The organism is Planctomycetota bacterium, assembly GCA_018242585.1.
In the GTDB taxonomy this organism is placed as follows: domain Bacteria; phylum Planctomycetota; class Planctomycetia; order Pirellulales; family PNKZ01; genus JAFEBQ01.
Map to the genome: position 1 here is coordinate 1 of JAFEBQ010000045.1, position 57,671 is coordinate 57,671.

The 57,671-nt window shown below is 63.4% G+C and carries 41 protein-coding genes and 1 tRNA gene (1 of these 42 running past the window's edge); 23 read left to right on the top strand and 19 right to left on the bottom strand.

Annotation, left to right across the window (positions count from 1 at the left end):
* The first annotated feature begins 54 nt into the window (after nucleotides 1-54).
* The gene (locus JSS27_19790) at nucleotides 55-609 is read left to right on the top strand and encodes a hypothetical protein (protein MBS0211193.1); all 555 of its coding nucleotides are present in this window, start codon (nucleotides 55-57) and stop codon (nucleotides 607-609) included.
* Between the two features lie 81 nt (nucleotides 610-690).
* Here the strand turns inward: JSS27_19790 and JSS27_19795 are convergent, their stop codons facing one another.
* The 5 genes from JSS27_19795 to JSS27_19815 all read right to left on the bottom strand — a co-directional run bounded on the left by JSS27_19795 (nucleotide 691) and on the right by JSS27_19815 (nucleotide 6,415).
* Complete coding sequence (locus JSS27_19795) at nucleotides 691-2,256, bottom strand: sialate O-acetylesterase (protein MBS0211194.1); 1,566 nt, start codon at nucleotides 2,254-2,256, stop codon at nucleotides 691-693.
* Between the two features lie 470 nt (nucleotides 2,257-2,726).
* Nucleotides 2,727-2,930: a hypothetical protein gene (locus JSS27_19800; GenBank protein MBS0211195.1), complete on the bottom strand. Its 204-nt coding sequence runs from the start codon at nucleotides 2,928-2,930 to the stop codon at nucleotides 2,727-2,729.
* Nucleotides 2,931-3,252: 322 nt separating this feature from the next.
* Nucleotides 3,253-4,512 carry a hypothetical protein gene (locus JSS27_19805; GenBank protein MBS0211196.1) on the bottom strand — a complete coding sequence of 420 codons (1,260 nt, stop codon included), beginning with the start codon at nucleotides 4,510-4,512 and terminating at the stop codon, nucleotides 3,253-3,255.
* 458 nt (nucleotides 4,513-4,970) lie between these two features.
* Nucleotides 4,971-5,330, bottom strand: a complete 360-nt coding sequence (locus tag JSS27_19810) for a hypothetical protein (protein MBS0211197.1) — start codon at nucleotides 5,328-5,330, stop codon at nucleotides 4,971-4,973.
* Between the two features lie 293 nt (nucleotides 5,331-5,623).
* Entirely contained in the window at nucleotides 5,624-6,415 is a 792-nt protein-coding gene (locus JSS27_19815) for an RNA methyltransferase (protein ID MBS0211198.1), read from the bottom strand.
* Between the two features lie 200 nt (nucleotides 6,416-6,615).
* Here JSS27_19815 and JSS27_19820 point away from each other — a divergent pair, with 200 nt between their 5' ends.
* The 3 genes from JSS27_19820 (at nucleotide 6,616) to JSS27_19830 (ending at nucleotide 9,423) form a co-directional block, all read left to right on the top strand.
* Nucleotides 6,616-7,137 carry a hypothetical protein gene (locus JSS27_19820; protein ID MBS0211199.1) on the top strand — a complete coding sequence of 174 codons (522 nt, stop codon included), beginning with the start codon at nucleotides 6,616-6,618 and terminating at the stop codon, nucleotides 7,135-7,137.
* Between the two features lie 440 nt (nucleotides 7,138-7,577).
* Nucleotides 7,578-8,807 (top strand): IS4 family transposase, encoded by a 1,230-nt coding sequence (locus JSS27_19825; GenBank protein ID MBS0211200.1) that lies wholly within the window; start codon nucleotides 7,578-7,580, stop codon nucleotides 8,805-8,807.
* Nucleotides 8,808-9,341: 534 nt separating this feature from the next.
* Nucleotides 9,342-9,423: transfer RNA gene (locus JSS27_19830), tRNA-Ser, on the top strand.
* A 139-nt stretch (nucleotides 9,424-9,562) separates the two neighbouring features.
* Here the strand turns inward: JSS27_19830 and JSS27_19835 are convergent.
* Complete coding sequence (locus tag JSS27_19835) at nucleotides 9,563-10,333, bottom strand: NAD(P)-dependent oxidoreductase (GenBank protein ID MBS0211201.1); 771 nt, start codon at nucleotides 10,331-10,333, stop codon at nucleotides 9,563-9,565.
* Nucleotides 10,334-10,400: 67 nt separating this feature from the next.
* Entirely contained in the window at nucleotides 10,401-11,924 is a 1,524-nt protein-coding gene (locus JSS27_19840; protein MBS0211202.1) for a sialate O-acetylesterase, read from the bottom strand.
* Between the two features lie 343 nt (nucleotides 11,925-12,267).
* Between JSS27_19840 and JSS27_19845 the strand changes: the two genes are divergently transcribed.
* Both JSS27_19845 and JSS27_19850 read left to right on the top strand, forming a co-directional pair.
* On the top strand, nucleotides 12,268-13,566 hold the full coding sequence (locus JSS27_19845) for a Gfo/Idh/MocA family oxidoreductase (GenBank protein ID MBS0211203.1): 1,299 nt from the start codon (nucleotides 12,268-12,270) through the stop codon (nucleotides 13,564-13,566).
* A gap of 63 nt (nucleotides 13,567-13,629) precedes the next feature.
* Nucleotides 13,630-15,519 (top strand): PBS lyase, encoded by a 1,890-nt coding sequence (locus tag JSS27_19850; GenBank protein MBS0211204.1) that lies wholly within the window; start codon nucleotides 13,630-13,632, stop codon nucleotides 15,517-15,519.
* Between the two features lie 165 nt (nucleotides 15,520-15,684).
* Here the strand turns inward: JSS27_19850 and JSS27_19855 are convergent, their stop codons facing one another.
* Nucleotides 15,685-16,044 (bottom strand): RNA-binding protein, encoded by a 360-nt coding sequence (locus tag JSS27_19855; GenBank protein MBS0211205.1) that lies wholly within the window; start codon nucleotides 16,042-16,044, stop codon nucleotides 15,685-15,687.
* Between the two features lie 495 nt (nucleotides 16,045-16,539).
* Here JSS27_19855 and JSS27_19860 point away from each other — a divergent pair, with 495 nt between their 5' ends.
* The 3 genes from JSS27_19860 to JSS27_19870 all read left to right on the top strand — a co-directional run bounded on the left by JSS27_19860 (nucleotide 16,540) and on the right by JSS27_19870 (nucleotide 21,634).
* Nucleotides 16,540-17,970, top strand: a complete 1,431-nt coding sequence (locus JSS27_19860) for a sulfatase-like hydrolase/transferase (protein MBS0211206.1) — start codon at nucleotides 16,540-16,542, stop codon at nucleotides 17,968-17,970.
* A gap of 151 nt (nucleotides 17,971-18,121) precedes the next feature.
* Nucleotides 18,122-19,309 (top strand): beta-lactamase family protein, encoded by a 1,188-nt coding sequence (locus JSS27_19865; protein MBS0211207.1) that lies wholly within the window; start codon nucleotides 18,122-18,124, stop codon nucleotides 19,307-19,309.
* A gap of 396 nt (nucleotides 19,310-19,705) precedes the next feature.
* A complete protein-coding gene (locus tag JSS27_19870) occupies nucleotides 19,706-21,634 on the top strand; it encodes an acetylxylan esterase (GenBank protein MBS0211208.1) in 1,929 nt (642 codons plus the stop codon).
* A 69-nt stretch (nucleotides 21,635-21,703) separates the two neighbouring features.
* Here the strand turns inward: JSS27_19870 and JSS27_19875 are convergent, their stop codons facing one another.
* The 3 genes from JSS27_19875 to JSS27_19885 are packed head-to-tail and all read right to left on the bottom strand — an operon-like array spanning nucleotide 21,704 to nucleotide 25,606.
* Nucleotides 21,704-23,002, bottom strand: coding sequence for an ABC transporter permease (locus JSS27_19875; protein ID MBS0211209.1), 1,299 nt, complete (start codon nucleotides 23,000-23,002; stop codon nucleotides 21,704-21,706).
* 41 nt (nucleotides 23,003-23,043) lie between these two features.
* Entirely contained in the window at nucleotides 23,044-24,549 is a 1,506-nt protein-coding gene (locus JSS27_19880) for a sugar ABC transporter ATP-binding protein (GenBank protein MBS0211210.1), read from the bottom strand.
* A 28-nt stretch (nucleotides 24,550-24,577) separates the two neighbouring features.
* On the bottom strand, nucleotides 24,578-25,606 hold the full coding sequence (locus JSS27_19885; protein ID MBS0211211.1) for a substrate-binding domain-containing protein: 1,029 nt from the start codon (nucleotides 25,604-25,606) through the stop codon (nucleotides 24,578-24,580).
* A 212-nt stretch (nucleotides 25,607-25,818) separates the two neighbouring features.
* Here JSS27_19885 and aroE point away from each other — a divergent pair, with 212 nt between their 5' ends.
* The gene (aroE, locus tag JSS27_19890; protein ID MBS0211212.1) at nucleotides 25,819-26,670 is read left to right on the top strand and encodes a shikimate dehydrogenase; all 852 of its coding nucleotides are present in this window, start codon (nucleotides 25,819-25,821) and stop codon (nucleotides 26,668-26,670) included.
* A gap of 53 nt (nucleotides 26,671-26,723) precedes the next feature.
* A complete protein-coding gene (locus tag JSS27_19895; GenBank protein ID MBS0211213.1) occupies nucleotides 26,724-27,983 on the top strand; it encodes an aldose 1-epimerase family protein in 1,260 nt (419 codons plus the stop codon).
* Nucleotides 27,984-28,010: 27 nt separating this feature from the next.
* On the opposite strand, the gene JSS27_19900 is transcribed toward JSS27_19895, so the two are convergent.
* The 3 genes from JSS27_19900 to JSS27_19910 are packed head-to-tail and all read right to left on the bottom strand — an operon-like array spanning nucleotide 28,011 to nucleotide 34,152.
* Nucleotides 28,011-29,495 (bottom strand): oxidoreductase, encoded by a 1,485-nt coding sequence (locus JSS27_19900; protein MBS0211214.1) that lies wholly within the window; start codon nucleotides 29,493-29,495, stop codon nucleotides 28,011-28,013.
* 19 nt (nucleotides 29,496-29,514) lie between these two features.
* Complete coding sequence (locus tag JSS27_19905) at nucleotides 29,515-30,918, bottom strand: oxidoreductase (protein ID MBS0211215.1); 1,404 nt, start codon at nucleotides 30,916-30,918, stop codon at nucleotides 29,515-29,517.
* A gap of 39 nt (nucleotides 30,919-30,957) precedes the next feature.
* Nucleotides 30,958-34,152, bottom strand: coding sequence for a DUF2309 domain-containing protein (locus JSS27_19910; protein ID MBS0211216.1), 3,195 nt, complete (start codon nucleotides 34,150-34,152; stop codon nucleotides 30,958-30,960).
* A gap of 735 nt (nucleotides 34,153-34,887) precedes the next feature.
* Between JSS27_19910 and JSS27_19915 the strand changes: the two genes are divergently transcribed.
* Entirely contained in the window at nucleotides 34,888-36,024 is a 1,137-nt protein-coding gene (locus tag JSS27_19915; protein MBS0211217.1) for a terpene cyclase/mutase family protein, read from the top strand.
* A gap of 240 nt (nucleotides 36,025-36,264) precedes the next feature.
* On the opposite strand, the gene JSS27_19920 is transcribed toward JSS27_19915, so the two are convergent.
* The gene (locus JSS27_19920) at nucleotides 36,265-37,038 is read right to left on the bottom strand and encodes a methyltransferase domain-containing protein (protein MBS0211218.1); all 774 of its coding nucleotides are present in this window, start codon (nucleotides 37,036-37,038) and stop codon (nucleotides 36,265-36,267) included.
* Between the two features lie 205 nt (nucleotides 37,039-37,243).
* On the opposite strand from JSS27_19920, the gene JSS27_19925 reads away from it, so the two are divergent.
* From JSS27_19925 to JSS27_19975, 11 genes are all read left to right on the top strand, one after another.
* A complete protein-coding gene (locus tag JSS27_19925) occupies nucleotides 37,244-38,464 on the top strand; it encodes a xylosidase/arabinosidase (protein MBS0211219.1) in 1,221 nt (406 codons plus the stop codon).
* Between the two features lie 327 nt (nucleotides 38,465-38,791).
* Entirely contained in the window at nucleotides 38,792-40,582 is a 1,791-nt protein-coding gene (locus JSS27_19930) for a PQQ-binding-like beta-propeller repeat protein (protein ID MBS0211220.1), read from the top strand.
* 51 nt (nucleotides 40,583-40,633) lie between these two features.
* On the top strand, nucleotides 40,634-41,083 hold the full coding sequence (locus JSS27_19935; GenBank protein ID MBS0211221.1) for a hypothetical protein: 450 nt from the start codon (nucleotides 40,634-40,636) through the stop codon (nucleotides 41,081-41,083).
* A 537-nt stretch (nucleotides 41,084-41,620) separates the two neighbouring features.
* Complete coding sequence (locus JSS27_19940) at nucleotides 41,621-44,776, top strand: DUF1553 domain-containing protein (GenBank protein MBS0211222.1); 3,156 nt, start codon at nucleotides 41,621-41,623, stop codon at nucleotides 44,774-44,776.
* A 270-nt stretch (nucleotides 44,777-45,046) separates the two neighbouring features.
* Nucleotides 45,047-46,528, top strand: coding sequence for a DUF1501 domain-containing protein (locus tag JSS27_19945; protein MBS0211223.1), 1,482 nt, complete (start codon nucleotides 45,047-45,049; stop codon nucleotides 46,526-46,528).
* A complete protein-coding gene (locus JSS27_19950) occupies nucleotides 46,525-47,832 on the top strand; it encodes a site-2 protease family protein (GenBank protein MBS0211224.1) in 1,308 nt (435 codons plus the stop codon). The genes JSS27_19945 and JSS27_19950 overlap by 4 nt, the downstream gene beginning before the upstream one ends.
* Before the next feature lie 270 nt (nucleotides 47,833-48,102).
* On the top strand, nucleotides 48,103-48,333 hold the full coding sequence (locus tag JSS27_19955) for a DUF433 domain-containing protein (protein MBS0211225.1): 231 nt from the start codon (nucleotides 48,103-48,105) through the stop codon (nucleotides 48,331-48,333).
* Nucleotides 48,330-48,698: a DUF5615 family PIN-like protein gene (locus tag JSS27_19960; GenBank protein MBS0211226.1), complete on the top strand. Its 369-nt coding sequence runs from the start codon at nucleotides 48,330-48,332 to the stop codon at nucleotides 48,696-48,698. The genes JSS27_19955 and JSS27_19960 overlap by 4 nt, the downstream gene beginning before the upstream one ends.
* Before the next feature lie 204 nt (nucleotides 48,699-48,902).
* Nucleotides 48,903-52,124, top strand: a complete 3,222-nt coding sequence (locus JSS27_19965; GenBank protein MBS0211227.1) for a DUF1553 domain-containing protein — start codon at nucleotides 48,903-48,905, stop codon at nucleotides 52,122-52,124.
* Nucleotides 52,125-52,151: 27 nt separating this feature from the next.
* Nucleotides 52,152-53,618, top strand: coding sequence for a DUF1501 domain-containing protein (locus JSS27_19970; GenBank protein ID MBS0211228.1), 1,467 nt, complete (start codon nucleotides 52,152-52,154; stop codon nucleotides 53,616-53,618).
* 94 nt (nucleotides 53,619-53,712) lie between these two features.
* Nucleotides 53,713-54,684 carry a sugar phosphate isomerase/epimerase gene (locus tag JSS27_19975; protein ID MBS0211229.1) on the top strand — a complete coding sequence of 324 codons (972 nt, stop codon included), beginning with the start codon at nucleotides 53,713-53,715 and terminating at the stop codon, nucleotides 54,682-54,684.
* A 51-nt stretch (nucleotides 54,685-54,735) separates the two neighbouring features.
* Here JSS27_19975 and JSS27_19980 read toward each other — a convergent pair whose 3' ends face one another.
* The 4 genes from JSS27_19980 to JSS27_19995 form a co-directional block, all read right to left on the bottom strand.
* Complete coding sequence (locus tag JSS27_19980; protein ID MBS0211230.1) at nucleotides 54,736-55,425, bottom strand: PIG-L family deacetylase; 690 nt, start codon at nucleotides 55,423-55,425, stop codon at nucleotides 54,736-54,738.
* Between the two features lie 110 nt (nucleotides 55,426-55,535).
* Nucleotides 55,536-55,850: a 1-deoxy-D-xylulose-5-phosphate synthase gene (locus JSS27_19985; protein ID MBS0211231.1), complete on the bottom strand. Its 315-nt coding sequence runs from the start codon at nucleotides 55,848-55,850 to the stop codon at nucleotides 55,536-55,538.
* A gap of 503 nt (nucleotides 55,851-56,353) precedes the next feature.
* Nucleotides 56,354-57,403, bottom strand: a complete 1,050-nt coding sequence (locus JSS27_19990; GenBank protein MBS0211232.1) for a pyridoxal-phosphate dependent enzyme — start codon at nucleotides 57,401-57,403, stop codon at nucleotides 56,354-56,356.
* Nucleotides 57,404-57,423: 20 nt separating this feature from the next.
* Nucleotides 57,424-57,671, bottom strand: partial view of a M81 family metallopeptidase gene (locus JSS27_19995; GenBank protein MBS0211233.1) — the final stretch only. The gene runs 1,264 nt beyond the window's last position; the window shows 248 of its 1,512 coding nt (coding positions 1,265-1,512); its start codon lies off the right edge, out of view — the gene reads right to left on this strand; its stop codon occupies nucleotides 57,424-57,426.

Consider the following 57,671-nt stretch of genomic DNA (forward strand, 5'->3'; position numbering starts at 1 on the left):
AGGCGGTGGATTAACTAGGATTTATTTCAAGACCGAGAACTGAAGGACGATGATTTGGTCAATCTCGAAGGATTGACGAATCTGACCAATCTGCGGCTGGAGGCGACATCAATCACCGACGCCGCCTTGCCCCATATCGAAGGGCTAACCCATCTGACTGAGTTGTCGCTGGCGACTTCCAAGATTACCGGCGCGGGGCTCGTGCATTTGCGCGGTCTCAAGAATCTGAACACATTGCTTCTTGGCAACTTGCCGCCGGTCACCGACGCGGACATGGAGACGATCAAGGGCCTGACCAATCTCACCTATCTTGGACTCTCCAACACGCGCGTCACCAGTACCGGTTGGGTCTCGCTGCGCGCTTTCCCGCAGATGCGAAAGTTGCTGCTAAATCACACGCCCATCACGAACGAGGCCATCGAGCAACTGCGTGTGTTTCCGCAACTGCAAGAACTCGACTTGTCGTTTACCGCGATCGACGACGCTGGCCTTAACAAGCTAGCCGGAATGCAGCAGATTCAAGTGCTAACTTTGAAGAACGTCAAAGCGACCGACGCGACGATAACGCGATTGCGCGCGGCGCTTCCGCAATGCAAGATTCAGTTTTGAAAACCGAAGCATGACGACGGCACGGAGACTTGGCGGGTTGTCGTTAGCTTTCGGCCCGCGGGGGACAGCGAGCCCCGCGCGTTACCGCGCCGCGAATGTCACGCCTGCCCAATCGTCGGTTCGGAACGGCACCGCCGGCAGCCCGGCCTTGTTGTACAAGTTGCAGTTCGGGTTATCGGCCCAGGCATAGCGCACGGCCACCGGTTCGGCGACCTGGTCGCTCGACACCACGACCGTCTCGCCATCGATCCGGGCCTCGGCCGGGACAAACTTCTTGTCAGCGCCGGCAATGGCAAAGCCCAGCAACTTTTCACCCTTGGCCACCAATCCGTCGCCGGCGTGCTGATAACGAATGCGGATCGTCGAACCTTCACGATCGTTGCCGGCGTACCAAGGGCCCGAGTACTCGACCTGTTGCTGGTACGTCTTGGCCAGCGCGGCCAGGGCCAGCCGGCGACCGACGTCTTGCTTGTTGGTGGGGTGAATATCCAGCGCGTCGCCGATGTCGATCGATACCGCCAAGCCGCAATTCGGCACGTTGGCCGCGGTCATCGTCTGGGCCTCGCGCAGTTCGGCCCACGCGCTTTGTTGAGTGCTGTTCGACAATTCGGGCCGGCTGGGGCTGTAGTTCGCCAACTGCACCACCAGAAATGGAAAATCACCCTGGCCAAACGCCTTGCGCCAATCGCCAATCAGGGCCGGCAACAGTGTTCGGTACTGGAACGCCCGACCGGCGTTGGCCTCGCCCTGGTACCAAATGACGCCGCGAATGCCCAGCGGTACCAGCGGATTGACCATCGCGTTGTACAAGGTGCTGGGAAAGCTCGGCCCTTTGGCCAGCGGCGGACGCGGCGCCCGCGGGCGAGGCTGCTTATCGGCCACGGCCTGCTTGTCAGCTTCCCGATATTTGGCCATCTCTTCGGCGAACTTCTTCTCGGCCTCGGCCAGATTTTGCACCCCCTGGGTGCCGCGCTCGTCGATCGGCTTGAGCAACTCGTTCGCGGCCAAGGTCGCTCGCGTGGTCCAGGCTTCGGCCGGCGTGCCGCCCCAGGACGTGTTGATCAGCCCGATCGGTTGGTTCAGCCGTTGGTGCAGTTCGCGGCCAAAGAAGTAACCCACTGCCGAGAAGTTCGGCACGGTCTCGGGGCTGCATTCGACCCATTGGCCGACACAGTCACTCTTGGCCTCGTCGTTGCTCAGGGCCTTGGTAACCGTAAACAGCCGAATCTTCGGAAACTTGGCCGCGGCGATTTCCGCTTGCGGGTTCTTGGAGCGGGCGACGGTCCACTCCATGTTCGACTGACCCGAGCAGACCCAAACTTCGCCGACCAGGATGTTGTTCAACTCGATGCGGTTCTTGCCCGTGATCGTCATCTCGTACGGGCCACCCAAGGCGGGCGGCTCGATGGCCAATCGCCAGCGGCCATTGGCGCCGGCGGTGGCCTCGGCCGACTGTCCGGCCAGCGCAACCATTACCTTTTCGCCCGGGTCGGCCTGGCCCCAGACGTTCACCGGCTTGCCTTGTTGCAACACCATGTTGCTGCCGATCACGGCCGGCAGCTTGATCTCGGCCTGGATCGTCGCGGCACAACACCACGCGACGGCCGCCAAGGCCACGGCCCGCCTTGAGCACAGAATGGAACGCATCATGTTTTCCTCTCCCGGAACTGGCCCGATTATCGGTTGCCACGAGCGGTCATCGCCGGCTCGAAGGTTGTTTCGGCGCAGGGCGATTACTCGCTAAGGGTCGATCAACCCGACAAGATAAGCCAAGTGGGTGGGGGGAGCAACCAGCGGGAACGAGTGTTCCAGGGCGCGGCGAGAAGCGTCCCGCCCCAGCAAAGCCCAGGGATAGCCGTCCCTGGGTAGAATCTCGTGCGAACCCCGACCCAGGGACAGCGAGAACAGCTTCCCGGAAACTGCAACTGGGGTGGCACGTCCCAAGCGCAGCGCAGGGCGTGGGGAATCGTCAATCAAATATTGGGGCGGTACATGCTTCCCCACGCCCGAAGGACGGGCGTGCCACCCAGACACCAGAACCTAGCGAGAATCGCTCTATTCTTGGGCTTGAGGAGAGGAGTGGCCGAGACCACTAAGATAACGCCAAGCCGGCCAGCTTAGAAGAACGTGATCCGCGTGCGGCCGCGCCCCGACCGGCGCAGCAACACGCTATGGCAACGGACCACCGGACAGTTCTCCACCGGCTCTGCGCCCTCGGACGAGGCGCTGGCTGCCTGCTGGGGGGACTTTTCGGGCGCTAACGGCCCTTTGACCGCTTCGGGCTCGGCCCGATCGATTCGCAGCTTGCGGCGCGGTGACATTTCGACCTCCGTGTCTGGTCGATTGATGGGATGCCGCTGCCGAGCCATGCGTCACGGTCTCAAAAGAAAAAAGTCGTCCCTGACCCGAAGATGGAATCGTCGCAATCGGCGCACCGATTTAAGGGGCCGTAACGCAATTCCACATGGCGCGAACATGCGGCTTGAAGCGGCCAGCGATGAGGAGCGCCGCGAGCGCGAACCAAGCTCGCGCTCGTCGTGAAGCCGTAGGAGCAAGCGCCGTGGTCAACCACGCCAACCGTGGCAACGATCTGCTGCTTGACGGCGGTCGCTACGAGGCGCGCTCGATCAGCTCACCCGATGTTTACTGCCCGTAGGCAGGGACCGAGATACCCGGCGTCGTGGCGGCCGGAGTGCTTGAAGCCGGCGGCACAGCGGTCGGCGCGGCCGTTGAATAGGCCGCCGACGTGGCCGGAGCGGTGGCGCTCGGCGAGCTTGGCAAGGCAGCGGTCGAGTAACTGGCCGGCTGCACTCCCTGAGGATTGGCCGACGCACCCGCGCCAACTGCCGGTGCATATTCCTTCGTGCTGCCTGGGCGGTACGAAGTCGGCGCGTTCGGAGTCGTGTACTGCGTGGCGGGGGACGAATAGGCCGGCGTTGACGGCGGCGTATAGCCCGTGTTGCCCGGCGTGTAGCCCGTCTGGCCCGGCGTATACGGCGCCTGGGCGGTCGTCGCGGTCGACGGATAAGCAGTGTTGCCGGCGGCGTATTCGGCCGGGACCGCGGCGGTGCGCACGGGGCTCCCCGCGGCCGAAGCGCCACCCTGTTGAGCAGCGACGTCGACATAGCGTGTGCCGGTGCCCGGGGCGCTTGTGGCGCTGGCCGTGGCGTATCCGCCCGTCGTAGCAGCCGTTGGATAGCCCGGCGTCTGGTAGCCGGTCTGGCCCGGGGTGTACGGAGTCTGAACCGTCGCGGCCGTCGTCGGATAGGCGCTAGCCGGCGTGGTTGCCGGGACCGCCGCCGTCGGGTTCGCCGCGGCGCTGTACGGATTGGCGGCCGCGGTCGTTCCCGCGTTGTAGGCGTTCGCGGCGTACCCATTGCCAGTGGCGCTCGGCGTCGTGGCCGCGGCTGTCGCCGTCGGGTACGAAGTGGCCGAAGGATACGACGTGCCAGCCGTCGCGGCCGAGGCTCCGGCCGCCGGGTAGCTGTTCGGATAGGTGCTCGGCGACGAATAGCCGGCAGCGGCATATGGATTGGTCGTGGTGGTCGGCGTCGGGGTCGAGGCATAGCCAGCCCCCGCGGCCGGGTACGAACCAGCGGCCGGATAGCCGTTACCAATTGGATAGGGCGCGCTCGCGCCGGTCGGCGTGGCCGTGGCGGCCGTGGTGTAAGGATTCGCGCCGCCAGCGGCGTACGGGTTCGACGAACCTGGCGTGGTGGGCGTGGCGCCGGCGGTGGGCAGGGTCGGGTAACTGGGCGAAGTCGTTCCAGCGTAAGCGGCGTTGGCCGGCGGCTTCTTCTTGGCAAACGACGGCAGCGACCAACCATTGGCGCCGGTGCGGCAACCGCTGGAGCAAATCATGACCGAGCCAGCCACGGCAAGCCGGAAAATCGTTGAACGCATGAGCGCGTCGCCCTTGTAGATAGTTGTGGGCGGAAACGCGGTCGGCGTGGCGTCCCTGCCACTCCTGATACCGACGTTCCTCGTCCCTGAGGGGTTCAAGCCGCCTGGCTAGCGACAAGTCTGCCGCCGATGAGCGAACCTTGTCGTCCGTCATCGACCGCCAGCAGGCGTCATCTTCAAACTAACCGGAAAAGTTTACGTAATCGTCAGCGCGTCGCGCAGCTTACTACACGATCGCGGCGAGCGTGGGCCGACTCTGCGGGTTGCGGGGGCGGGACTATAACAGGAGCCCGCCAGCGGTCAATGCCAGTTTGCCGTGCTGGCACGCGCTGATGTGACGCGTACCTCGAGAGACATTTTCCGGCCCTAGGAAACGACAACGGCCCGCCCCGGAGTTATCGAGGCGGGCCGTTGAATAGTTTGTTTGCTGGCGCGGGTCGATTCTTAGGCGACGTCGACTAGCAGGTGACGCTGCTATCGCCCGCCGGCGTGGTGCAGGTGACCGAGACGATCGGCGCGGCGACCTTCATATAGCCCAGGCCGCGGATCACTTCGAGCACTTCGCTGCAGGTGGGGAACATGCGGCCGCTAGCCCGCTTGTAGACTTCCATGGCGTTCATGAATTCGACTTCTTCGGTCGTGTAGTCGCGTTCGCAGGTGGTGGGGTCGATCTGCCGGCGGCGCTGTACCTTTTCACGGCGTTCGACGCCACGGCGTTCAACTTCGACCGGAGCGCTGTTCTGACGACGTTCGTTGCCGCGGCGATCGTTGCTGGTGCGGCGATTGGTGGCGACTTCGTTCTTGGCTAGCTTGGTCATGTGCAATCCCCCCCGGTCCTGTAGTTTGATTTGATTTGAAGGCGGGCACGGTCAGGGCTCTTAAGCCCGGCGGCGAGGGCAGAATCTGCCACGCTAGGGCTTAGCTGTTGAGCGTGAAAATATAACACGCAGCTAAACTCTGACGCCTTTGCGGGGAGGGTAAAAAGCCCAAAGATTTTCGCCAGCGCACGGTATAACGCGCACGAGTTGTCCGCGACGGCACGGCCGGCGCAACGGACGTCCGGTCGTAACGATTGTGCCGGTGGTAGGGGCGAGATTGCCAACGAGGTGCGTCAACGCCACCGGCGTCGCCAGGCGTACATCAACAGCGCGCCAGCCGTGGCGACGTTCAACGATTCGGCCCGACCATAGATTGGAATCGTGACGTGCGCCGTCGCCGCGCTCAGCCATTCGGGGGCCAGCCCTTGCGACTCGTGCCCCAAGACCAGCGCCGCGCGCCGCGGCCAGTCGAACTCCAACCCGTCGGTCGCGCCGTGCGCCGCGGCCACGACAATCGGAATCTTTTCGTGCGCGAAGCGCGCAATCAGGTTGGCCGGTTCGCGCTGGCTGAATAGGCGCGGCGGCAGATGAAAGATGCTGCCGGCCGAGGCGCGGACCGCCTTCAGGCTGAACGCGTCGGCGCTTTGCTCGGTGGCGACGACCGCGCTGGCGCCGGCAGCGTCGGCGCTGCGAATCAATGTGCCGACGTTGCCGGCATCGCCAATCCGATCGAGCACGATCGACAGCCCATCGGGCAAGGGGGCGCTATCATCGGCGACGGGAAGCTTTGCTAGCGCGATCGCCTCGGGCGCGCTCGGCACATCACTCAGATAGGCCAGCAGTCCGCGCTCGACGAACGCCACCGGAACTTTCGCCCCGTGCGCCTCGTCGATCCAATGCTCGCTCCGTTCGTCGGCGGCGACGACGATCTGTTCCAGCGGCCAACCGACAGCTAGCGCCACGGCGATAGCGCGACGCCCTGGTGCGATGAACAAGCCGCGCTGGCGGCGCTGGCGCGGCTGGTCGAGCGCGCGAATCAACTTGCACAATGGGTGTTGACGCGAACTGAGGACGATCGGCTTCATGCGAGGACTGCTGCACGGGTGAACATCGACGATGGCTCGCGCTGGCACTATCACTCGATGCTAGCGCCAGCGCCGGGTGGTTTAGTGTAACTCAAGCGCGGGCGCGAGTGTGCGCGGACCCTTGACGAATCTGTCGACAATGTTTGGAATGTCGCTTGTGCCGCGTCGCACGCTCTTCTTTCTCTGCTCATGAGGTTCGGATGATTCGCACTCGTCGTTGGTTCCTGGGTTCGTTGCTTGTGCCCGCGGCCGCTGCGCTGGCCGGTTGTTCGCAAGGCACGAAAGGTGGTCACGACCATGATCACGATCATGACCACGAACACGAAGCGCTCGGCCCGCACGGCGGCCATTTGATCGAGTTGGGCGAAGATGCTTTTCACGCGGAATTGACGCATAACGACGAGAAACATCGCGTGGCGATCTACTTGCTCGACGGCGCGGCCAAGGCGATGCCGGCGGCCGAGAGCCTGCCCGCTGAGGTGAAGCTGACGTTCGACGACAAGGGGAAGACGGTCGACTACACACTGGCCAAGGTGGCCGACGGCAAGTACGAGATCACGAACGACGCGCTGTGCAGTTTGCTGAGCGGCAACTTCGATGTGAAGTGCTCGCTCGCGGCGACGATCGCTGGTAAGTCCTACACCGGCGCGCTCGAACACGAAGCGCACGAGCACGATCACAATCATCATCACCACGACCACGGCGACGCGAAGAAGAAATAAAATTTTTCCGACAACGTGCGCACAAGAGTGTTGCCAAATTCAGATCATCGGTTAAGATCACGCGCGCTGGGTGAATGAGAGACAAAAAACCTGGCGACTGCTGAAGAGAAAAGTTTTTCACTCCTCACGCCGCTGCGATCGTCCGCTCTGAATCACCAACCTCATCAACGATCTCGCCCACTGCTCCACTCGATCAACTGCTAAGAGGGAACTTAGCCCGTCGCGAACCAACCGCGCGTCCGTCAAGGATGACGACGCCGGTTCGCGACGTAACGCGAGCGGTGGGCCGCGGCCGTCGGCCAGTGATCTTTCGCCGATAGCATTCCGTTTAGGATTCTCATTGCCGACTGGTGCCACTGGTGGCTTGTCCCAATACTGACCGGGAATTTTTTTGGCCGTTTGGGGTTGCGCGATTCTTCGAGTTGGCGCAGACTACGCGTATGCGAAAGGGTGCGAAGCGTCCGGAGCCGTTGCCGATCTGGCCTGAAACCGTCCAGGGGGGTCGGCAGGTGCGTCTGCTGGAGCAGCACGTTCGTCAGTTGCGCAACCAGGCGGCGCACGGCAATCAGCAGTTGCTCCTGGACGATGTGGTGGTGGCTCATCTGCTGGCGTTTTTCAATCCCACGCTCCGTAGTTTACGGACGCTGGAAGACTTCAGCCAGACGCGCCAAGCGCAGCGGCATTTGACCGTGCGGCGTCTGTGCAAGAGCACGCTGTCCGACTTTCATGCCCTGGTCGATCCGACGCTGCTGCAGCCGCTGATTCAGCGTTTGCACGCGGCTGCCCAAGCCCAAGGAGGCCCGCGTCCCGCCGATCTGCCGGCCACGCTCGCCAAGGTGCTGGCGGTGGACGGGTCGTTTTTTGCCGTGGCCGCCGATGTGGCTTGGGCCATCAAGCAGCGGAGCGCCGGCAGCCGCCGTCACGCCGGAGTGCGGCTCGATCTGCATCTGGACATTGGCAACTGGCTGCCGGAAGTGATCGACGTCTGCGGCCAAGGGACCAGCGAAGCCGCGAGCGCCGCGCGCAGCATCCAGCCCGGCGCGATTCACGTCTACGACCGCGGGATTTTCAGCTTTGCGTTGCTCGCGGCGCAGGTGAAAGCCCAAGCCTTTTTCGTCCATCGCTTGCGCGAGGCGGGAGCCCGCAGCCCACGGTTCGTGGCCGAAACAACTCGCCCGCTGACGGCGGCAGAGCAAGCCCAGGGGATCGTCAGCGACCAGCCAGGCCGACTGGCCGGTTCGCCCCATCGTCCAGCTCCCGACATCCCGCTCCGCGAAGTGGTGGTGCAAGGTGACGGGGGCGAAGTCGTGCGGCTGTTGACCAATCTGCTCGATGTCGAGGCCAGCGTGATTGCCACGATCTATCGCTATCGCTGGCAGGTGGAGCTGTTCTTTCGTTGGCTCAAGGTGTTTGCCAACTTCAGCCACCTGATCAGCGAGCAGCGTTCAGGCATCCTGCTCAGCTTCTACGTGGCGGTGATCGGCGTGCTGCTGCTGGATCTGCACAGCGGTGCCAAGCCGAGCAAGTACGCCTTCAGCCTGCTGGGCATGGCTGCCCAGGGGGCCAGCCTGGCGGAAATCGCGCCGATCCTGGCGGAACGCGAACGGCGCGTCGCGCTCGATCGGGCGAGCCTGGCGCGGCGCAAGGCCCGCGCAAAAAATCAAGCGTAACCGAGCCGGGTTCGCGCAGGCGTGCGTGCCGGTGGTTGATGCTGCGCGGAAGGCGGCCACGGAGCGCCGCTCCTCGTCGCGCCGTCGCCAGCCACGCGAGTGCGCGACGATTGCCAACACCCTCTGATACACTCGGCACTTGCACTCCAGCCAAATACCGGACACTATTGGGCTTGTCCACCAGTGCGTAGCTCGTGCGAGACTCGTAGGGTACGCACCCCGTGCGTACCAAGCATCTCGCTCAGCGCAAGCGCTAATCAAGGGATGGCCCGGCCGCTAGTCGGCCGGGTTGCGACAGCAACAAGAAGAACGCGCAACGTCGTCGGTGATTCTTCGCCACATGCTTGTTCTCGTCGCTAGCGCGATCCAGCCGACAAGCGGCTGGGCCACCCATTGTTGTGTGCGCTTCGCGGGTTCATCGGTACGCACAGGGTGCGTACCCTACGGCTGAATCGCCAGCGTCTTGCCGTTTGCCCCCGCCGGACGGCTTGCGAATCGTGGCTGCGCAGCGTACGTTGAATTGATACAGCCTTCGGAGGGTAAGCGAATGGCTAGCGGCGACACTGGAAATGTCGTGCCGGGAAACCGGTTGCGGGTTCGACTCCCGTGCCCTCCGCTCTTCTAAACAGCCGGCGACGTAACTCGTTGACGGCTGTTTTTATGTGCTGATGCCGCCTGGCGATTCACCACGCCCTGCGCTTCGCTTGGGCGTGCCACCCAGGTCACCTACTTCAAAGCGCCTCGCCGGGCACCGTCTACTTCGCACCCGTCCACGGCTTACCGAGCACCACTTCCACCCCTTGCGGCCAATGTTCTTGGGGCGCGTAGCCGAGCAACGTCTTGGCCGGGCCCAGGTCGTGGTAGCACTTGTGCAGATAGTTGCTCATGGCGTACACGATGGCGAACTTCAATGGCGGCGCGGTGACCGCGCAGGCAAAGAACCGCCCCGCGTCACCGGGGCTCAAATAGACATCCTGCGCCCAATCGGTGACCGCGATCTCTTCGACTTGTTCCTTGGTCCGCGGACACCAGCCCAGCCGGACGACGATCACTTCCATGCCGTGCTGCTCCGCAAAGCCGCGGCCGATCGATTCGAGAAACATCTTGGTCGCCGCGTACCAGTAGCGTGGGCTGGGCGGATCGTCGGCCTTGATGGGTAGGGGCCCCGTCTCGCGCTGCCACCAGTTCACCTGCCCGCTGCTGGCCAGCACCAACCGGCGCACGCCGGCGGCTCGCGCCGCTTCGAGCACGTGATAGACCCCCACGATGTTGTTGGGCAGGATGCCGGCGAAGAAGTCGTCCTCGTCGTCGGGCGTGGCGGCCAGATGGATCACCGTGCCCACATCGGTCATCGCAGCGCGCAGCGCGCTCGGTTCGCCGATGCTGCCGACGACGAAGTCCGAGATGTCGCGCGTCGGCGCCAGATCAAACCCGCGCACCGGAATGCCGCAACGATGAAGTTCCTGGACCGCGGCCGTGCCGACGCGCCCGGCCGAACCAATCACCAGCGTTTTTTTGTCAGGCATCAATCGGTCGCTAAATGAAAATGCCGCGCGCCCGCGACGGGTTGCGTCGCGGGCGCGCGGCGCTGGCTTACTCTTTGCCCACGCTGACGCCCGGCCAATCGTCGGTGCGGAACGGCGTCAGCGGCAGCCCGGCGGCGTTGTACATGTTGACGACCGGGTTGTTGGCCCAGCCGTAACGAACGGCGGCCGGTTCGCTGACTTGGTCGGCCCAGACTTCGACCGTGCCATTGGGCAAAACCTTGCCGTTGGCCCAGACGAACTTCTTGTCGTCGCCGGCGATCGCGAAGCCCACCGGATTCGCCACATCGAACGGCCGCCAGCCGCCGTCGACATCGTCGAACGTCAGCACGACCTTGTTTCCCTGCTTCTCCATCGCTTTGTACTGCGGGCTGTGATAGGCGATCTTCACGCCGTAGTCCTTGGCCAACGCCCAGCGGGCCAGGCGGCGACCGACATCGACCTTGTTCTTGGGGTGAATGTCCTTCCCTTCGCCGATGTCGATGATCACCGCTTCGCCGGTGTTGGGCAGCCGCGACATGGTCATCGTCTGAGCCTCGCGCAGCTCGGCCCAATCGCTTTCGCCCGGCTGAGTCTGCTCGGGGGTGAAGTCGGCCAGTTGCACCCAATAGAACGGGAAATCCCCCTGGCCCCATTCATCGCGCCAGTTCTTGATCATCAACGGGAACAGGTCGCGATACTGGTACGCGCGGCCGGCGTTGGTTTCGCCCTGGTACCAGATGGCGCCGCGTATGCCGTAGCCCAAGTGCGACTTCAACACGCCGTTATAGATGTTGGCCGGGCGAGCGTTGCCCGTCATCAGCCTTTGCACGTTGGCTAGTTGCTTCTTGTCGGCCTCGTCCAGTTCGGCTTCCTTGGGCTTGAGCGCGGCGAACTGGGCCTCCATACCAGCGTAACGATCCATCATTGCCTTGAAGCGCGGGTCCGCCGACAGCACGTCGCGATTGATCCAGGCTTCGCAAGCCGAGCCACCCCAGGCGTTGTTGATCAAACCGACCGGCACATCGAGCGTCCGGTGAAGCTGACGGCCAAAGAAGTAGCCGACCGCCGAGAAGCTTTCGACGGTGTCCGGCGAGCAGACCATCCACTTGCGGTCATCGTGCGACCACTTCGGCTCCTGCGTGCCGATCTGCGGGAAGTTGATCATCCGCAGCTTCGGGTGCTTGGCCGATAGCTTCTCCAGGTCCGGGTCGTTCGCCTGCTTCACGTTCCATTGCATGTTCGACTGGCCCGAGCAGATCCAAACCTCGCCGACCAGCACGTCGTCGAGCTTGATTTCATTCTTCCCCTTGACGGTCAGCACTAGCGCTTCGCCCGGCGTCATCGGGTTCAACCAAACGGACCAGGCGCCTTGCGCGTCGGCCGTGGCCTGGTGCGACTGGTCGCCGATCGTGACGGTCACCGCTTCGCCGGGCTCGGCCAGGCCCCAGACTTTGTTCTTTTGTTGCTGTTGCAACACCATGTGGCTGCTGAAGATGTTCGGCAGCTTGACGTCGGCGTAAACGGCCGTGGCCGAACCGATCAGCCCCAACAATGCGAGTGCGAACGACAACGGCTTGATCAAACGAGGCATGCTAACTCCCAGAAACTCTTGGGTAATACGGCGGGGATAAGGCTGCGCGACGCGTCAACGCGGCCGGCGGCAATCGGTACTACAACTAGCACGCCGAAGACCGCGTTACAAGCGAGCGGCCCGATCGCCCCGGGGGACGCAACAGTGGGCAGTTTCGCCGAGGTTTCCCGGCGATTTATTACGACTCGGCCGCGACGAATGGGACGTTTTCTCCCCTTGCGACGCGGCAAAAGTGGCAAGCGGTTCGGCCGATCGTTATGCTGCATGTTCCGCAGATTTGTCCTGCCACCCGCTGACCAACTCACGCGCCCTCACGCACCGAAACACGATCAGGAGAGTCGACATGTCGCACAAGGCTTCACGGATTCCACGGCGTCGGTTTTTGAAGACCGCGGCTTCGACCGGCGTCGCGGCCTTCGCGGCCCCGCACATTATTCCTAGCTCGGCCTTGGGGCGCGACGGCGCGGTCCCGCCGAGCGAGCGGATCGTCGTCGCCGGCATCGGCATTGGCAACCGTGGGCTGTATGACCTGGGCTGCTTCCTGGAACAGAAGGACGTCCAGTTCACCGCCGTCTGCGACGTCAAGGAATCGCGTCGCACGCTGGTCAAGAAAATGGTTGACGAACGCTACGGCAACCAGAACTGCGACATGCATCGTGATTTCCGCGAGGTGCTCGACCGCAAGGACGTCGACGCGGTGCTGATCGCCACCGGTCCCAACTGGCACGCGCTGGCTTCGTTCTACGCCGCCAAGGCCGGCAAGGACATTTACTGCGAAAAGCCCTGCACCAAGAACATTGCGCAAAGCCTGACCTTGGTCGATGTGATTCGCCGCACCGGCCGCGTGTTTCAGGTCGGCACCCAGCGCCGCAATCTGCCTCACTTCGCCTATGCCTGCGAACTGGCGCGAACCGGCAAGCTCGGCAAGTTGAAGACCATCTATGCTCACCCGCGCGGCATGATCGCGCTGACCAGCGGTTGGCTCCCCGCCGAGCCCGAACCGGCCAAGGAAGTCGTCGATTGGGACATGTATCTGGGCCCCGCCGCGTGGCGTCCGTACAACGCCAAGCTGCTCGACGGCTTCAACTTTGAAAAAGGTGGCGGCATGATCGGCGCCTTTGGTGGCGGCGGCGTGCTGGAATGGGGTTCGCACTGCGTCGACTTGTGCCAGTGGGCGGTCGGCGATTGTCCCGCGCCGGTTGAATACAACCCGCCCAAGGACGGCCAGCTTTCGGCGCGCTATGCCAACGGCGTCGAGTTGATCTTCCGCGAAACCGGCTGGTTGCCGCTGGGCTCGTGCCCGGTTCGCTTCGAAGGAGATCAAGGCTGGGTCGAAGCCGGCGACAGCGGCAAGCTGGTCCTCAGCTCGCCGGCGCTGCTGGCTGGACAAAAGGTGGCCGAAATCGACGGCTACCCGGCGACGTTCCACGTCCGCGACTTCCTCGACTGTGTCAAGTCGCGCAGCCAGCCCAAGGGGAACGCCGAGGCCGCTTGCCAGGCGCACATCGCCTGTCACGCCGCCAATATCGCGGTCTACCTGAATCGCAAAGTGACCTTCGATCACAAGACCAACGAGTTCGTGGCCGACGCCCAAGCGAACCGCCTGCGCAGCGAGGCTCAGCGTGAGCCGTGGAGAGTGTAAGTCCCGTCACACGTCGATTTGCTTTCTTCCTCTCACGCTTCACTGAACACAAGGACCTCTTTCATGCATACGACTCGATTTACGGTTCGCTGTCTGACGGTTTGCTCGACGTTACTGGCGCTCGCCACGACGTACGCCCGGGCGGAAGATCGCCCGGTCACGGCCCAGACCGACGAACGCGCCTTGATTCAACTCTTGCAGTCCGACGCGCCGGCCGCCGACAAGGCCGTGGCTTGCAAGCAACTGTCCGTGTACGGCTCGGCCGCCGCGGTGCCCGAGTTAGCCAAGCTGTTGTCGAACGAACAACTGGCGTCGTGGGCGCGGATCGCGCTGGAAGCGATTCCCGAACCGGCGGTTGACGTGGCGTTACGTAACGCGGTCCCGACGTTGAAGGGCAAGTTGCTGGTCGGCACGCTCAATTCGATTGGCGTCCGTCGTGACGCCGCTGCAGTTGAGACGCTGGCCGCGCAGCTCAAGAACCAGGACGCTGAAGCCGCGTCGTCTGCGGCCGTGGCGCTGGGTCAAATCGGCAATTCCGTTGCGACCGGGATTCTTGGCTCTTCGCTGAAGGGTGCGCCGGACAATGTGCGCCCTGCCGTCGCCGAAGGCTACATCCTCTGCGCCGAGCGCTTGCTGGCCAGTGGCCAAGCGGCCGACGCCGCCGAGATTTACGAACGAGTTCGAGCGGCTTTTGTACCCAAGCAAAAGCAGCTCGAAGCCACCCGTGGCGCGATCCTGGCACGCGGCGCCGGGGGCATCGCCTTGCTGACCGAACAATTGCGCTCGTCGGACAAGGCGTTCTTTCAGATTGGCTTATCGACCGCCCGCGAGTTGCCGGGGGCCGAAGTCGGCAAAGCCGTCGCCGCCGAACTGGTCGGCGCCGCGCCCGATCGGGCCGCGTTGTTGCTGACCGTGCTGGCCGACCGTCGTGACACCAGCGTGTTGCCGACCGTGCTCGAAGCCGCGACCAGCGGACCCAAGCCGGTTCGGCTGGCCGCGATTGGCGTGTTGCCGCGCCTGGGTGACGATAGCTGCGTCGAGCCGCTGTTGCGGATCGCGACTGGTGACGACGCCGAGTTGGCCGCCGCCGCCAAGGCCGCCATCGCCGCGACGCCCGACGAGAAGATCAACGCCAACATCACGTCACGCCTGGCCAATGCTCAAGGGGCGATGCTGCCCGTGCTGATCGAGATCGTCGGCCTCCGTCGGATCGAATCGACCGCCGAGCTGCTCAAGGCGGCGGGTCACTCGGACGCCTCGGTGCGCAGCGCGGCTTTGACGGCGCTGGGGGCCACGGTGGGACTGCGACAATTGAATATCCTGATCGACGAAGTCAGCGCCCCGAAACATCCCGAGGACGCCGCCGCGGCCCAGAAGGCGTTGCGCGCCGCTTGTGTCCGCATGCCCGAGGGGGAAGAGTGCGCCGCACAGTTGATTGCCGTGATGGCCAAGTCGCCGCTGGAAACCAAGTGTACGCTGTTGGAAATCCTCGGCGCGATGGGGGGCGCCAAGTCGCTCGAGACGTTGGCCGCCGCCGGCAAGGGGAACGATCCCCAGTTGCAAGACGTGGCCACGCGGTTGCTCGGCGAATGGATGAACCTGGAAGCGGCGCCGGTGCTGCTTGACCTGGCCAAGAACGCGCCGGGCGAGAAGTACCAGGTCCGTGCGCTGCGCGGCTACATGCGACTGGCGCGGCAGTTCGTCAAGCAAGACGGCGTGCGCGTCGACATGTGCCAAAAGGCGTTTGCCGTGGCACAGCGTTCGACCGAACAGAAGCTGATCGTCGACACGCTGGGGCGCTCGCCCACGTTGGCGGCCTTGCGGATGGCCGTGAAGACCAGCGCGAATCCCGAGTTGAAGGAAGACAGCGTGCGCGTGGCGCTGGCCATCGCCAAAAAGCTGGGCGACAAGCCCGAGGTGCGTGAACTGGTGGCCAAGCTGCCAGCGAAGTAAACCGCACCGGCGTCAATAATTTGGCGACAGGCTTCGCGTGGCTTGATCGCGCCAAATTGAAAGCCAACAAAAAGAGGCCGGAGGGAAATAAATCCCTCCGGCCTCAGTTGGTATTCGCCTGTTGACGACGGCCTATTACGGTCGTCGCTTATACACAGTCTTGGCTTAGCCGCGACCGCCGTAACCACCACGGCCACCGCCGCCGCCGTAGCCGCCGCGACCACCACCACCACCGCCGCCGTAACCACGGCCGCCACCGCCGCCGCCGCCACGATCTTCGCGCGGACGAGCTTCGTTGACCGTCAGCGGACGGCCATCGTGCTCCTTCTCGTGCAAAGCCTGAATGGCTTGCTGAGCGCTGTTGTCATCGGCCATTTCGACAAAGCCGAAGCCCTTGCTACGCCCGGTCTCACGATCCTGAATTACCTGAGCGCTGCGGACTTCGCCGAACTGTGAAAACAGCTCGCTCAAATCGGCGTCAGAGACCTTGTAACTCAGATTCCCCACGTACAACTTCTTTCCCATAGTCAAACCTTCACATGAACACAGAACCACCTCGCAAATCGAGCGAGGCAAACAGAACACAGGGCTCAAATTGGTGGGCCCGCCAAGTGGATGGCGAATGAGAACCGTAGACTAAAGAGCCCCTCGCCCAGCAGTGCTACTGATCAAACCGGCCAGCCGACTGCCGTAGATAATAGCAAGTTCATCCAGAGTGACCAGACTAGTTTTCCACCACCTCCGGGTGGTCGAAAGCCATGAACCCGCCTGGCTTTGCAATCGGCCCGCCGGTCGGGTGAGAGGACACGGTTTTGCGCGAATTACGCCCGTCGTAGTTGGTTGCGGGCGGTTTATCGGGCACCGGCGCCGCGGCGACCGCCGATTTTGACACTCTGTCGGAGGCGCAAGCTGACGAAATTGCAATTGAATGTTGCCTGTGCCAAGCTAGCCGGCAATCCTGGGCCGCGTCCGTCGTCATCCTCCTTATTCCTGATTCCCACGCCATTGGGTCCGCTTGAAATGCCATTCACACGCCAGTTCGCCTTGCTCGTCACCGTTGTCCTGGGCTTTGCCACGTCCGCGGTGGCGGCAAGTAAGAAGCCCAATGTTTTGTTTTTGTTTGCCGACGACATGCGGGCCGACTCGATCCACGCCCTGGGAAACGCCGAGATCAAGACTCCCCAACTCGACGCGCTGGTTGAGCGGGGCATGGCCTTTCGACACGCCTACTGCCTGGGGGGCAACATGCCGGCCGTCTGCTTGCCCAGCCGCAACATGCTGCTCAGCGGCCAGGCCTACTTTCGCTGGGCCAATCAAACCACCCCTGGCGGACGACAAGGCATGTACGCCCCGGCCGACGGCCCGAACTTTGCTCGCACCATGCGCGACGCGGGCTACGCCACCTATCACCACGGCAAGCGCGGCAACACCGCGCCGCCGATCCAGGCCACGTTCGAGGTGAATAAGTATCTGGTCGACGACGAAGCCGAACGCCGCTCGGGCCATCCGGGTAAGGAGATCGTCGATGCGGCGGTCACGTACCTGGACACGCGCAACGACCCGCGGCCGTTCTTCATGTACCTGGCCTTCGGCAATCCACACGACCCGCGCGTGGCCGCGCCCGAGTACCTGGCTCAATACGACGCGGCGAAGTTGACGCTTCCCAAGAACTATCAGCCGCAACATCCTTTCGACGACGGCGAGATGACCGTCCGCGACGAGCAACTGCTTCCCTGGCCGCGCACCGAGGCGGCCGTGCGCGAGACGTTGCGCGAATACTACGCCACGATCACCGCGTTGGACGCGCAGATTGGCCGGCTCTTGGCCCACTTGAAACAACGCGGCGAGTTGGAAAACACGCTGGTCGTTTTTTCAGCCGACCAGGGGATTGCCGTCGGCAGCCACGGCTTGCTGGGAAAACAGAACCTGTACGAGGCCGGCATGGGCGTGCCGCTGTTCTTTGCCGGCCCCGGCGTGGCGCACGGGGGAAACGACGCGCTGGTTTACTTGCTCGACATTTTCCCCACCGTTTGCGGCTTGGTCGGCGCGTCGGCGCCCGCGAACATCGACGGCCGCAGCTTTGCCGACGCAGTGCAAGGCAAAGCGTCGGCGGCTCGCAAGGAGCTGTTCTTCAGCTATCGCCATCTGATGCGGGCCGTGCGCGACGAGCGCTGGAAGCTGATCTATTACGCCAGCGTGCCGACGATTCAGTTGTTCGACCTGCAAGCCGATCCTGATGAGACGCGGAATCTAGCGGCGCTGCCCGAGCACTGGGGAACCGTCTCGCGGCTGCTGGTGAAGCTACAAGAGAACCAAGCCGTGTATGGCGATGACTTGAAGCTTGATATCGAAAACGTCAACAAATCGCCGCCGGCCTGGACACCTCCGACGGCCGAAGAACTGCGCAAAGCCGCGCCGAAGCCAGCGGGCAAGAAGCGGCCCGCTGCTTAGTGGGCGTGACAACTCGTGGCGGTAATTTGACTTTCGCCGGGCCGTCGCCGAACATGGCGGCGTTGGTCTTGCCTGCGCCCACCGTTAAACCGCCCACCCGATTCGTCGCGCGCGAACGTGCGACGAATCCACTTTCGTGAAGGGACTCCGCATGTCACGGTCATTGCTTCGTCGCGCGCTCTTGGCAGCCCTGGTTGCTTTGACCAGCGTGCTTTCCGCCCCCGCGACCTTTGCCCAGGCCGTCGCCTCGGCCAGCGCCGAAGGGTTGGCCCCGGTCATTCAGCCATTCGTCGACAGCCACGGCATCGCCGGCGCCGTCGTCACGGTGGCCAACCGGGACAAACTGCTGACGCTCGATGTGGTCGGCGCCGCCGATGTCGCCACGGGGCAGCCGATGCGGCCGAACACCATGTTCTGGATCGCGTCGCAGTCCAAGCCGATCACCAGCACGGCGCTAATGATCCTGGTGGACGAAGGGAAAGTGAACCTCGACGACCCGGTCGAGAAGTATCTTCCCGAGTTCAAGGGGCAGATGCTCGAAGTTAAGAAAGCGGGGGGCAGCAAAGAGACGGAACTTCGCCCGCCGAAGCATCCGATCACCGTGTGGAACGTGCTGAGTCATACCAGCGGCCTGCCGTTTCGCTCGGCCGCCGAAGTGCCGACGCTCGACGGGTTGACACTGGCCGACGCGGTGAAGAGCTACGCCCAGACGCCGCTCACGTTCGAGCCCGACACCAAGTACGCCTACTCGAACGCCGGCATCAACACCGCTGGACGCATCATCGAAGTCGTCAGCGGCCTGCCGTTCGAGACCTTCGTCGACCAGCGCTTATTTCAACCGTTGGGAATGACCGACACCACGTTCTGGCCCAATGAAGAACAGGTCGCGAGGTTGGCCAAGTCGTACAAGCCGAACGACGACAAGACCAACCTGGTCGAAGTCAAGATCGGCCAGTTGCGCTACCCGCTCAGCGACCGGACGCGGCACGTCATGCCCGCCGGCGGTTACTTCTCGACGGCCAACGATTGCGTCCGGCTCTGCCAGATGGTGCTCAACGGCGGCACGTTTCAAGGGAAGCGCATCCTCTCGGAAACGGCCGTCAAGGAAATGACTCGCCGGCAAACGGCCGAAGGGTTGAACAGCTACGGCCTGGGCTGGTCGGTGAACGGCAAGAACTTCGGTCACGGCGGCGCGCACGCCACGAACATGAACGTCGACACCGACCGCGGGCTGGTCACCGTGTTTCTGATTCAAGCCGCCGGCGGCTTCCCCACCAATGGCAAGGAATGCCAAGGGGCATTCAACCGGGCCGTGATCGAACGGTTCGGCAAGAAGTAGCAAGCGGCGAGTCTTATACCTCTCCCTTTAAGGGAGAGGTCGCGGAGCAAAGCGCAGCGGGTGAGGGTAAAGACGTCGCAGGCCAGATGGCTTTGAGTTCTGTGATTGCTTTCTGAGCGCGGAGTCTCGGGGTTGGCGGCGCGTTTACCCTCCCCCAGCCCCTCCCTGGCAGGGAGGGGGGTTTGTCGAACCAGCTTGAAACTTGCGAGGTGGATCATGGCGGGCGCAGCACAGAACCGTTCCCACTGTTCCCGGCGGGCGTGGTTGCACTCCTCGTCGGCGACGATCGGCGCGCTGGCCTTGGGGCCCTGGGCCGCCGCGGTGACCGCCTGGGCGGCCGAGCCGACGACGGGGGCCAAAGCGCCGCCGCCAGCGCCGTTGAATCGTTATCCACGGATGGTCCACGATTACTATGTGGATCAACTGCGCGAGTTCGAGCGCCGCAACTTGGCGCGCCTGGCCGCGCTGCAAACCAAGGCCGACGCCGAAGCTTACGTGGCCGACGTGCGGGCCAAGATCGCACGCTGCTTCGGTCCACAGCCCGAGCGAACGCCGCTCAACCCGCGCATTACTGGCACGCTCGACCGTGACACCTATCGGGTCGAAAAAGTCGTCTTCGAAAGCCGGCCGCAGTTCTTCGTGACGGCCAATTTGTATCTCCCCAAGAACCTGAAGGGGCCCGCGCCGGCGGTCGTCGGCGCCTGCGGCCACTCGGCAAACGGTAAGGTGTTCGAGGCGTACCAGTCCTTCTCGCAAGGGCTCGTGCGCCAGGGCTACGTCGCGCTGATCTTCGACCCGATGGGGCAGGGGGAGCGGCTGCAGTTGCCCGACGAGAACCTGAAGCCGCGCGTGAACGCTGGCACGGGCGAGCACCTGATGGTCGGCAATCAACAATTTCTGGTCGGCGAGTTTTTCGGCGCGTGGCGGGCTTGGGATGGCGTTCGGGCGCTCGATTACTTGCTGACGCGTGAAGAAGTCGATCCGCGCCACGTCGGCGTCACCGGTAGCTCGGGCGGCGGGACCGAAACGGCCTGGCTGTGCGGCGTGGATCAGCGTTGGACCATGGCTGCCCCGAGCAGCTTCATCACTACGTTCCGCCGCAATTTGGAGAACGAGCTTCCCGGCGACACCGAGCAGTTGCCGCCGCGTGTACTGGCCGAGGGGCTAGACCACGCCGACTTCATGGCCGCGATTGCACCGAAGCCAATCGTCATTCTGGCCCAAGAGCAAGACTTCTTCGACGTCCGTGGCTCGATCGAGGCCGTGACGCGTCTCAAGCGATTGTACTCGCTGCTCGGCGCGTCGCCCGATGATGTGTCGCTGTACATCGGCCCAGGCGGCCACGGCTATAGCGCCGACGCTCGCGAGGCGATGTACAAGTGCTTCAATCGAGCCTGCGGCCGCGAAGCAACGGCACCCGAATCGACACTCAAGATCGAAACGGACGCCGACCTGTACTGCACGCCGCGTGGACAGATTGCCGACCTCAAGAACAAGCCCATTACTGCATTCACGCGAGAGAAGGCCGAGCAGTTGGCCCGTGCGCGGAGCACGGTGGCGAGGAGCAAGCTACGCGGCGCGGTGACCGACGTGCTTAAGCTCGACGCGCGGCAGGGCGTGCCCGAGTTTCGTATCCTGCGCCCGCGGCGCGGCGTCGACCATCTGCTCCCCTGGTCGGCGATGTACACCATCGAGACCGAGCCGGGGATCGAAGCGATCGTTTACCGGCTGATGGACAAGCCGTCCTATTCGCGCCCACCGGTCCAGGCGAATCGCGCCATTCTGTACATCGCTGGCGAGAGCAGCGACGCCGAGTTGCGCGGCGAGCCGCTGATTCGCGAGCTGGTCAAAGCCGACAGCGATGCCACGCTCTATACGTGCGACGTGCGCGGCCTGGGTGAGTCGCGTCCCAACACGGTGAACGACACCGCTTACGCCTCGGCCTATGGCAGCGACTACATGTACGCCGGCTATGCCCAGATGTTCGATCGGCCGTACTTGGGGCGGCGGACGCACGACGTGCTGTGCGTGCTCGACTGGCTGCGCACCTTTGGCCACGTCGATGTCCACCTGGTCGGGCGCGGCTACGGCGCGCTGCCGGCGGCATTCGCGGCCTTGCTGCACGGGAACGTCACGCAGGTGACGCTCAAGAACGCGCCGGCGTCATATCAACAGATCGCGTCGGTCGATCTTTACAAGTGGCCGCTGTCGGCATTTCTGCCCAACGTCTTGGCTCATTTCGACCTGCCCGACGTGTACCGCGAGTTGCAGGCCAAGAAGCTGCAACTGCTCGAACCGTGGAATGTGGATTGTCGGCCGGCGTGAAGGCCGAGCGATGAGCGGCTAGCCATTAGCGATGAGACCGGTAGAGCGGAGGGCGCTTTCGCGATCGTCCTACTCTTTTCGCATTCGATCGATGACGACCGCGGCCAGGATGACCGCGCCGAGTACGATTCCTTGCATGTCGCCTTTCACGCCGAGCAGATTCATACCGTTGTTGATGACGGCGATGATCAGCGCGCCGACCAGGGTTTCAAAGATTCGTCCCTGGCCGCCGTTGAGCGACGTGCCACCGACAACGACCGCGGCAATGACGTACAACTCGTACACTTGCCCATAGGTCGGAGCGCCGCTGCGCAATTGCGAAGCCATCACAATCCCGCCCAGTCCGGCCAACGCGCCGCAGACGACATAGACCACCAGCAGCACCCGATCGACCGGCACACCCGACAGCCGGGCCGCTTCTTTGTTGCCGCCAACCGCATAGACGTACCGGCCGAACACGGTGCGGGTCATCAACCAGTGGGCGATGGCGTAGAGCGCGACCATCAACAGCACCGAATTGGGCAACCCCAGCACGTCGCGGTCCAAGCCCAAGGCGCCAAACCGCTCGGGGACGCGATCGATCGATTGGCCGTCGCTGAGCCGCTGGGCCAGGCCGCGGGCAATCAACATCGTGGACAACGTGACAATGAACGGCGGCACTCGGAACCGCGTGATCATCAATCCATTAAACGCCCCCACCGCGGCGCACAGAGCAATAGCAGCCAGCGCACAGACCGTGATCCCCAGATTGGTCACGTCCACTCCGCCACCGTAATCGCGTATCAACAACGTGCAGGTGACTGCCGAAACGGCGATCAGCGCTCCGACCGAAAGGTCGATGCCAGCGGTGATGACCACCATCGTCATACCGATTGACAGAATCGCGATCACCACGATCTGGCTGGTGATGTTCAGCAGGTTGCTCGTCGTCAGGAATCGCGAGCCCGCTTGGGTCGCCGGGCGGATGATCGTGGCCGATTTGAAAGCCGCTTGCTCGTCGGCCAGGCGCTCGAAGATACCCCAGCGATACGTGGCATCGGTCGTGGCCACGAAATCGATCTTTGCTCCGTCGGCCAGGCGATTAGCGATCTCTTGATAAGCCGCCCGCGGCGATGCCGCGATCTGGCCGGCGACTTTCAGGCCGCGCGTCTCCAACTGCTCTGCGATTATAGTCGCCTGAGCGCGTTCGGCGGGCGTGTCACGCACCACGATCAGCACGTTCTGCCGCTCGGCGCTGCTCGCGTCCTTGATCGTCGCGGCAAGCGACTCGGCCGCCGGCGGGCCGGTCAGCGTTTGCTCCTGCCAGGTGACGACGGTCAACACGCCGCACAACAGCAGCAGCACCAGCGTCATCATTGATTCGGCCATCCGCCAGCGCTGCCCGCCCGCCGGCCGGTGAGGTATTGCGTTCATTGCACCGCCAGTTTCATGATCTGTTGTTGCGTGGCTTGCCGCGCGTCGGTGATCTCGCCGGCAATTCGCCCTTCGTGCATCACTAGAATTCGATCGGCCATCCCCAGCACCTCGGGCAACTCGCTGCTGATCATCAAGATGCCTTTCCCCTGCGCGGCCAATTGGTTCATCAACAAGTAGATCTCGTATTTCGCGCCCACATCGATGCCGCGCGTCGGCTCGTCGAACAGTAACACTTCGCTATTGGCTTCCAGCCATTTGGCCAGCACGACTTTCTGCTGGTTGCCCCCCGACAGGTTCTTGGCCAACTGCCGCACGTGGGGAATCTTGATCCGCAGTTGCTCGACATAGCGGTTGAACGCCTGCCGCTCGCCGCCGCGACCAATGACGCCGGCCCGGCTAAAACGGCGCAGGTTCGGCAGGCCGAAGTTCTCGAGCACTGACTGGCCGAGGATCAACCCTTGCTGCTTGCGATCCTCCGTCAACAGGCAGATTCCCGCCGCAATGGCGTCGCGCGGCTGGCGAATGTCGAGCTGCCGGCCATTGAGGCGAATCGTCCCGGCGCTGCGCCGGTCGGCGCCGAAGATCAATCGCGCCGTTTCGGTTCTCCCGGAGCCGACCAGCCCGGTCAGCGCGACCACCTCGCCACGGCGAATGTTGAACGACACATCTCGAATTCGCTCGCCGTCGGAAAGCCCAGCAACTTCCAGCAGCGGCGCGCCGATCGGCACGCTGCGCGTTGGGTATTCGGCGTCGAGCGAGCGGCCGACCATTTCGGCGATCAATTGCTCGCGGCTCACCTCGCCGGTTCGATGGGTCGAGACATTCCGGCCGTCGCGTAAAACGGTCACCCGATCGGCGATTTCGTAAATCTCGTCCAAGCGGTGACTGATGAAGACAATGCCGATTCCCTGGCTGCGCAGCTCGCGCATCAGCGTGAACAACGCCCCGACCTCTTGCGGCGTCAGCGGCGCGGTCGGCTCGTCCATCACCAGCACCCGGGCGTCCAACAGCAACGCCTTAGCAATCTCGACCAACTGTTGCTGGGCGACCGACAAGCGATAACACGGCGTGTCGGGATCGATCAGCGCGCCCAGGCGTGCGAACAATTGCTCGGTCATGTGACGTTCAGCCCGGCGGTCGACCCAACCCAGGCGGGCACGTTCGCGCCCCAGGAACAGGTTCTCGCGCACCGAAAGGTGCGGAATCAGATTGAACTCTTGATAAATGATCGCGATGCCAGCTCGCGCTGACTGGGCCGGGTCGGCAATGTCGACGCGCTGGCCACGGATGCGAATCTCGCCCTGGTCGGGGCGGTGCGCCCCGCCGATCGTCTTGATCAGCGTGCTCTTGCCAGCGCCGTTTTCCCCCAACAGCGCCAGGACTTCCCCCTCGTTGAGGTCGAGACTGACCCCGTCGAGCGCCAACACGCCGGGAAATTCCTTGCGAATGCCGCGCAGTTCGAGCAGCGGTGCGGTGGCCGGCGCGGCGGTGGCGTTCATCGTGTTCACGACTCGATGCGTAACGACATCAATTTTTGGGCAACGTCTGGTCCGCCTTGCCATCGGCCTGGCGATACAAGGCGGTCGGGATCAATTGCTCGCGCGGCAGTTCATCGCCGCGGAAGTAACGGACCACGCTCTCGACGGCCATGGCGCCGATGCGCTCGGGAAACTGGATGGGATCGGCGTAAATCTTGCCATCGCGGATCGCCAACTTGCCATCGGCCTGGCCGTCGAAGCCGATGATTTTGACCTGCCGCGCCTTGTCGGCCTTCTCGACGGCGGCACGGGCCCCCAGGGCCGACGGATCGTTGATGGCAAAGATGCCGGCCAGGTCGGTATGCGCCTGCAAGGTATCTTCGGCAGTACGATAGCCCTTGTCTTTTTGACCGTCGCCGGGCAGCTCGGCCACGATCGCGATCCGCGACTCGGGATGTTTGACATTGTGCCGGTCGATCACCTCGCGGAAGCCCTTCACGCGCAACTGGCACGACTCGGCCTGCTTGAAGTCGAGGATCACCACTTTGCCGCCGGCGGGGCCGAGCGCCTCGATCATGGCGTCGCCGGCTTGCTTGCCGCCGCCATAATTGTCAGTGGCAATGTGCGAGATCACGCGCGAATCCGGCGACAGACAGGCAATATCGGCCGTAAAGACCGGGATGCCCGCCGCCGCCGCTTTCTGCAAGGCTGGCGTGATGCTGCGCGAATCGCAGGGGCACAACACGATAGCCACCACCTGATGCACGATGAAGTCATCGATCTGCCGGGCCTGGTTTTGCACATCAAGCTCGCCGCTCAGCGCGATCACTTCGTAACCTTGCTTGGCGGCCTCGGCGGTGATGGTATCGGCGATCGTTTTGAAGAACGGATTCGTAAGCGTGAGGACCGAGACGCCGATCGTGCCGCGTTTCAAGGGCGTCGCGCTGTCCGACAGCTTGCGCGTGGCGGGCTCGCCGCCGTGCGAACCGCAACCTGTAATGACAACTCCCAGAATTGCGACCAGCGCTGTGGCGACGCAGTCGCAAGAGGCTCGATAACCGGCCCGGCGGCGTAACATGTGCATGATTCGCGGCGATGATGGCAATTGGGGGGACAGCTTGGCGTATCGGCCGGCGCGGCCTGAAATGCTCGTAATTGACGGGGCTTTTCGTGCGGCTTCGCGCTTGCCGCCCCTTGAGCGATCGAATAACGTGAGACGCAGTAAACGCTGGGGGGAAGTTTAAGCCCCGCCAACCTGACAAGCAATCGAGCGCAGGAACCGACGCACGCATGGCTCGCAACTTTCTCAGTCCGCTGACCGGCTCGTTCGCCCAGCCCGCCGCCGAAAACCCGACCGTGGCGATGATCGAAGCGGCCTATCGCCACCACCGGCTCGACTGGCGCTATATCAATTGTGAAGTGCCCCCCGAGAAACTGGCCGACGCCGTGCGCGGCGCCCGGGCCATGAACTGGGCTGGTTTCAATTGCTCGCTGCCGCACAAGGTGGCGGTGATCGCGCTCTTGGACGGGCTGGGAGAGTCGGCGACGATCATGGGGGCGGTCAATTGCGCCGTGCGGCGCGACGGCAAGTACATCGGCGAGAACACCGACGGCAAGGGCTTCCTCGCTTCGCTGAAAGAGACGATCGACCCGGCGGGCAAAACGCTGGTGCTGCTGGGGGCCGGCGGCGCGGCCCGGGCGATCGCGGTCGAGACGGCTTTGGCCGGAGTCAAGCGGATGATCGTCGTCAATCGCTCGGCCGAGCGTGGTCAGCAACTGGTCGATCTGATCAATGCCAAGACGCCGGCCAAAGCCGAGCTGACCCTTTGGCAAGGGGACTATCGCGCGCCCGAGGGAACCGACATCGTCGTGAACGCGACGTCGATCGGGCTGTTTCCCGACCTCGAGGCGCGCGTGCCGCTTGACCTGACGTCGCTAGCGCGTGGCACGGTCGTGGCCGACGTGATTCCCAACCCGCCCCACACGCGCTTGATTCGCGAAGCCCGCGAGCACGGCTGCCGAGTGATCGACGGGCTGGGGATGCTGGTGAATCAAGGAGTGATCAGCATCAAGTATTGGACCGGCATCGACGCCGACCCGGGCGTGATGCGCGGCGAGCTGGAAGAGATCTTCGGCGTCTGATCGCCCGTTGGATACGCACTCGACGGAACCATTGACGAATCGGGAGCCATGCCATGCAACGCCACGCCTGGGGGATCGTCGTATTGGGCCTGGCCGGCTTGCTATTGCCAGAGGTCGCAAGCGCGGCCGAAGAAGCCGAGCACCGCGTGTTGACCAGCACCCGCGATGGCAAGTACGTCGAGGCGTTCGAGTTCACCAACCGCGACACGGCCTACGGCGGCGACAAGCCCTGGTCGATTCGCAAGACAATGCTGCACGGCGGCAAGCAAGCAGGGGTCGAGCTACTCACGATCGACAACGGCGTGCTGAAGATCACGCTGATTCCAACGCGCGGCATGAGCATTCTGGACGTGCGGCGCGGCAATTTGCGGCTGGGCTGGAACTCGCCGGTCAAGGAAGTCGTGCATCCCAAGTTCATCGACCTGGAAAGCCGCGGCGGCCTGGGCTGGCTCGAAGGCTTCAACGAATGGATGGTCCGCTGTGGGCTCGAGTTCGCCGGCCATCCGGGGCGCGACGTGTTCGTCGACAACACCGGCGCAACGTCGGAAATGACGCTGACGCTGCACGGCAAAATTGGCAACATTCCAGCGTCGGAGGTCGAAGTGCTGGTCGATCGCGCGCCGCCGCATCGCCTGCGCGTCCGCGGCACGGTGAACGAACGCTGCTTCTTTGGGCCGAAGCTCGAATTGGTGACGGAAGTGTCGACCGAGCCGGGCTCGGACACCTTTCGCATCGACGACGCGGTCACGAATCATGGCAGCGGTTCGCAGGAGTTCCAGTTGATCTACCATGTGAACTACGGCGCGCCGCTGTTGGAGCGGGGGGCCACGGTGGTCGCCGCCTTGGACCGCGTGGCGCCGATGAATGACAACGCCGCCAAGGCGATCGACGGCTTTGCCACCTATGCCGGGCCGACGCCGGGCTTTGTCGAGCAGGTCTACCTGGCCCATCCACGCGCCGACAGCAACGGGCGCACGATGGCCATGTTGCGCAACGCCGCCGGTGACCAGGCGGCGTCGATGGCGTGGTCGGTCACGGAGCTGCCATACCTGACCATCTGGAAGAACACCGCGGCGGCCGCGGATGGATATGTCACGGGGCTCGAGCCCGCGACTGGGTTCCCATTCAACCGAGGTGTCGAACGCAAGGCGGGCAGGCTGCCCAAGCTGGCCGCCGGTGAAACGCGCCGGTTCAAGATCGACTGTGGCTGGCACGTCGGCAGCGCCGCGGTGCAAGGGGCCGCGCGGCAGATCGCGGCGATTGCCGGCAGTGCCGAGACCGTTGTCGAGCGGACGCCGCCGGCGCTGAAATAACGGCGAATGCTCAGCCGTCGTGGCGACTTATTCGGCCGGTTGATGGGCCGTCGCGCGATGTCCCAAGTGAGGCGGCTCGGGCTTTTCGACTTCGGGCTTGAGGCGGATGTTGACACGGCGCTGATTGATCAGTTCCTCGGCCGCCGCGTGACGCGATTCGACGTTGCCTTGTGGCAACAGACCGCCAATCAGCAACAGCGCGGCCACGAACAACACCGCGAACTTCTCGCGAGCGCCGATGCCCAACCAGACCGACGAGACGTGATGCTTGCCGGTGAAGAGCAGGAAGTACGCCTTGACGACGGCAATGCCGTTCAGGGCCGCGGCAATCACCACCGCCAGTCCGACGTGCGGATAGATCTCGACCGCGCTATCGACCAGCAACTCGGTGCCGACAAAGCCCAGCGTGCCCGGGAAGCCGACGCTGGCCAGCCCGGTGAGCATGAAACAAATCGCCAGCGCGGGCGTGTGTTCGTAAAGTCCTTGGTGCTCGATCAGTTGCAGTCGACCGCGGCGGGCTTCGAGCGCTCGCAGGGTCAGACCGAATCCGCCCAACGACATCCCCAACGATAGCCACAAGCAGAGCGCCCCGGTCAACCCGTGCATGGTGCCCGAGTCGAGTTGCAACGAGACCATTTCCAGCCCCATCAGCACGAAGGCCGAATGGCTGATGAACAGATAGCAGAAGAACCGCCGCCCTTCGCGCTGGACCAGCGCCATGCCGGCAGCGTAAACGGCGGTGACCAATGACAACAACCCGATGCTGCGCAGCACCTGGTCGGGCGCCACCGGCACCATCAACCGCACGGCGGCATACGCGCCGGTGATCGGCGTGACGTAGAGCAGGGCGGTGCCAAACGTGGCCTTCTCGAACAGGTCGGTCATCCAGGAATGGAACGGGAAGATGCCGCAACGGATGAACACGGCCACCAGAATCGGAATCACCACGGCCAGCGAGTGCAGCCGGTGAGGGCCATCGAGTTCAACCACGGCCCAGCCGACGATCAACAGCACCACGAACGACAGCATGTAAATCAAATAGACGCGCGCCGACTGATTGCGGGCTTTCAATTCGAGGTAGGGCGGAATCGCGCCGATGGCCAACAGGGCGATGATCCCCCACGGCTCCCGACAGCCCAGGGTGGCCAGCACCACCGCCTCGGAAAACAAGCTCCAGGCAAAGGAAAAACGGCGAATCTTGGTCCGCAACGTGGTCAACGACATCAACGAATAAAGCAGCGCCGCCAGCGGCAGCAGCGGCGCGCTGAATCGGTCGATGCCGAAAATGGTGCGACCGAACATCATGTGCAACACGCCCGGCCGCCCCGGCTCGACGCCGTCGAGCAACACGGAGTGGAACTCGTGCCACAGGGCGACCGTGAACAGCAGGGTGACACCCGAAAAGACCAGGCACCACTTTCGCGCCAGGTACGAATCCCGCAGGCGCCCCACGTACAGGGCGCCGACGAGCGGCAACAGAATCGCAAGTTCAAGCCAGGGCAATTGGGGCATCGTCGTTCAACAATAAATTTTATTCGGCCAACAATTCGTCAATCGTGCTACTGGGATGTTCCACGTGGATCGGCTCGGTTGGAGTGCCACCCGAGAGGAAGTCCGTCCAGCGCCGCTCCAGCCGGTCGCACCAGGCGAACGCGCTGAGCACCCTGTCGACCACGCCGATATTGAGCCAGACGTCGAGATAGCCACGTTCCAGCGCCAAGCGATAAAACCAGCGGCGAGTCCGCTCGCCGACCAGGCGTTCCCACCAGGAAAGTTTGAGACGCGACGTCTGTCCCAGGCGGCCGCCGATGGCGTTTTCGAGCGTGCGATAATCGTGCAGCAGCGTCGGCGCTCGGATGAATTGCAGCGTCCGCAAGCAGGCGTGGCCGATGATGTGGATCAGCGCCAGGTAGTGCCAGCCGAGGCCGATTTCGGCCACGATGATCCCCACTTGGGTCAGCGAGGCGAACACCAAGGCGCACTTGATATCGGTCTGTACGCGGCCGGTAAAGGAAGCGAACACCGCGGTAATCAAGCCGACCGCCACCACCAGCACGCACAGCAACGGCGATTGCTGAAGAATCGGACTGACGCGCAATAGTAGATACGCGCCCAGATGCACCGACAGCGCGCCATAGAAGACGGCGCTCGACGGAGTGGGGCCTTCCATCGCTCGTGGCAACCAGCCCGAGAACGGCACCAAGGCCGACTTGCCGGCCGCGGCGATCAACACCAGCAGCCCGACCCAGAACGCCTGGGACGGATCGAGCACCGACTGTCCCTCGGGCCAGACTCCGGTGCCGAACAGCCCGTCAAAGTCCCCTTGGGCCGCGGTGTGATGCAACACAACCGAGGCCACCAATAAGGCGGCGTCGGACACGCGGTAAATCGCCCAGACGCGCAGCCCATTGCGAACCGGCAACAGTCGCTCGTGAAAAAACGCCACTAGCAAGGCCGACGACAAGCCGACCAACTCCCAACCGGTGAACAAGGTCTCGATTGTGTTGGCCAGCGTCGTCATCACGCAGCCCAGCAAGAACAGCGCGTAAAAGACGAAGAACCGGCTGAACCCTCGCTCGCGGTGCATGTACCGGTTGGCGAAAGCGCCCACGATGCCACACAGCAAGAAACACATGATCACGAACGGCACCGACAACCGGTCGAAGACGAAGTTCACGTGAAAGTGAAAGTGCGGGATCGACACCCAATCGCCAAAGTCGATCACCACGTGCTCGGTGCCCAACAGCAACATCCCGTCGAGCATCGCCACCGACGCCAACAAGCCAAGCGAAACGGCAATCTGCACACAACGATGAATCGCTCGCTCGGACAGCGACTTGCCAATCAAGGAAGGGAGCCCCAACATCGCCAGCAACGCCATCGGCGCGACAATGACGGCGCGGCCTATCCAGAGGAGTGACGCTTCGGTGAACATGGTGGCTTTCGTGGCCTCTGAACAATGAGTGATGCGTGACTAGCCAGCCGCCTCGGGAGCGATCTGGGCAAAGCCCAGGTGGTCGCGCCAGCCGCGATACCATTCGATCGACGAATTGACCTGCGGCAACTCGGCGGTGTGGGGCTGATATAACTCGTACTCGCCTTGGCGGTAAATCCGCAGTTGATTCGATTCGGGGTCCAGCAGGATCAACTGCACCCAACCGTTGCGAAAAATATTCCCTACGATCGAGTTGCGATCCATGATCTTTTCGATCCGCTCGGGCGTGGTCTCGAGGATGAACAACAGCCGCAGTGGCTCGTGAATCTCGACCCCTTGCCAGGGCAATCCGGAGCGCAGGTCGCTGGCGTGGCCGTCCATCACGCCCAAGAGCGACGTGACGTTGTGCGGCAGCTTGGTTCCCGCGCCCCAGCCGGTCGAGTCGACATAGCTGAAATAATATTGCAGGCTGATGCCCGAGCAGACTGGCGCTAGCGGCGCGAGGATGCGTCCCAGAATCGACGATTCATCGTCGTCCTGCGTCGGATCGTACGAGTGCAGGAACGCGCGACGGTCCATGTAGAGCCCGCGCACTCGCTCGCGCCGGCCGGCAAAGGCGATCGCGACCGACGCATTGCCAAACTCGGGGCGGGTCTGGGCCAGATCCTCGGAGCGGCCTTCCACGTGCCAGTGGGCTTCCTCAGGCGTGAGGTCGAACGAGGCCGAGTCAAACCGCCGGCAGCGCTCGTGGGCGTTGCGCTGACAGACTTCGGCCAGGCTGTCTTGCGCCGCTTCAAACACGCGATGGTGCGTCTTGGGAAGCCGATCCAGGTCATAGAACGTGATCGTGTCGTTGCAGGTGTTGTGCAGCCCCCCCAGGAAGAACGTCCCCTCGGGCACCGCGAGACCACGCTGGGCCAGAATCTTGCGCACACGCGGATCGTTGAACATCAGCGCCAGCGCCCGGGCGTTGGGACCGCCAGCGCTCCCCGAACACGCGCCACAGTGATAGGCCGACTCGTGCGGGTTGTTCAAGCAGTACGAGCCGTGGCCAAAGATCATCACCAGCGGCGCGAAATGATCGATCAAGCCCGTGTCGCGCAGCATGCGCTCGGCGATGTTCGCCATCTCGTCAACCGAGAAGCCGATGCCGTCCCCCGTGGGCCCCGATTCGGCGGCCGTGCGCTCGATAACCAGCCGCGTGACCGGCGGCGGTTCCATCCACTGGCCGGCGGTACGCCGCAAACGGGCCGTCAACCGCGGGAACAACACCCGCGCCAGCAGGGGGACCGACGCCAGCACTCCCAATCCGGCCAGCACGGCGCCGCCGGCGATGCCGCGGCTGCGATTGTGAATATTCAGCGTGGTTTTGCCGACGGCGCGGCGCGCGCGCTCGCGGCGGCGATTCATCTCTTCGAGCGAGTAGACCACTTCCTCGACGACCCAGTGCTTCGGATGCACGACAATCGGGCACAGCGCCTGGTAATTGGCGTCGGACACCCCGCGGTAATAGATCGGCACGCAGTAGAACCCCGCCGCGCCGAACGTCTCGGCGTCGGGCACCGTCTCTTCCAGGTGGCGGCGGAACGATTCCTCGCGGGCGTCGATGCAGAACATCGCCTGAAAGCGCGGCTGCTCCACGCGGCGCGGCGCTCGCGCGCAGTGGACCGAAAAAGCGTCCAAGGCTCGTTCGCGATAAGTGCGCTCGAAGGCCAATTGAAACACCCGGCGGCGTTCCATGCTCCAGAACGCTTCCATCTCGGTGACCAGCGCTTGCCACTGGTTGCGTGACAGATGATGCAGGCGCCGCGGGCTCCAGCCCAGCACCTGGGCCACCTGAAACACGACCAGCGCTCGTTGTTCCAAGCTAGTCACGCGCCGCCGCGCGCCGTGAGCGCGAAGGAAGTCGCGCAGCTCGCCCAGCGGCGCGTCGAAGCCCAGCGATTGCCTGGCCAGATGCTTCAGCGCGAAGCGTTCGAGAATCAGCCGCACGGCCAGAAACTCGGCCAGCGTGCCGGCCGGCGCGCCGCGCGCCACCCGGTCGCCGCGGACCTCCATCTGCCACAGCATGCCGGCCCAGCCGCGCAAGGCGAGCAACGTGGCGGCGATCTTGTCGTCCCACTTGGAATGCGGCAGGCCAAGCAGTTGCAACGATTCGAGAATTGATTCCTCGGGGCCAAGGCCAGCCGCTTCGATCCGTTTGAACTCGGCGCTCAAGCCGGCGAGCCAGGCCTCGGGCGAGCCCCCTGGCTGGTCATAGATGGCGCGGAAAGCTTGGAAGAAGCCCCGGTCGCGATCGGGCATCTGCCAATAGGCAAACCCCTGATCGGTAAAGGCCGCGCAGAAGCGAATCAACAACTCGTGTACCAGTAGATCGCTGTCGTCGCTCGTGGCGTCGAACAGCGCGTCGCGCAGCCGGAACGGCGGCGGCGTGGGCAGCCCCGTCGAGCCACAAGCGTGCGCCCCTTCGCGACAGATCCGCCACAACGCCTGCAGCGCGAGCGCTTCCCACGTCTCGCGAGGCCATTGTTCGATCGACGTCTCGCCATAGCGTTCGAGCAAGTCGGCCAGCAAGTGCCGGGCACCGCGATCCTTGCCCACGTGGCGGTGTGATTCAGGATCGTATTCGCGCTCTTCGTGGGGCGCGGCGCCTTGTTGCTGGCGCGCGTGGTGACGGCCAGCGTGACCGTGGGGCGCGTGATGATGCCCGTCGTGGATGTCGCGCATCACCCAATGCCGCGTTTCTTCCAGAATCCGCTCGCGCATCGTGGACGGCGCTTCGTCCCGAAAGCGGGTCAATGCGTCGGTCTCGGCCACGAACCAGCGCAGCTCTTCGGGCGGCCCCTTGCGCAGCGTGTGTTCGAGCATGGCCAGCCGCAGTTCGAACCGCGTGGCCAGTGACCCAATCACTTCGTCGGCGCGCTCCCCCAGGTCTTCGCGCAACACGGTTGCCAGATCGACCAGCCGAATCCGATCGTGGGTCAGCTTGTCTCGGTATTGGCTTTCGAGCAAATAAGGCTGACAACCGAACAGCCGCGCCCCCTTGCGGACACCGTCCTCGAACGGCATCGTTTCGAGCGCCTGCAACGTATTCAGGAACACAAAGGCCGTGATCGGGCCTTGCGCAGGGAGCAACTCGGCCGCGCGCCGAATCAGCTCGCGCAGGTGGTCCAGGTCGAGCTGTTGTTCGGCCGATGGTTTGGACGGATTAGGTGGGGGGCTAGCTTCAGGCACGGGAGTAACCGTCGTTGATGGAGGCAACGAGCGCTATGGGGTACGAAATCGTCGGTGGGGGCGGCCGCGCCGCCCGGGGATGATCGCCTGACTCCTAACTCTAGGACGCGGCTAAGTAGTTGCCACAAGCCAAGATACTACGTCCTGGCTAGTCATTTGAAAACGACCCGCAGCGGGGGACGAGCACTCGCGCTTCGTCGGCGCGGCTGGCCTGCTCCGCATACTCGAACCGCAAGGGGTTCGATATCCGACCGACAAACCGTCCATCATCCAGCTCCTTTCCGAACCGGGGCGAGCGATGCATGTCGCGAACCGTAGATTGACAGTTGCCTGGGGCGAACCTTCACGCACATCCCTGGCGCGGGCGTTTTGCTGCTGACGCAGTTGACGAAAGAGCAAACCAGCGATGGGCTTCAGACCACGAAGACCATCGGCATCTAACCACGAAAACAAGCCCTCTAGGGTCCGTAGCGCTCGGTGGACAACTGTCGTTCCCGGTCGACCATGCTGAAATTATTCTTGTTTGCCAGGTGGCCATGCCACCCGCATCATCATTACAAAACCCTCATCCATTTTCGACTGGTTCCAGAGTGATTGTTGCTAGATTCTTCGCGACTGGCCCCTTGGGATTGATGGTTCCCAGGGGGAAATCGTTGCCTAATCCGTGGCCCTTGCCATATCATGCCGGCCTCGCCCCCGGCCGCCTGCTTGCCCTCCTTTCGGAGACTAATTGTTATGCGTTGCCTCGCCGCGCTCGCCTTGTTCGCACTCGCCGTTTCATTTTCGGGAAGGTCACTGGCCGCCGAAACACCCGCCGAGCCGGTACCGCAATATCAATTTGAATCGATCACTGTGGCGACGGCCTCGGCCGACGAGCCGCGCGCCGCGGCGCTCGACGTCGAGAAGGCGCTCAAGTACTTGGACCAGGGGGCGCTCGCCTGGTCAGGCAGCCGCAAATGCGTGAGCTGTCACACCAACGGCATGTACATGACGGTTCGCCCGGCGCTTTCGCCGACGGCCGGCGCGCCGAATCCGGCCATTCGCGAGTTCTTCGTCAAGACCTTGAAGCAAAAGCAAGAGGTGGCCGCCGAGACTCTTGCCAAAGGAACGGCCCCCGAACAAGTGATCTACCTGGCCACTGGTCTGGCCGAATGGGATCGTCACGTGAGCCGCGAGTTGTCCGCCGAGACCGCTGCCGCGCTGAAGCTGATGCTTTCGATCCAGCGCGAAGACGGCACCTGGGGCGCGATCGATTGCTGGCCGCCGTACGAAAGCGACTCGTATCATCCAGCGACCGTGGCGGCGATGGCCATTGCCACCGCGCCGGGCTGGTTGGCCAACTTGAAGGACGAAGATCAGCTCGCGCGTGTCGAGCGCCTGCGTCAATACCTGCGCACGACAAAGCCCCCGCACGACTATGGCCGGGTGCTGTTGCTGTGGGCCAGCACGCGGTTGCCGGGCATTGTTGAAGACCGGGCCGAGCTGCTCTCGACATTGAGCAAGCATCAACGCGAAGACGGCGGCTGGTCGATCCGCACCTTTGCCGAGCCCGAGCAATGGGGACGCGGCAATCGAGCCGAGAAGCTGCGCGGCGAGCCCGACTTTGCCAACCCGGCCAGCGATGGACACATGACCGGCCTGGCCATCGTCGTGCTGCGCGAGGCGGGCGTGCCGGCGAACGATCCCAGGATCGAGCGGGGCATCGCCTGGCTCAAGTCGCAACAGCGCGCTTCCGGGCGCTGGTGGACGCGCTCGCTGAACACCGACAAGTCCCACTACATCACCTACAGCGGCACGGCTTATCCGCTGTGGGCGCTGCAAATGTGCGGGCAACTCCCGGTCCAACCGACCGTCAAAGCCGCTTCTCGCTGAGGCATTTGCCACTGAAGCACAGAGACACGGGGGATTGCACGGAGAGAATACGCAGACGGAGAGGGGAGAGGGGAAGGAAATGATGAGTGCTGAGTGATGAATGATGAGTGGGGGGCGACGTGCGTCGTACCCAGTACACAGAGCGACTAAGCGATCCGCCTTTTTCCCTCAATTCATCACTCATCACTTCCCCTCCATTCTCCTCTCCGTGCAACCCTCCGTGTCACCGTGCCTCCGTGGCTAAGTATTCCGCGCGCTGAAGAAGATACGCGAGAACGGAAACAGCGTCACATCGCCCGACGGGGGATACGCCTGATCAAGGCGTCGGCCTAGCTCGCGTTCGAACTCGGCGGCCTCTTGTTCGTCAAGCCGTGCCAACAGCGGCCGGAGCGACGTGCCGCGCAGCCAATTCAACACCGGCTGTGGCCCGCGCAGCACGTGCATATAGGTCGTTTCCCAGGCGTTGACCACGCAGCCCAGCGCGTGCAACCGTTCGACGTACCAGGCCAGCGGCTGCACCGAATCGGCGTGCAGCCCGACGCCGGCCACGCGCTCACGCCAGCGCGCTTCGTGGACCAAGTCGAACAAGATTGTGTGGCTCGGTGCGCGGAAGTTGTTCGGCATCTGCACGGCCAGCGTGCCGCCGGCCGCCAACACGGCCGTCAGTCGCGCCAGGAGCGCCGCGTGATCGTCAATCCAATGCAGCGCCGCATTGCTGACAATCAAGTCGATTGGCGTCGCACACTTCCAAGTCGCTAGATCGGCCTCGACGAACTCCAGCCGGCCGCGTTGCGACAGCGGTTGTGCCGCCGCCAGCATCTCGGCCGAATTGTCGACGCCGATCACATGGGCCGCGGGCCAGCGCTCGCTCAAGGTTTGGGTCAGCGCACCCGCGCCACAGCCCAGGTCGACAATCGTGCCCGGAGATTCGACGTTGATCTGGGCCAGCAGGTCGCCGAACGGTCGCGCTCGCTCGCTGCTGAATCTGCCGTAGATTGTGGGATCCCAGGGCATGCTGCTTGATTGCTTGCGGTCGCCTATGATGGTGCGTCGAGTAGGATGGCCTATGCACCGTTGTATCACGACCCACCGAGGTTTGCATTCGATGCCGTTTGTTCGCTTAATGTCGCTCACGCTCATCGTCGCAACGTCGCTCGTGGCGTTCCCGAGTCTCAACGCCAGCGCCGCCGAACCCTCGCGCGAGGAAGTGCTGGCCGCCATGACGCCCTACGCGGGTCAGCACGCGGCCGGCGTCGATCGCGCCACGCTGACCGGCAAGCTGATGGCCGGCTATCAAGGCTGGTTCACTACGGCCGATGACGGCACCGGCCAGGGCTGGCGGCATTACGCGAAGCAGGGGAAGTTCGAGCCGGGTTATTGCACGATCGACCTCTGGCCCGACGTTGCGGAACTTGATGCCGACGAGAAGTCCGCTACGCCGTTCCGGCACGCCGACGGCAGCACCGCGTACGTCTTCAGCTCGTCGCGCCAGAAAACCGTCCTGCGTCACTTTCGCTGGATGCGCGAGTACGGGCTCGACGGCGTCTTTGTCCAGCGCTTTGCCGTGGCGACGGTGCGCCCCGGCGACCTGCGACACTGCAACAGCGTGCTGATGAATTGCCGGCAAGGGGCGAATGAGAACGGTCGCTGCTACGCCCTGATGTACGATCTGTCGGGTCTGAAAGCCGACGGCATCGAACAAGTGATCGCCGATTTCAAGCTGCTGGTCGATCGAATGAAACTCGGTCGCGACGCCAACGATCACGCTTACCTACAGCACAACGGCAAGCCGGTCGTCGCCGTCTGGGGCGTGGGGTTCAATGACAAGCGAGCCTACACGTTGGCCGAGTGCGACCGGCTGGTGACGTTTCTGAAGGACGATCCACAATACGGCGGCAACTGCGTGATGCTCGGCGTGCCGACCTACTGGCGCAGTCTCGAACGGGACGCCATGCCCGACCCGTTGTTGCACCAGATCATTCTCAAGGCCGACATCGTCAGCCCCTGGACCGTTGGCCGATACCATTCGCCCGAGTCGGCCGAACGCCACGCCACGCAAGTCGCCGCGCCGGACATCACGTGGTGCCGCGAGCACCACAAGGACTACTTGCCCGTCGCGTTCCCCGGCTTCAGTTGGCACAACATGCGCCCCGAGTCCAAGCCCAACGCCATCCCGCGCTTGAAAGGGGATTTCCTCTGGCGGCAGTTCACGGCCTATAAGCAAGCCGGCGCGACGATGATCTACCAGGCGATGTTCGACGAGATCGACGAAGGGACCGCCATCTTCAAATGCACGAACGACCCGCCAGTCGGCGCGAGCAGCTTCATCACCCTCGAAGGCCTGCCGACGGACCATTATCTGTGGCTGGTGGGCAGGGGGGCGAAGCTGCTCCGCGGCGAGATCGAAGCCACGCCGACGCAACCGACGCGTTCTAAATGAAGCGTCACTCACTTCAGGGGGCACGCTAGCGCAATTCTCGCCGCGTTCTAGCGTCTCGGGTGGCACCGATGGCTCGGCCATCGGTGTTGCGCAGCAACAAGAAACTCGATGGGCACGCTCAACTCAAATAGAAACTCGCCACCCGTGTGGGACGGCGCTCGAGGTTTCTTGCGGCCTTCGGCCGCCCAGGTGCAAGCACCTGGGCCACCCATGCGACAGGGCCCTGAGAACTACGCTAGCGGATTCAAGTTGGCGCAGCCGCCGTCGGGCCGGACGATATAATTCGACGCCCTGATCGTTCCTCTCTTCTCGCAGGGAATCGTTGCTATGTCGACTTCGGCCACTGCCGCTGCGCCTTCGTCTCGAACGAACACGTCTGCCGCCGCGTCCGCTCAAAAGCCGTTGCGCCTCTGGCCGCTGGCGATTCCGCTGGCTGTGTTTTGGCTCTACACGTTCGGCTGTGACTACGTCGAGATGACGTCGCTGCAGCGTTTCCTCTCGCGGCTGATCGTTCACGCCGGGTTGTTGCTCTTCTGCCTGGTCTGGTGGCTGGGGAACCGGCGGATCGCGCGGCGCGACAAATGGATCGCCGTTGGCCTGACGGTGGCGGGTTTCTTCGCCACGTTGTTCGTCGCCGACAAGACGATGAGCGCCTTCGGGCTGCTGTTCGGGCTGTGCTATCTCTTCACCTGCGGCACGCTCTGGCTGTTGCTCACACGGCAAGCCAGCCACGCGATCCGCTGGGGCGGGCTCTATGCGATCGTCGTCCTGGTCTGGGCCTATCACGGGCTGGTCCGCTGGGAAGGTTTGGACGGCGCGCAGAACTCCAAGTATGCCTGGCGCTGGACGACGACCAAGGAGCAAAAGTTCCTGACCGAGCGCGACGACTCAACCGCCACGACCAAGCCGACCGCGACGCCGCCGCAAGCTGCCGCGCCGCTGGTGGCGACGCCCACCGACTGGACGCAATTCCGCGGCCCCGCGCAGAACAACCAGATTCATGGCGTGCCGTCGGCCGATTGGTCGGCAGCCGCGCCGCAGCCGATTTGGCGGCATCGCGTCGGCCCGGCCTGGTCGAGCGTGATCGTCATTGGCGACAACCTGTTCACCCAGGAACAGCGCGGCGAACAAGAAGCCGTCGTCTGCTACGACGCCGCGACTGGCAACGAGCGTTGGGTCCACACCGACGCGTCACGCTTCAACGAGCCGGTGTCCGGCGCCGGCCCGCGCGCCACGCCCGCCTTTCAGGACGGCAATGTTTTCACCATCGGCGGCAAGGGGGTCTTGAACTGTCTCGACGCCGCGACCGGCAAACCTCGCTGGGCTCACAATCTGGAAACCGACGCTGGCGCGATCATTCCGCAATGGGGCTACTCGAACTCACCATTCGTGGTCGACAACCTGGTCGTCGCCTATCTCGGCGGCGATGGCGATAACGGCCTGGTCGCCTATCGCGCCGACTCGGGTGCTGAAGTCTGGCGCGTCGCGGCCGGCAAGGGAAGTTACAGCACGCCACAGTTGTTGACCCTGCTGGGCCAGCGCCAATTGTTGCTATTGAGCGAGCGCGGCGCGATCAGCCACGAAATCGCCACGGGGCGCACCCTGTGGGAGTTGCCTCTGTTTGAAGTCGCGACGACGCCCTTTGTCCAGCCGCAAGCGATCAACGACCACGAGTTCCTGGCCCAGACCGGCGAAGGGATCGGGCTGGTCAGCGTGGCCCGCGACGTTGACCAGTGGACCGCCACCAAACGCTGGACCTCGAAAGCGCTCAAACCGTCGCTCGACGATTTCGTGGTCGTCGACGGGAACATCTACGGCTTTGATGACGGCATCTTCGGCTGTGTCGATCTCGAGACCGGCAAGCGGCGCTGGAAGCGCGGCCGATACGGTCACGGGCAAGTGCTGCTGCTGGCCGACGCCAAGCAGTTGCTCGTCATTTCGGAAACGGGCGAGGCGGTCCTGCTGGCCGCTAATCCCGAGCGACTCGAAGAGCTGGGCCGCTTCAAAGCGATCGAAGGCAAAACCTGGAACCACCCGGTGATCGCCCACGGCCGGCTCTACACGCGCAACGACGAAGAACTAGCGTGTTTTGCGCTCGAGCCAACGTCACGCCGCTGAGCTCTATCTGGCCCGATTTCTGCGTGCCTCCTAAGATGATCGGAGATAGCTATGGGAGTACGAAAAGCGATCGCTGCCGCAGAAAAAAAGATCCATCTAGAACCAAAGACAACGGGCAAGGATCCGCGCTGGCATGCAATTATCCAGGTAGGAGAATATATTGAGAAGAATCCGGAGTCTGTGTGGCGTTTCATTTCCAGGTGGGGTGGTTCGAAAGACGATGATTTGCGCACTGCAATTGCACTATGCCTGTTAGAGCATCTATTGCAGTATCATTTTGACACCTACTTCACCAAGATGAAGGTGCGTGCCTTAGAGGATCGTTTGTTCGCAGATGTAGTTATGTGGTGCCGATACTTCGGTCAGTCGGAACTTCCTCGTAATCGGAATCGATTGAGGAGACTTGTCGCTCAACTCGCTGAGAAGTTTGATTTCCGTATACCCTATCAACATGAATTGCGTCATTCCCGCGCAGGCGGGAATCTTGTTCGCCGGCCGTAAACTCTAGATTCCCGCCTGCGCGGGAATAACGGCCAACGCGGAGCGTAAAAGCGAATCCAGTCCCGTAGTAGCCGATCGATGTCATCTGTGCAGCGATGCGTGTTGGTAACGAGACCAGGTTGACACTTTTCCGTAGCCCAGGCGTTTACGCCTGGGGCAAGCGCAGGAGTTCCCAGCATTTCAGCCCCGTTCTACGGGGCTTATCGGTGATCGCACCGTTGGGGTACGTGAAAGCCCGGTGAACCGGGCTACCGGCATATTTCGACTCAGCAATCCCAGGCGTTAACGCCTGGGCTACGAAAAAGAAGACTTACTTTCTGACATCGATCACTAGATCGACTACTACCAAAGTCTTGAGCGTGCGGCGCACCGCACGCTTTTCCCCGGGAAAAAGTTTCTCCCCCGCCCCAGCTTCGGTATCATGGAACGGTGCGTCCGCCGCCCCACCAAGGCCCGGTCGCTCCCGCCTGGCGCGCTCGACCCCTAGCGTGCCGACTTCCTGCCGAACATTGGTCCTGGAGAAGCGTCGTGAGAGCGCTGGCCTGTTCGATTCTGCCGCTGTGCGTTGCCGTACTCGTGCCAAGCGCCGCGCCTGCCTTTGGCGCCGAGCCGCTGGAGTTCAACCGGGACGTGCGGCCGATCTTGTCGCAGAACTGCTTCGCCTGCCACGGCTTCGACGCCAAGCAGCGCAAGGCCGACTTGCGGCTGGACGTGCCCGAGGGAGCTTTCGCCGAGCACGACGGCTCGGCGGCCATTCGGTCGGGCCAGCCCGAGCAGAGCGAAGTCTGGCGTCGCATCAACACCACGGACGCCGACGAGGTGATGCCGCCGCAGGCGTCGCACAAAAAACTGACCGCCGCCGAAAAGACGGTGATTCGCCGCTGGATCGAACAAGGCGCGCCGTATCAAAAACACTGGGCCTTTGAACCGGTCCGCCGTGCGGCGGAACCCGCGGTCAAGAATCAAGCCTGGCCACGCAACGCCGTCGATCGGTTCATCCTGGCCCGGCTCGAAAAGGAACAGCTCGCGCCCCAGGCCGAGGCCGATCGCGAGACGCTGATTCGTCGCGTGTCGTTCCTGCTCACCGGGCTGCCGCCGACCTTGGAAGAAATCGATCGCTACGTCAATGACAAGAGCGGCGCTGACAAGAGCAACGACGCCTACGAGCAAATGGTCGATCGCTACCTGGCCTCGCCCCGCTATGGCGAGGAGCGTGCGCGATACTGGCTTGACGTCGCCCGCTATGCCGACACGCACGGCTTGCACCTGGACAACGAACGCCAGATGTGGGCCTATCGCGATTGGGTCATCGACGCGTTCAACAACAACCTGCCCTACGATCAGTTCACCGTCTGGCAATTGGCCGGCGACTTGTTGCCCAACCCAACGAACGAGCAACTGACCGCGACCGGTTTCAATCGCTGCAACGTCACGACCAGCGAAGGGGGAGCGATCGCCGACGAGTACGCCTATCGCTACGCCGTCGAGCGGGCCAGCACCACGATCCAAACCTGGCTCGGCCTGACCGGCGGTTGCGCGGTCTGCCACGATCACAAGTACGACCCGATCTCGGCGCGCGAGTTTTATTCGTTCTACGCCTTCTTCAACAACGCGGCCGATCCGGCCATGGACGGCAACGTGAACAACACCGCGCCGTTCCAGAAGTTGCCCGAGGCTGGTCAGCAGGCGTCGCTCGACGCAACGACCAAGCACGAAGCCGCGGCGCGCAGGGCATTGGAAGACGCCGCCACGCAGGCCAAGTACACCGACCCGGCCCAGGCGGCCGCCACCAGCGAGCAATCCGACGCCGAGTCGTCCGCCGAAATCGAGCTGACCACCGACGTCGTGTTCGACGATTTTTTCCCCTTGGGGGCGGTGCTTCGTAACACCTCGCGCAACGCGCCCAACTGGATCGCCGATCCACCGTTCGGCGCGCCGTCGGGACGCCGCGTGTTGAAACAGGCGAACTCCCATTTCTTTGAAGACACGGTGCAAAGCCAACTGTTGCCCGTCATCGTCCCCGAAGACGGGCGCTTCGAAGTCTGGCTCCGCGTCGATCCCGAGAATGTTCCCGATGGTGTGTCGATCGTGCTGGGCTCAACAGGCGGCACGCGCCGCGTCTGGTGGGGGAATGACGACGCCTTGGACGGTGGCTTTCCCGGCATTGCGCAAAGCGAGCGGATTGGTCCCTTGCCCGAGCCGGGACAATGGACGCGGCTGATCGTCAGCGCCAAAGATTTCGGACTGAAAGCCGGTCAGCGGGTCAATTCGATCGCCCTGCAACAGGCTGGCGGCGTGGTCTATTGGGACGCCTTTGCCGTGCAAGGGATCGTCGCCCCCGAGAAAGATCCACTGGCCTCGTTCACCAACTGGTGGCAAGGCGTAGGCCAGAAAGCGCCCGCCGACGTCCCCGCCGAGTTGCAAGCGATTCTCACCGCCGGACCCAAGAAGGAAGCCACGCCCGAGCTGCGGGCCAAGCTGCAAAACTTCTACCTGGCCTACGTCGCGCGGCCGGTGAATCACCTGCTGGCCACGCGCCGCCGCGAGTGGGAATCGGCCCGGGCCGCGCGTTCGGCGGCCGAGTACGCCATGAACGGCACCATGATCTATCGCGACCGTGACGCGCCGAAGGATTCGTTCGTGATGATGCGCGGCCAATACGACAAGCCAGGGGACAAGGTCGAGCCCGCCGTGCCGGCCGTGTTCCCGGCACTCAAGAAAGCAAGCACTGACGGCCGGGCCACGCGGCTTGATCTGGCCCGCTGGCTGGTCGCGCCCGAACATCCGCTGACGGCACGCGTCGAAGTGAATCGCCTCTGGCAGGAAGTCTTTGGCACCGGGCTGGTGAAGACCAGTTACGATTTCGGTTCACAAGGCGAGGTGCCCAGCCATCCCGAGTTGCTCGACTGGCTGGCCAGCGAGTATCGCGACAGCGGCTGGGACACCAAGCGCTTGTTGCGGTTGCTGGTCACATCGGCCACGTTCCGGCAACGCGCGTACGCCGGCGAAGCGCTGCGGCAGCGCGATCCCGAGAATCGCTTGCTGGCCCGCGGGCCGCGCTTCCGGCTTGACGCGGAACAGATTCGAGACGCGGCCCTGTTCACTGCCGGGCTGATCAACTTGGACATGGGTGGCCCGGGCGTGAAGCCTTACCAGCCGCCGAACATCTGGGAACCAGTCGGCTATGGCGACAGCAACACCCGGTACTATCTGCAGGATCACGGCGCGTCGTTGTATCGTCGCAGCTTGTATGTCTTTTTGAAGCGGACCGCGCCGCCGCCGTTTATGTCGAACTTCGACGCACCGAACCGCGAGCAGTTCTGCACTCGCCGCGAGCGGAGCAATACGCCGTTGCAAGCGCTGCAACTGATGAACGATGTTCAGTTCTTCGAGGCGGCCCGCGCGCTGGCCGAGCGGGCGATCGACGAAGGGGGCAAGACGCCCGAAGCGCGAATCACGTACCTGTATCGTGTGGCCGTCGGGCGGCGTCCCGACCCGGCCGAGTTGAAGCTGGTGGCCGCGGCCTATGCCAAGCAACTGCGCTTGTTCCAGGAACAGCCGCGCGACGCTTCGCGCGCCGTCAGCAACGGCGAATCGGTCCCCCGCCAGTTGGCCCCCGACACCGAGACGGCGGCCTGGACCTTGGTGGCGAATTTGATTTTGAACCTCGACGAAACCGTGAATCGAAACTAGATCAGCGTTTGGCGTTGCCGTGGCGCAGCGAGAAAATTTTGAACCGCAAAGACGCAAAGGGCGCAAAGAAGACATAAAAGAGTGAGTAAGGACGTATGCGTGCGAGCGAGGAAGTGCACTGTATTCCGAAGCCCCTAAGTCCCTCGTTCCGCAAACCTGAGTTTTCTTGGCGTCCTTTGCGTCTTTGCGGTTCAAATTGAATTGAGAAGGTTGTCAGATACGCGAAGTCGAGCATTACCTGCACGTAGTAGACCTATTTAGGCGCTTGCCATGAACCCAATGCTGGCCCAGCAACTCGATCTAACCCGGCGACAGTTCTTCGGCCGCTCGGGCGTGCGCCTGGGCGGGCTGGCGCTGGCCATGCTGGCCGCGCGCGGCTCGACGCCGTTGGGGTCGACACTGCGCGCCGCGACGAGCGAGCGCATTCAGCCGGCGCTGCCCGGCTTGCCCCACTTTGCTCCGCGGGCCAAGTCGGTCATCTACTTGCACATGAACGGCGGTCCTGCGCAGATGGACCTGTGGGATTACAAGCCGAAGCTCGGCGAGCAGTTCGACAAGGATCTGCCCGACAGCATTCGCCGCGGCCAGCGGATCACGACGATGACCAGCGGCCAGAAGCGGTTCCCTGTCGCGCCGTCGATGTTCAAGTTCGCCCAGCATGGCAAGTGCGGCACCTGGGCCAGCGAGTTGCTGCCTCACACGGCGAAATATGTCGACGATCTGGCCGTGGTGCGAACCGTGTTCACCAACGCCATCAACCACGATCCGGCCTGCACGTTCGTCATGACCGGCAGCGAGGTGCCCGGCAAGGCGAGTCTGGGCTCGTGGATTTCGTACGGCCTGGGGGCCGAGACGAACGATCTGCCCGCGTTCGTCGTACTGACGCCCAATTGGAAGTCCAAGGCTCAGGCCCAGGCACTGTTCACTCGCATGTGGAGCAGCGGCTTCCTGCCGACAGCGCACACGGGCGTGGCGCTGCGCAGCGTGGGGGATCCGGTCCTCTACCTGCAAAACCCGCCGGGGGTCGACGCCCGGCATCGCCGCGCCATGCTCGACACGGTCGAAGAGCTGAACGAACGGAGCTTCGCCCGCTTTGGCGACCCCGAGATTCAAACGCGCATCGCCCAGTATGAAATGGCGTTCCGCATGCAGACTAGCGTCCCTGACCTGGTCGATCTGACCCACGAGTCGGCGGCCACGCTGGCCATGTACGGCGACGACGTGCTGAAGCCAGGCACGTTCGCGTCGAGCGCGCTGCTGGCCCGGCGACTGGTCGAGCGCGGGGTGCGCGTGGTGCAGATTCTGCATCGCGGCTGGGACCAGCACGGCAACCTGCCGCGCGACCTGACGCTGCAATGCCAGGACACCGACCAGCCGGTGGCCGCGCTGTTGACCGACCTGAAGCAGCACGGACTGCTGGACGAGACGCTGGTCGTGTGGGGGGGCGAGTTCGGCCGGACGGTCTACTCGCAAGGGACGCTGACCACGACCAACTATGGCCGCGACCATCACCCCAAGAACTTCTGCATGTGGCTGGCCGGTGGCGGCGTGAAGGGGGGCGTCGTGCATGGCGAGACCGACGACTTCAGCTACAACATCGTCGACAAGCCGGTCCACGTGAACGACCTGAACGCGACGATCCTCCACTGCCTGGGCATCGACCACGAACGGTTCTCGTTCAAGTTTCAGGGGCTCGATCAAAGATTGACGGGCGTCGAGCCGCAACGGGTGATGACCGAGTTGTTGGCATGAGCGATGCTTCGTGGGCACACTGTTACGCATGTCATGCGCAATCGCGCTGGACATCTGCATTTAAGGCCGTCGGTGCGTGGCCTTACAAGAGGGTCGTTTGCCCTTGGTGTTGGAATCGACACCAAGCATCTGTTCATCAAGCCACGTTCATCTTTGGTTTGATTTCGCCAGCGATCGGTGTTGTTTTGACTTGGTACGGGCCAAGCGATGCTCGTTTCTTGGCGATCATTTGTTTTATGCTACCGATTATTGCCGTGGCAACAATCGCGCATGAACTCGGCCACGCGTTGACTGCCGAACTTCTGGGTATGCGTGTGTTTCGCGTCGTCTTAGGCGCAACTGGCAAGCCGATTCTGCATTGGCGGCTATGGAAGTGGAAGATTGATGTACTCAGTGGGCTTTGCGGCGCATTGGTGCAGGCTGGGCACCCAAGCCAACGACACATGCGCATGAAACAGTTTCTAATGGTCCTGGCGGGGCCGAGCACGAATCTGGTCCTCGCCGCCGTCGCACTATGGACGGCAGGCTTCAGGCCGAGTTCACTAATAATGGAAGATGTGCTCTGGGCTTGCTGCGCCGCAAACATGTTGTTGGCGGTTATTTCCCTCATTCCACATATGTCCACCACAGCGATTGGAAGAGCTCCAAGCGATGGATTACAGCTTCTAACATTGCCGTTTGCCTCTGCCGGAACGGTCGAGTTGTGGCGTAGCAGTTTCACTCTGCTCCAAACCGCTGAGGAATATGAATGCCGAAACTACGAGAGCACCGTTGCGTTGTGCCAGCAAGAGCTTCAAAGGAACCCGACGAACTTAGCCATTAAGCTGCACATGAGCGCAGCGCTCTGCCAATTAGAACGGTTTGGTGAAGCGCGCGACTTGCTCGAAGACTCATTCAAGGACTGCAATCTCGATTCGCCGCTCGGAGCTCTGATATGTAACAACCTTGCATTTGCGGACGTCGCCAGCGAGAGCGCGGAATTGCTTGCCGACGCTGACAAGAGATCGGCTCATGCGATGGCTTGGATACCCTGGGAGCCGGCAATCATGGGAACGAGGGGTTTCGTCTTGCTGTCGCTTGGCAAACTTGACGAAGCAATTACACTCCTCGAAAAGGCCTGCGATCGCCACGTTACTCCGCGCAGTAAGGCCATCAACGCAGCAGGCCTAACCATCGCCCTTGTGCGCCAAGGAGACCGAGATTTGGCGCGAGAAATGCTCGATTACGCGAGAGAACTCGATAGCCAGTGCAAATGGGTGCCGCGAGCGGAACACGAAGTCCTTCTTGCGAACCAACTAACGTAGCCAAAACCGCCAAGAGACTTCTCCCACTGGGGTGGTCCAGGCAACTTGCTTGGGCGGCGCAGCCGCAGAGGGATCGGGGCCGCTACACAATCGGCCTCTTGTCGCTGACGACACCGACAACCAGTTGTCAGTGGTACCCGGACTGACCGAGTTGCTGGCATGACTCGTTGAGCGAATCCAGGGAGTGGCGATTTCGCAGGTGCGCCGCTGCATTGCTTGCCTGAATTGACTAGAATTGAGGTGTCGACCAGCGAACCGAGGATTCCCGTCATGGCCTTCGATCGAATTACTTGCGACCCCGCGAAAATGAATGGCCAGCCCTGTATTCGTGAGTTGCGGCTCACGGTGCGCCGTGTGCTGGAAGCATTAGCCACGCATGCCAATCGTCAAGAATTGCGGGCCGAGTATCCTGAGCTCGATGACGAAGATATTCGCCAGGCACTGGGATATGCGGCCGCCAATCTTGACGATCGCGTGGCGGACCTGCGGCCGTCAGCATGAAGCTGCTTTTGGATCAGGGATTGCCCCGCTCGACCATCAAGTACTTAGCCGCCCTGGGCGTCGCTGCTGAGCACGTCGGCGACTTGGGGATGGCCGCCGCTACAGATACGGCGATTCTCGCTACGGCCCAGCAACGGCAGGCCGTAGTCGTCACGCTGGATGCGGACTTTCACCACTGGTTGGCTGCCACGCGCGCCACGTCGCCGTCCGTCGTGCGAATTCGCATCGAAGGTTTGAAGGGGGACCAATTGGCTGCAATTCTTGTTCAGGTCATTGCGACGACCGGCACGGAACTCACCAGCGGCGCTGTCGTGTCCGTCACCGAGGGGCGAATCCGAGTCCGGTCGTTGCCGATCGGTCGTTGAAGTCTGGCGAGCCTCTGGAGGTTCGGAAGTGCAATGGTGCGCATCCCCGCAATCGCCCAAAAAAGGGTTGTCCCTCGGGCGGCGCGCGGTCAGAATAGGCGCTGGCCGAAGTGAGTTCATTTTTCGCCCGCCTGTTACAATGCCTCGGCTGCCGCGTCGGTTTTTCCCGCCTACCCCCGTCCGACGTTCCAGAGTTCTCGACCGATGAACGGCCCCGCTTGGCGCAACATGGTCGCCGTAATGCTGATGGCTGCGCTGTCGGTCTGCGCGGCTAACGCAGTCGCCGCCGAAGGGACCGACGCCAACGCAAAAGCTGCCGCCCAGCCCCCCGCGCGCGGTGCCAAGGTCGACTACAACTGGGACGTGCGGCCGATCCTCTCGGACAAATGCTTCCGCTGCCACGGTCCCGACGCGGCGCACCGCGAAGGGAACCTGCGCCTCGACCGCCGTGAAGACGCCGTCAGCGACCGCCCCGGCTGTCGAGCGATCGTGCCGGGCAAGCCGGCCGAGAGCGAAGTATTCCGCCGCATCACCAGCGACGACGCCGACGAGCGCATGCCGCCGCACGCCTCGGGCTCGACCCTCTCAAAAGCCGAAATCGAAACGCTGACCCAGTGGATCGCCCAGGGGTCCGAGTATCAACCTCACTGGGCATTCACGCGGCCGAAACTTCCCGCGCTGCCCGCCGTGCGTCGAACCGACTGGCCGCGCGGGCCGATCGACCGCCTGGTGCTGGCCGAGTTGGAAGAGCGCCAGCTTGCGCCCGCCCCCGAGGCCGAGCGAGCCGCGCTGCTCCGCCGCGTGACGCTCGACCTGACCGGCTTGCCGCCCACGCTGGCCGAGCTTGACGCCTTCCTGGCCGACACTTCGGCCGACGCCTATGAACGGGCCGTCGACCGGCTGCTCGCCTCGCCGCGGTTTGGCGAACGCTTGGCGCTCGACTGGATGGACGCGGCCCGCTACGCCGACACCAACGGCTACTACCTGGACACCGAGCGGCGCATCTGGCGGTGGCGCGATTGGGTGATCAACGCCTTCAACCAGAACATGCCGTTCGATCGGTTCACGGTCGAGCAACTGGCCGGCGACTTGCTCCCCGAGGCGACGCTCGAACAGCAGATCGCCACCGGCTTCAATCGCAATCACATGACCACCAATGAAAGTGGCGTGATTGACGAAGAAGCCCGATTGGGTTATGTGGTCGATCGGGTCGACACGACGGCGGCGGTGTGGCTGGGGCTGACGTTTGGCTGTGCCCGCTGCCACGACCACAAGTACGATCCGATCACCCAGGAAGACTACTATCGGGTGCTGGCGTTCTTCAACAACGTCAAAGAGAAAGGGCTGATCAAAGACCCGATCAACCCCGCGCCAATTCTGTCGTTGCCTACCGCTGAAGAAGACCAGCAACTCGCCGACTTGACGCGGCAGCGGACAGATAAAGAAAAAGAACTCAAGGCGCTCGGGCCGACACTGGCCGCGGACATTGCCGCTTGGGAACCAAAGGCCAACGGCGAGATCGCGTCGCTGCCCGCGACGGGCTGCGTAGCATACTTCGACTTGGAAAAGGACGGCACGTCGCCAATCGAGCCGGCGGTCGCGGCCCGCACGCTTGGCGAGTTGAAGTTCGCGCCCGGTGTGGTAGGGCAGGGGAGTGCGTTCGACGCCACGCAGTACGTCGAGTTCGACGGCGGCGTGCGGCTCGATCGGCAACAGCCGTTCGCGGTTTCGCTGTGGATCAAGCCGAGCGGCGGCCCGACCGGGTGCGTCGTCTCGAAGATGGCCTCGACCGCCGACGCGCGCGGCTTTGAAGTCATCTGGTACAAGTCGCAGCCGCGAATCAACCTGGTGAACCGCTGGGGGCAAACCGCGATCGAGGTCGTGGCCCGTCAGACTTTCTCGGCCGGCGCGTGGCGACACCTGGTCGTGGCGTACGACGGCTCGGGGCGCGCGGCCGGCGTGAAGGTGTTCGTCGACGGCGAAGCGCAAGACCTGATCGTCCGTCGCGACTCACTCGGCGCTGAATCGATCGCCACGCCCGAACCTTGGCGGATCGCCTGGAAAGGGATGGGCGTCGGCTTCGAAGGAGGCGTCGACGAGTTCCGGCTGTTCAACCGCACGCTCTCGGCCGACGAGGTGACGGCAATCTACTGGCGCGAAATGCTCGACGGCGCGATCGCCACGCCGCGCGACCAGCGGACCAAGCAGCAAGCCGAGCGCCTGCGCCAGTATTACGTCGCCCACTATGGCAGCGAGCAAGTCCGCGCGCTCGATCGCGAACTCGCCAACCTGCGCAAGGCGGAAGAGACGCTCAAGCAGAACATCATGTCGACCCCCGTGATGGCCGAGTTGGAAAAGCCACGCGAGACGAATGTGCTGATGCGCGGCCAGTACGATCACCCTGGCAAGCACGTTACGCCCGGCGTGCCGACGGCGCTCGGCGCCTTGGCCGACAAGCCCGGCGTCAACCGGCTCGACCTGGCTCGCTGGCTGGTGGCGGCCGACAATCCCTTGACGGCCCGCGTGATCGTGAACCGCTACTGGCAGCTTGTCTTTGGCGACGGGCTGGTCCGCACTCCGAACGACTTTGGTCTGCAGGGCGAAGCCCCGACCCATCCCCAGTTGCTCGATTGGCTGGCGGTTCGGTTCATCGAGTCGGGCTGGGACGTGAAAGCCCTGGTACGCTCGCTGGTCACTAGCGCCACCTATCGACAGTCGTCGCGACTGACGCCGGCGCTCACGGCGCGCGATCCCGAGAATCGCCTGCTGGCCCGCGCCAGCCGCTATCGCTTGCCGGCCGAGTTGGTCCGCGACCAGGCGCTGTCGATCGGCGGCCTGCTGGTCGAAAAGGTCGGCGGCCCCAGTGTGAAGCCATACCAGCCGGGCGGACTGTGGGAAGCGGTCTCGTACAACGGCGACCAGAGCTACGTCGTTGACGACGGCGACGGGCTGCACCGCCGCAGCTTGTACTCGTTCTGGAAGCGGCAAGCCCCACCACCGGCCATGCTGTTGTTCGATGGCCCGACGCGCGAGGTGTGTACGTTGCGCCGGGCGCGGACCAATACGCCGTTGCAAGCCCTGGTGCTGTTGAACGACGTCACTTACGTCGAAGCGGCCCGTGGCTTGGCCACGCAGATCTTGCGACACGCGCCAAGCGACACGGCCGAAGCGGTGCGATTCGGCTTCCGCCGCGCGACCGGGCGAGTGCCCACCAAGGCCGAGGCGGAACGGTTGGAAAAGTATTACCACGAGCAACTGGCCGAGTACCGGGCCAAGCCGGCCGCCGCGAGCGCGCTGTTGGCCGAGGGTGACGCGCCGGTCGAGGCGTCGCTCGCAGTGTCTCAACAGAATCAAGCCCAACTGGCGGCTTGGACCATGACGGCCAGCGTGCTGTTGAACCTGGACGAGACGATTACTCAGCACTAGACGAACCACCCGCCGCGAGGCGCTACGATGAACCCCATTCACGAGCTGGCAAAGTCCGAAACCCGGCGGCAGTTCTTTGGCCGTGCGGCCACGGGCATTGGCGCGGCGGCGCTGGCCTCGTTGTTCGATCCCGCGTCGCTCGGCGCCGCGACCAGCGACGCCACCGCCGGCGTGCCGGGCATTTTGAAGCAGCCCCACGTCGCCCCGCGCGCCAAGCGGGTGATCTATCTGTTCATGCACGGCGGTCCGTCGCAGATGGACTTGTTTGATTACAAGCCGGGGCTCGCCGCGCGGCATGGCGCGGAATTGCCCGCGTCGGTTCGCGCGGGTCAGCGTCTGACGACAATGAGTTCCAATCAGAAGACATTGCCGGTCGCGCCGTCGCCGTTCAAGTTCGCGCAACATGGCCAGGCTGGCACGTGGATGAGCGAGTTGCTGCCGAACCTGGGTCGCGTCGCGGACGATCTGTGCGTGGTTCGCTCGGTCCATACCGAAGCGATCAATCACGACCCGGCGGTCACGTTCCTGCAGACCGGCCACGAACAGCCGGGGCGACCCAGCTTTGGCAGTTGGGTCACCTATGGCTTGGGGAGCGAGAACCGCGATCTGCCCGCGTTCGTGGTGCTGACCTCGCGGGGGAGCGCGCTGTCGCCGGCCGATCCGCTGTACGCGCGGTTGTGGGGCTCGGGCTTCTTACCCTCGAACCACCAGGGGGTCTCGTTCCGCAATCAAGGGGATCCGGTGCTGTACCTGTCGAACCCTGACGGAGTCAGCGAGCGCGACCGGCGGCGGCAGCTCGACACCTTGGCCGAGTTGAATCGTCAGCAGCAGGTCGAAACGCTCGATCCGGAAATCGGCACGCGGATCGCGCAGTACGAGATGGCGTTTCGCATGCAGTCGTCCGTGCCCGAGCTGACCGACTTGTCGAACGAGCAGGCCGAGACGTTCGAGTTATATGGCCACGATTCGCGCACACCGGGGACGTTCGCCGCCAATTGCCTGATGGCGCGACGGCTGGCCGAGCGCGGCGTCCGGTTCATTCAGCTTTATCACCGCGGTTGGGACCAGCACTACAACTTGCCGTCCAACGTGCGCTTGCAAAGCCAGGATGTCGACCAGGCCTGCGCGGCATTGATCACCGACCTGAAGCGGCGCGGGCTGTTGGACGACACGCTGATCGTCTGGGGTGGCGAGTTCGGCCGGACGATCTATTCGCAAGGAACGCTGACGGCGACGAACTTTGGCCGCGATCACCACCCGCGCTGCTTCACCATGTGGCTGGCCGGCGGTGGCGTGCGCGGCGGCATGAACTATGGCCAGACCGACGACTACAGCTACAACGTCGCCACCGATGGCATGCACGTCCACGATCTGAACGCCACGATTCTGCACTGCCTGGGGATCGATCACACCCGACTGACGTTCAAGTTCCAGGGGCGCTACTACCGGCTGACCGACGTACACGGAAACGTCGTGAAGCCGATTCTCGCCTGACAAAGGCATGCGAAACCATTGCCCACCCCGCGGCCGTTCGTTACTAAAGGGGTTGGCACTTCTGGTTTATCATCCGCGAGCACGAGGATCGAGCATGCATCAGCTTAGTCGGCGGCAATGGTTGCGAGGATTCGGGCTCGGTGCGGCGGCGCTCGCATTGGCCAATGGCTCGCGTGCCTTGGCCGCGAATCTGGCGACGGGCTGCACGTTGAGCATCGGCACCTACAGCATGAAAGGGATGTCGCTGGCCGAGGCGCTGAATGCGATTGCCGACATCGGCTACGACGGGGCCGAGGTCAACGCCGCGCCTGGCAGCACCGGCGAGCCGGCTCAATTGTCGAAGTCACAGCGTGAAGACATCGTCGCGTTGCTCGCCAAGCGCAAGCTCCGGCTGACCGCGCTGATGGAGAACATCCCGCCGGCGCTCGACGCCCAGCAAGCACCCGCCGAGGTCGAACGGCTGAAGCGCGTGTTTGAGTTGGCGCGCGATCTGGGAGGAACCGACATACCGGTGGTCCAAACCGTGCTCGGCGGCGGCAAGTGGGACGAGCGGAAAGATTTGTTCCGCGATCGGCTCGGCGCGTGGCAAGAGACGGCCCAGTCGGCCGGCGTGGTGCTGGCCATCAAGCCACATCGGTTCGGGGCCATGTCGCGGCCAGCCGATGCGATTTGGCTGATCAAGCAACTGGGAGACTCGAAGTGGCTACGGATGGTCTACGACTATAGCCACTATGCCTACCGCGACTTGTCGCTCGAAGCGACGATCGCCGAAGCCCTGCCTTACACGGCGCACATCGCGGTGAAAGACGCCGTGCAGCAAGGCGAGAAGGTGGTCTTCGCGCTGCCGGGAGACGGCGGGAACTTCGACTATGCCGCGCTTTTGAAGCAATTCTATGCTGGCGGCTATCGCGGCGACGTGTGCGTCGAGGTGAGCGCCATGCTCTCGGGCAAGAAGGATTACGACCCGATGCAGGCCGCCCGGACGTCGTACCAGAACATGGCCGAGGCTTTCACCAAAGCCGGAGTGCCCCGCGGCTCGCGAGTTTCGTCTGGCGATCCAGGTTAGAGCAGGTATTCGCGCCGCAAGAAACGCCGCCGATCGGCGGCCCAGGCCCGATTACAGAATATCCCGAGGCTCGGCGTTCATCGCTCGCAACGCTTCACAGTATTTCACGCCGCAGGTTTTGCCCCGGTACAGGGCGATCGCTTCCTTGGTCTGCTGCGCGCCGTCGGGCTTGTCCGGATCGTACGTCTGGCCGCGGACCAGCGCCATGAACCGTCCCAGCCACTCGATCGACTGGGGCCAGACGTCGGTGGTGTCGACGAACACGTCCGGCTCAAAGCCGATCGTGTGCCGCGGGCCGTTGTCATAGAGATAAATCTTGCGGGGCGGCTTGTACGCCGGCGCGTCGACCAGCGACGACGCGTAGCGCAGAGCAATACCGCTGAGTTCCGACGCGACGACATGATCGTCGTGATGGTCGGCCCGCCACAACATCAGCGCCAGGTCGGGCTTAATGTCGACGACGGCCTCGGCCACTTTGCGCTTGGTTTCGTCGTTCACGTCAAAGCGGTGCGATGCGAAGTTCAGATAGCGCATCTCGACGCCATAGAGCCGGCTGATCTCGGTGGTGCCGGTGAGCAGCTCGGTATGCCGCTTGCCGATCGGCGCCCAGTTGGTGTAATCGCCGATCAGCGACAGTATCACCACACGGTAATGCCGCGCGACGGCCTGCAACATAATCCCCGGCACGCCGAACACGCAGTCGTCATAGTGAGCGCCAATGGCCAACAACGTCTTGGGCATGCTTGCGATTCTCCGTCAGTGTCTTGGGGTCATGAAGCCAGCCGTAGGGTACAGAATTGCTGAGGGGACTCGACCTCATTTGAACGTCGCTCATGAACTAATTACGAAGATTACGCACGGTATGACTGCAAATGGGCGCACTCGAGCTTTCCACGCACCGAAGTCCAATACTCGACACGGGCGTCGTCGTCGATCTCGACCTTGCCTCCATAAAGCTTGTCGGAACCGTCACGTTTGGGCCCGGACACCCAGAATTGCTCCTGTGTCTCGACGTCAATGCAGTTGTATTTATAGCCGGCGCACCGAAGCAATGTACGTCCAGCGTAGTGATACGAACGGCGAGACTTGGAGAACTCCACCCACCCAATGCGGCCGGGACCATCAAGGCCCCCGCTCTTGTCTTCAATGTACATGACGCGCTTCATAGCGAGCGCACTCCAATTATTCGATAAATATCTGCAGGTCAGGGATCACGCACTATTGTCGCACGCTGCATCCCTGACCGCCAAGTCTGCGTTGGGCACTTCCCGTAGGATGCACTACGTGCATCTTATTTTCAGCTTGAACGCGGGAAGCGATTCACGCGCGAGACGGCGCCAACCGTGTTGGCCATCCGCAAATGTCAATCTCGCGCGGCGTGATGTTAACCCCTCTCCTCCCGGAAGAGGGTGGCGGCGGTAGCCGCCGGGTGAGGGTCCACGTAGCCCCGGGCGACGCGTTTCAGTTGAGCGACGTTGACCCTCATCCGGCCTTCGGCCACCTTCTCCCGGGGGGAGAAGGGTTGCGCGCGCTCGGGGATGATGGAGGCTGGCAGCGTGGGGAAGTGATGAATGATGAGTGCTGAGTGATGAATGCCGGCAAGTGCCGATATGTGGTATGCGCACGAATGCCCCCCACTCATCATTCATCACTCCGCACTCATCACTTCTTACGTGCCGCTTAGCCAGGCGTCGAGTTCCCAGACTGGCTCGAGCGGCGGGACCATGCGGTCGATGGCGGCCAGGTCTTTGAACCCGATGCCGGTGACCACGCACACCACTGGCCCCGCGCGGAGCTTTCCTTCGGCCTGCGCGCGCAGCGCCCCGGCCAACGGCGTCGCGGCCGCCGGCTCGCAGAAGATGCCTTCCTCGCGCGCCAGCCGAGCCTGCACCTCCCACACCTCTTCATCTTGCACCAGGTGCCCCGTGCCGTCTGACGCGGCGCAGGCCGTCAGGGCTTCCTGGCCGTCGATCACCGAGGGAACCTGCAAGCCGCTGATCCGCGTTTCGCAGCGAACCGCTTCGGCCTGGGCCGCGCCGCGGGCCAGCGGACCCGCGATCGTCGCGTTGCCGACGGGTTGCACGCACTCGATGGCCGGCGTGCGCTGCACTCGACCTGCGGCTTTTAACTCGGCATATCCCAGCGCCGTGGCCAAGGCCAAGCCACCGCCACCAGCGCAACAGAACACGTGCGACGCGCCGCCCGGCAGTTGCTCGGCCAATTCGTACGCAATCGTCTTCACGCCGCACATGCCGACCGGACAGAACTTGAACGCGCTGATCAAGAGCATGTTCCCTGGCAGCGCCGCGCGAGACTGCAACGCGCCGAGAATCTGCCGATCGACGTCGGCCGTCACGCCAAAGCCGCGAATGCGGTGCAGCCGCGCGCCATAGGCCAGCATCTGGCGACACTTGTCGGGCGGAGCGTGTTCGACGATGGCAATCTCGACCGGAATCCCCGCCACGGCCGAGTACGCGGCCAACGCCGCGCCGGTGTTGCCGCTCGATGTGGCGATGATCCGCCGCTTGCCTTGGGCCAGCGCGTCGGAAACCGCCACGACGCCGAAGCGATCTTTGTACGAGCCCGAGGGGTTCGTCGTTTCGAGCTTGAAATACAGTTCCGGGATGCCGGCCTTGGGGCCGATCGAGCGCGACCGCAACAGCGGCGTGCTCCCTTCGCCCAACGTCACGCGGGCCGACAGCGGCACCGTCGGCAACATCTCGGCCCAGCGCCAAATACTCATCGCGATCCTACCTTTGCCTGGGCCCCGTTACCGGCCACCCAGGTCATGTCTGGTTCAAACGGATACATCGGCCGGCGGTGGTGATACTCCAAGCGCCGCAAGTCGGCGCTCGTCACGCCCGGCGTGTCAACCCGGATCAGGTGGCGACAGACTTCGCGATAGGCCGCCACCGGGGCGTGTACCCCCTTGGCGACCAGGTAGCGAAAGCTTCCCGGGTCGAGCCCGCAACTGACCAATTGGTTCA

Bases quoted from the DNA above. Each gene is read 5' to 3' on its own strand.
- JSS27_19795 (MBS0211194.1), bottom strand. From the start codon at position 2,256: ATGCGTTCCATTCTGTGCTCAAGGCGGGCCGTGGCCTTGGCGGCCGTC.
- JSS27_19800 (MBS0211195.1), bottom strand. From the start codon at position 2,930: ATGTCACCGCGCCGCAAGCTGCGAATCGATCGGGCCGAGCCCGAAGCG.
- JSS27_19805 (MBS0211196.1), bottom strand. From the start codon at position 4,512: ATGCGTTCAACGATTTTCCGGCTTGCCGTGGCTGGCTCGGTCATGATT.
- JSS27_19810 (MBS0211197.1), bottom strand. From the start codon at position 5,330: ATGACCAAGCTAGCCAAGAACGAAGTCGCCACCAATCGCCGCACCAGC.
- JSS27_19815 (MBS0211198.1), bottom strand. From the start codon at position 6,415: ATGAAGCCGATCGTCCTCAGTTCGCGTCAACACCCATTGTGCAAGTTG.
- JSS27_19820 (MBS0211199.1), top strand. From the start codon at position 6,616: ATGATTCGCACTCGTCGTTGGTTCCTGGGTTCGTTGCTTGTGCCCGCG.
- JSS27_19825 (MBS0211200.1), top strand. From the start codon at position 7,578: ATGCGAAAGGGTGCGAAGCGTCCGGAGCCGTTGCCGATCTGGCCTGAA.
- JSS27_19835 (MBS0211201.1), bottom strand. From the start codon at position 10,333: ATGCCTGACAAAAAAACGCTGGTGATTGGTTCGGCCGGGCGCGTCGGC.
- JSS27_19840 (MBS0211202.1), bottom strand. From the start codon at position 11,924: ATGCCTCGTTTGATCAAGCCGTTGTCGTTCGCACTCGCATTGTTGGGG.
- JSS27_19845 (MBS0211203.1), top strand. From the start codon at position 12,268: ATGTCGCACAAGGCTTCACGGATTCCACGGCGTCGGTTTTTGAAGACC.
- JSS27_19850 (MBS0211204.1), top strand. From the start codon at position 13,630: ATGCATACGACTCGATTTACGGTTCGCTGTCTGACGGTTTGCTCGACG.
- JSS27_19855 (MBS0211205.1), bottom strand. From the start codon at position 16,044: ATGGGAAAGAAGTTGTACGTGGGGAATCTGAGTTACAAGGTCTCTGAC.
- JSS27_19860 (MBS0211206.1), top strand. From the start codon at position 16,540: ATGCCATTCACACGCCAGTTCGCCTTGCTCGTCACCGTTGTCCTGGGC.
- JSS27_19865 (MBS0211207.1), top strand. From the start codon at position 18,122: ATGTCACGGTCATTGCTTCGTCGCGCGCTCTTGGCAGCCCTGGTTGCT.
- JSS27_19870 (MBS0211208.1), top strand. From the start codon at position 19,706: ATGGTCCACGATTACTATGTGGATCAACTGCGCGAGTTCGAGCGCCGC.
- JSS27_19875 (MBS0211209.1), bottom strand. From the start codon at position 23,002: ATGGCCGAATCAATGATGACGCTGGTGCTGCTGCTGTTGTGCGGCGTG.
- JSS27_19880 (MBS0211210.1), bottom strand. From the start codon at position 24,549: ATGAACGCCACCGCCGCGCCGGCCACCGCACCGCTGCTCGAACTGCGC.
- JSS27_19885 (MBS0211211.1), bottom strand. From the start codon at position 25,606: ATGTTACGCCGCCGGGCCGGTTATCGAGCCTCTTGCGACTGCGTCGCC.
- aroE (MBS0211212.1), top strand. From the start codon at position 25,819: ATGGCTCGCAACTTTCTCAGTCCGCTGACCGGCTCGTTCGCCCAGCCC.
- JSS27_19895 (MBS0211213.1), top strand. From the start codon at position 26,724: ATGCAACGCCACGCCTGGGGGATCGTCGTATTGGGCCTGGCCGGCTTG.
- JSS27_19900 (MBS0211214.1), bottom strand. From the start codon at position 29,495: ATGCCCCAATTGCCCTGGCTTGAACTTGCGATTCTGTTGCCGCTCGTC.
- JSS27_19905 (MBS0211215.1), bottom strand. From the start codon at position 30,918: ATGTTCACCGAAGCGTCACTCCTCTGGATAGGCCGCGCCGTCATTGTC.
- JSS27_19915 (MBS0211217.1), top strand. From the start codon at position 34,888: ATGCGTTGCCTCGCCGCGCTCGCCTTGTTCGCACTCGCCGTTTCATTT.
- JSS27_19920 (MBS0211218.1), bottom strand. From the start codon at position 37,038: ATGCCCTGGGATCCCACAATCTACGGCAGATTCAGCAGCGAGCGAGCG.
- JSS27_19925 (MBS0211219.1), top strand. From the start codon at position 37,244: ATGACGCCCTACGCGGGTCAGCACGCGGCCGGCGTCGATCGCGCCACG.
- JSS27_19930 (MBS0211220.1), top strand. From the start codon at position 38,792: ATGTCGACTTCGGCCACTGCCGCTGCGCCTTCGTCTCGAACGAACACG.
- JSS27_19935 (MBS0211221.1), top strand. From the start codon at position 40,634: ATGGGAGTACGAAAAGCGATCGCTGCCGCAGAAAAAAAGATCCATCTA.
- JSS27_19945 (MBS0211223.1), top strand. From the start codon at position 45,047: ATGAACCCAATGCTGGCCCAGCAACTCGATCTAACCCGGCGACAGTTC.
- JSS27_19950 (MBS0211224.1), top strand. From the start codon at position 46,525: ATGAGCGATGCTTCGTGGGCACACTGTTACGCATGTCATGCGCAATCG.
- JSS27_19955 (MBS0211225.1), top strand. From the start codon at position 48,103: ATGGCCTTCGATCGAATTACTTGCGACCCCGCGAAAATGAATGGCCAG.
- JSS27_19960 (MBS0211226.1), top strand. From the start codon at position 48,330: ATGAAGCTGCTTTTGGATCAGGGATTGCCCCGCTCGACCATCAAGTAC.
- JSS27_19965 (MBS0211227.1), top strand. From the start codon at position 48,903: ATGAACGGCCCCGCTTGGCGCAACATGGTCGCCGTAATGCTGATGGCT.
- JSS27_19970 (MBS0211228.1), top strand. From the start codon at position 52,152: ATGAACCCCATTCACGAGCTGGCAAAGTCCGAAACCCGGCGGCAGTTC.
- JSS27_19975 (MBS0211229.1), top strand. From the start codon at position 53,713: ATGCATCAGCTTAGTCGGCGGCAATGGTTGCGAGGATTCGGGCTCGGT.
- JSS27_19980 (MBS0211230.1), bottom strand. From the start codon at position 55,425: ATGCCCAAGACGTTGTTGGCCATTGGCGCTCACTATGACGACTGCGTG.
- JSS27_19985 (MBS0211231.1), bottom strand. From the start codon at position 55,850: ATGAAGCGCGTCATGTACATTGAAGACAAGAGCGGGGGCCTTGATGGT.
- JSS27_19990 (MBS0211232.1), bottom strand. From the start codon at position 57,403: ATGTTGCCGACGGTGCCGCTGTCGGCCCGCGTGACGTTGGGCGAAGGG.